Genomic DNA, 57070 nt, shown 5'->3' with positions numbered 1-57070 from the left:
CGGCCGAGCGCCCGGTCCTGGCGTTCCTCGGTCGGATCGACGAGCCGCGCAAGGGCCTGTCGGTCCTCACCGACGCGATGCCGGCGATCCTCGACGCGGTGCCGGGCGTCCGGCTCGTCGTCGCAGGTCCCGGTGACGTCGACGAGATCCGCGGCGCGTTGGACCCGCGCGTGCGGGCGGCGACCGAGTTCCTCGGTGCGGTCTCGGAGGCCGACAAGGTCGACCTGCTGCGCTCCGCCGACGTCTACGTCGCACCGCACACTGGCGGGGAAAGCTTCGGCATCGTCCTCGTCGAGGCGATGGCCGCTGGCGCGCCGGTGCTCGCGAGCGACCTGTGCGCCTTCACGGCCGTCCTCGGGGACGGCCCGGACGGGCCCGCCGGTGCGACCTTCGCCAACGGCGACTCGCCGGCGTTGTCGCAGGCCGTGGTCGAGCTGCTCCGCACCCCGGACGAGAGGTCGCGACTTCGTGACCTCGGCCTGCGCCGGGCTCGCTCCTTCGACTGGGACGTCGTCGCCGAGCGGGTCATGGCGGTCTACGAGACGGTGATCGACGGCGCTGACCGCGCGCCCCTGGACCCGATCCAGCGACCGGGGCTGCTGAGCCGGCTGCGCTGGCCCGCGAGAGGTGAGAGCTGATGCAGGTCGACATCCTCCAGGTCGCGACGATCGTCGCCCTCGTCGTACTCGCCGCGGCGTGGTACCTCTCCTACTCCGCTTCCCGCCTCGACCGGCTGCACGCCAAGGTCGAGGGGGCGGTGTCCGCCCTCGACGCCCAGCTCGTCCGTCGCGCCGAGGCCACTCTCGAGCTCGCGACGAGCGGCGCCGTGGACCCGGCCACCTCCCTCCTGCTCGCAGACGCCGCGAGCGGAGCCCTCGAACGGCATACGCACCACCCGCTCAGCCACGACCTGCTCGACGGACAGAACTTCGCCGGGCGCGAGCACACCGAGACCGACCTCACCGACGCGCTCAAGGCGGCGCTGACGCCCGAGACGGTGGCCGAGCTCCGTGCCGATCCCCAAGGTCCCGGCTCCGATGCGCTGGCCCGGGTCGAGGCCAGCGCCCTGCGCGCGCAGATGGCGCGACGCTTCCACAACGACGCGGTCCGCGAGGTGCGCCGCGTGCGCGAGAAGTGGTTCGTCCGGCTGTTCCGGCTCGCCGGTCGGGCCGCGCTGCCCGAGCCGGTCGAGTTCGACGACGACCTGCCTCCGGCCGTCGTCGACTGACAGAGGATCGCTCGCGAACGGGCCGCCGTGGACGCGGTCCGTGGCACTCTCGCGTCGGTCCTAGACTTCGTCGCATGAGCCAGCCCTCCCTGCCTGCAGCGTCCTCCACCGATCCGTCCACCCCAGCCGAGGCGACCGCCGCCGTCACCGGCGCGACCGGCACGACGCGGGTCAAGCGGGGCATGGCGGAGATGCTCAAGGGCGGCGTCATCATGGACGTCGTCACGCCCGAGCAGGCGAAGATCGCCGAGGACGCCGGCGCGGTCGCGGTCATGGCGCTCGAGCGGGTCCCGGCCGACATCCGCGCCCAGGGCGGCGTCTCGCGCATGTCCGACCCCGACATGATCGACGGCATCATCGAGGCCGTCTCGATCCCGGTCATGGCCAAGGCCCGCATCGGCCACTTCGTCGAGGCGCAGGTGCTGCAGAGCCTCGGCGTCGACTACATCGACGAGTCCGAGGTGCTCACGCCGGCCGACTACAGCAACCACATCGACAAGTGGGCCTTCACGGTTCCCTTCGTCTGCGGCGCGACGAACCTCGGCGAGGCGCTGCGCCGGATCACCGAGGGGGCGGCGATGATCCGTTCCAAGGGCGAGGCCGGCACGGGCGACGTCTCCAACGCGACGACGCACATGCGCCAGATCCGCCAGGAGATCCGGCGCCTGCAGAGCCTTCCCGAGGACGAGCTCTACGTCGCGGCCAAGGAGCTGCAGGCGCCCTACGAGCTCGTCCGCGAGGTCGCCGAGGCGGGCAAGCTGCCGGTCGTCCTCTTCACCGCCGGCGGCATCGCGACTCCCGCGGACGCGGCGATGATGATGCAGCTCGGCGCCGAGGGCGTCTTCGTCGGCTCGGGAATCTTCAAGTCGGGCAACCCCGCCCAGCGCGCGGAGGCGATCGTCAAGGCGACGACGTTCCACGACGACCCCGACGTCATCGCCAAGGTGTCGCGCGGCCTCGGGGAGGCCATGGTCGGCATCAACGTCGACGACATCCCGCAGCCGCACCGCCTCGCCGAGCGCGGCTGGTGAGGTGAGCGGGCGGCATACGGGCGCTGCCTGACGCTGCTTGACGCTGCCGGGGCCGACGCGGTCAGCTCAGGTCCGCGACGGGGTCGGTCACCGCGAGCCCGAGGTCTCGTGCGACCGACATCATCGAGGTGTCGTGGGTCGCCACGGTGACGGGTTCGCCGACCAAAAGCGCCGTGGCAAGGTGCATGGCGTCGAGCGTCCTGACGTGTGGTCCGATGGACTCGGCCACGGTGTGTGTCTCTCGGGTGATGTCAAGGAGCCCCGTGCGGGTGAGGAGCGCGTCGGCCTGGTCGAGCGGTCGACCTTCGCGGCGGAGCACGCGAACCATCTCGGTTCGCAGCAGCCTGGACGACACCAGCGGGCCGGAGAGGGCATCGACCCACGCCTGGAGCCGTGGGCGTTGTGGCACGTCGAGAATGGTGCGCAGTGCCACGGACGAGTCGAGATAGACGATCCCGGTCGCCATCGATCAGTGGTCCTCTCGCATCTCGGCGAGGAGGTCACCCAGCTCGGCTTCGGAGTACCGGCGACCGAGGGCTCGGCGCGGCCACGGACTGGCCTCGGCGGCGGGCGGGGTGTAGAGGCCTTCGCGCTCCAGGCGGGACAGCGTCGACTCGGCCTCGCGCACGGTGCTGACCCGCCAGCGCGGGACGCCGCGCTCGGTCACGACCACGTCGTCGGCGTCCGTGACTTCACTGAGCACGGCTGCGGTGTGCTGGTTCAGCTCCCGCTTGGAGACGATCTTCATGCCATGACTGTAGTACGTGTGTCTGACATGGGCGAGCCGCGAGAGTCACCCGCGCCTTGGCACGACCCCGCGGACCCGGCCCGTCCGGATCCGGGTCGGCATACGGTAGGTCCGTGAAAGCACTCGACGTGGTGTCCTGGGCCGGTCCGATCCTGATCATCCTCGTGGGCCTCTATGTGAACTACCGGATCGCGACGCACGGCCGGCGGGTGAAGAACAGCGGGGCGCCGGGCTTCGTGCAGGTCCAGCCTGGCGCCCGCTCGGGGGAGTGGAACGCTGTCGTCACCGATGACGGCAAGCATCCGAGCTTCCGGGGCCGCAAGGGGCACGTCCGGATCGAGAACGGCTGGCTCGGATTCCACGAGGGGCGTGGTCCCGAGCCGACCTGGCTCGTGCCGGCCCACCAGTTCCGGGGCGGCAAGAACAGCGTGCTCGCCTTGTCCGAGATCTGGCTCGACTCGCCACAGACCGGGCGGATCAACCTCACCGTGAGTCACGAGCACATCAACGCTTTGGTGGACAACGACTTCAAGGACATCCGCGAGCGGCGCTATGCCGACGAGTTCCTCGCGATGCTGGCATGGCACGGGGCGCAGGTGAGCCGCTGAGCTCTTTGCGGTATGCCGTCCGCTCCGGTTCGCGGGTCAGTGCGGGATGCGGTGGTCGTGCGTGTAGACGCCCATCTTCGAGCCGCGGGCGAAGGCGACCAGCGTCACGCCGAGCCGGTCGGCGGCCTCGATGGCGAGCGAGCTCGGCGCTGAGACGCAGGCGAGCACCGAGATGCCGGCGACGGCCGCCTTCTGCACGATCTCGAAACTGGCCCGGCTCGACACGACGAGCAGCGCGCCGCGGGTGTCGACGTCGGTGACCAGGGCAGCGCCGAGGACCTTGTCGACGGCATTGTGCCGGCCGATGTCCTCGCGCACGATCGCGAGCCCGCTCGTCCCCGCCGGCACGAGACCGGCCGCGTGCACGCCGCCGGTCTTGTCGAACACCGGCTGGCGAGAACGCAGCTCGTCGAGGGCAGCGACGATCTGGGTTGGCTCCCACAGGGTCTCCGGAGGCTTGGCCGCGACGACGTTCTCGATGGCGTCGACCGCCGTCGTTCCGCAGAGCCCGCACCCGCCGAGCGAGGCGAGGTTGCGGGTGGAGGTCACCGCGCGCGACGGGTCGCGACCGGGCACGTCGAGACGCAGCACGTTGAGGGTGTCGAGGTCCGAGCAGAACCGCGCCGACACGACGTCCTCGCGCGAGGAGATGACGCCCTCGGCGCGCAGCAGCCCGTGGGCGAGGTCGATGTCGTGGCCCGGGGTGCGCATTGTCACGGTGAACACCTCGTCACCGAGGCGGATCTCGAGCGGCTCCTCGCACGCCACGGTGTCGATGACGCGCGAGGAGTCCCCGCCGACGTCGAGGCGGAGGACCTTGTGTCTCGATGTCACGCGTCCCATCGCCCCATTGTCACCCGGTCAGGTCACGAGGTCACGCCGCCGGTGCTCGGGACGCGCGAACTCCTCGCCGACGAGGACCTCCCGCAGTGCCGTCGCCGCGTCGAGCACGTCGCCGTGCGAGAGGTAGAGCGGCGCGAAACCCAGCCGCACGATGTCCGGCTCACGGAAGTCGCCGATGACCCCGCGCGCGATGAGGGCCTGCACCACGGCATACGCATCGGGGTGCCGCAGGCTGACCTGTGAGCCGCGCCGCGTGTCCTCGCGCGGGGTGGCGACCGGCAGGTCGATGCCCAGCAGGTCGAGGCAGTCGAGGAAGAAGCCGGTGAGCGAGAGCGAGCGTGCCCGGACGTCGCCGACCGAGAGGCCGTCGTATGCCGTGAGCGCGCCTTCCAGCGCGACGATCCCGAGGACGGGCGGGGTGCCGACCCGGGCCCGGGTGATGCCCTCGGCGGGGACGTGCTCGGGCGACATCGCGAAGGGGGTGGCGTGACCGTTCCAGCCGAGGATGGGGTTGGTGAACCGCGGCAGGTGAGCCGGTGCGACATAGAGGAACGCCGGGGCGCCGGGGCCGCCGGAGAGGTACTTGTAGCCGCAGCCCACGGCGAAGTCCGCGCCACCGCCGGCGAGGTCGACGTCGACGACGCCGGCCGAGTGGCACAGGTCCCAGCAGGCGAGGGCGCCGGCGTCGTGGGCGGCCCGGGTGATCGCGGCGAGGTCCCAGAGCTCGCCGGTGCGGTAGTCCACGTGCGAGTAGGCCGCGAGGAGAACGTCGTTCGAGCCCTCGAGGCGCGAGGCGGCTTCTGTCGGGTGCACGAGCTCGAGGGTGAGTCCGAGCTGGTCGCACACGCCGCGGGTGACGTGGACGTCGGTGGGGAACGAGTCGGGGTCGGTGAGCACGACGCGACGTGAGTCGTCCGCGCGCAGCCGCGCCGCGGCATACACGGCCTTGTAGAGGCTCACCGTCGTCGAGTCTCCGACGACGATGCTGCCCGCCGGCGCGCCGACGAGCTCGGCGATGCGGTCGCCGACTCGCTCGGGGGCGGTCCACCACCGCGACTCGTTCCAGGCGCGGATGAGCTGCCGGCCCCACTGTCGGTCGACGGCGTCGCGCAGGGCGTCACGGGCGGCAAGCGACAGCGCGCCGAGGGAGTTGCCGTCGAGGTAGGTCACGCCCTCCGGCAGCTCGAACGCGTCGCGCCGGTCGGTGGCGACGTGCTCGGCGTCGAGCCGGTCGGCGCGCTGGCGGAGCTCGGTGAGGGCGTCGTCGCTCATGCCCTGACTCTCTCACCCGGCGAGATGCGCCCCGCGCCGGACCTCATGGGTGCGTTCAGACGTCTATGACGGATAGGTACTTGTACATACCTATCCGTCATAGACCGGACAAAGAGGGACCGGGTCTGTGGCGGCCTCCCCTCGCGGCAGGCGGGAAGCAGGGGGGTGTCGGTCACCGTCCGGGCCTCGCGACTGCGGAAGGATGACCGGGCAGTCCGGGTCGACCGAGGAGGAACGCATGCGGGGCGTCGCGCTCAGTGGCGCCATCGCGCTGACCCTCACCCTGTTCGGCACCCGAGCAGCCGTCGCCTGGTTCCGCAAGCACGGCTTCGGCCAGCCCATCCGCGTCGACGGACCGACGACCCACCTCGTCAAGCGCGGCACCCCGACGATGGGTGGCGTCGTCATCGTCCTCGGTTCCACCGCGGCATACCTCGTCGCCACGTTCGCGACCGGCCACACCCCGAGCGCGAGCGCCTGGCTGCTCATGCTGCTCTTCGTCGGCTGCGCGGTCCTCGGGTTCCTTGACGACTTCATCAAGGTCTACCAGCAGGACAACCGCGGCCTGCCCGGCAAGGCGAAGATGCTCGGGCAGACGGCGATCGCGCTGGTGTTCGGCGTCCTCGCGACACAGTTCTTCGCCGACGAGCGCGGTGTCCGGCCGGCCTCGCAGTCGCTGTCGATCACGCAGGACTGGGGCGTGAAGCTGCCGCTCGTTGTCGTCCTGCTGCTCATCTGGTTCATCGTCACGGCGACCTCCAACGCCGCCAACCTCACCGACGGCGTCGACGGCCTGCTCACCGGCATCGGCGCGATGATCTTCGGCGCCTACCTGCTCATCAACGTCTGGCAGAGCAACCAGCTGTGCGGCTCGGCGCGGCCCAACGTCGTCGCGGAGCAGTGCTACCAGGTGCGCGACCCGCTCGACCTCGCGGTGTATGCCGCGGCGATCTCGGGTGCCTGCGTCGGCTTCCTCTGGTGGAACGCCAAGCCGGCCCAGATCATCATGGGCGACGTCGGGTCGCTCGCCATCGGGGGAGCACTCGCCGGGTTCGCGATCATGTCCCGCACCGAGGTGCTCATGGCCGTCATCGCGGGAGTTCTCGTCCTCGAGACGATGTCGGTCATGCTGCAGGTGACGTGGTTCAAGCTCACCCGGCGCTTCACCGGGACGGGCCGGCGGATCTTCCGGATCACGCCGATCCACCACCACTTCGAGCACCTCGGCTGGTCCGAGGTCAACGTCGTCATTCGCTTCTGGGTCATCGCCGGTGTCTTCGTCCTCACCGGCCTCAGCATCTTCTACATCGCCTGGCTCGCCTGAGCCGCGCGCGGTAATGCTCGGGTCAGTGGGTTAGTCGACCTCGTCAGTACAGAACGAGTCGAGCGCACGGGCTCCCTCGGGCTCGGGTCTACGGTCTCCGAACCTCGTCAGCGCGACCGAGTAGCGGTCACCGAACTCGACGCGTGTGACCTCCGTACAGGCGATCTGGGCGACATCGACCTCCCAGACACCTCCCGGGTCGATGAGCTGCAGGTCGAACGTCGTCTCGTCCAGGCGCACGAGATGTCCCACGAGCATCGGAGCGTCGTCGTCCTTCTCGAAGTGGACGCACATCAAGTCCGCGGCATCGCGGGCCACCTGCAGGACGTCCGCCGTCCCTGCGGTCTGGGACAGCGCGACATCGGGAGCCGGGCGCCCAAGTGCAGCAACAGCGCGCTCGATGTAGCCAGCAGCGCCGTCCTCCCAGACCTCCGTGATGTCATCCACACGGATGACGTCGTACCCGTCGATGTATACGGCGGCCTCCAGCGACTGCAGGACCACCCATCGCGCGGACAACGCCACGACGTAACCCCACACGTCATCTGCATCCGCGAGGAGGTCACGAGCGATGCCGACCGGGGCCTGCGAGCGGAGGGCATCGCTCAAGAGCTGGGTCGGTGTCGCGGCCTGTCCGGTCATGGCGGCATTCTCGCGGACCAACGTCGCCGTCGCTCCCGCTTTTCCGAAGGGGCGCCGCCGTCCCGCCGAACCGGGAGCCGGGGTCCATTCACCCGGACGTAGCATTCCGGGCGTGACCGCCCAGCCGACCATCGGAGTCCTCGCCGTCCAGGGTGACGTGCGCGAGCACGTCCGCGCGCTCGAGGCCGCGGGTGCCGCCGCCGTGACCGTGCGCCGGCCCGCCGAGCTCGAGGCCGTCGACGGCCTCGTCATCCCCGGCGGGGAGTCGACCACGATGGACAAGCTCGTCCGCCTCTTCGACCTCCACGCACCACTGAAGGCACGGCTGGAAGCCGGCCTCCCGGCATACGGGTCCTGCGCGGGCATGATCATGCTCGCCGACCGGATCCTCGACGGCCACCGCGACCAGCAGACCCTCGGCGGGCTCGACATCACGGTGCGCCGCAACGCCTTCGGGCGGCAGGTCGACTCCTTCGAGGAGGACCTGCACATCCGCGAGCTCGGGCCGCAGCCGGTGCGTGCCGTGTTCATCCGCGCGCCGTGGGTCGAGCAGGTCGGAGAGGCCGTCGACGTGCTGGCGCGCGTGGAGACCGGACCGGCCGCGGGTAGGATCGTCGCCGTTCGTCAGGGGCCGTTGCTGGCCACCTCCTTCCACCCGGAAGTGACCGGTGACCACCGGTTCCACCAGTTGTTCGTCGAGATCGTGAAAGAGGGCGCATGAGCGGCCACAGCAAATGGGCGACCACGAAGCACAAGAAGGCGGTCATCGACGCCAAGCGGGGCAAGCTCTTCGCCAAACTCATCAAGAACATCGAGGTCGCGGCCCGCACCGGCGGCGGTGACCCGGCCGGCAACCCGACCCTCTACGACGCCATCCAGAAGGCGAAGAAGAGCTCGGTCCCCAACAACAACATCGACAACGCCGTCAAGCGCGGCTCCGGCGCGACCGCCGGCGGTGCGGACTGGGAGACGATCACCTACGAGGGCTACGCGCCCGGCGGTGTCGCCGTCCTCATCGAGTGCCTCACCGACAACCGCAACCGCGCCGCCGCCGAGGTGCGCACCGCGCTCACCCGCAACGGTGGCCAGCTCGCAGACCCGGGCTCGGTCGCCTACGTCTTCAACCGCAAGGGCGTCGTGCTCGTGCCCAAGGAGGCCGCGACCGAGGACCAGCTCCTCGAGGTCGTCCTCGAGGCCGGCGCCGAGGAGGTCAACGACAACGGCGACACCTGGGAGGTCGTGTCCGAGGCGACCGACTTCGTCGGGGTGCGCCAGGCCGTCCAGGACGCCGGCATCGACTACGACTCCGCCGAGGCGTCGTGGGTCCCGAACCTCCAGGTGCCGCTCGACGCCGAGGGCGCGAAGAAGATGATCCGCGTCATCGAGGCCCTCGAGGACTCCGACGACGTGCAGGACGTCTTCGCCAACGGCGACATCTCCGACGAAGTCCTCGCCGAGCTCGACGCCGACGCCTGAGTTCCACGCTGCTGCCGTATGCCGGCCGCGCACCCGCGCGTGTTGCTGCCGGGCGCGTCCGGCGCGCCTGTGTAGCGTGGCACCGAACACCTGTTCGGAGCCCGCTGAGGTGCAGTGGGCGCTCACCCGGCACGACGACGGAAGGCGGCGCGCGTGCGCGTTCTCGGCATCGACCCTGGCCTCACCCGGTGCGGCCTCGGCGTCGTCGACGGCCGGGCCGGCCGCGCGAGCATGGTCGCCGTCGGGGTCGTGCGCACCCCGAGCGACGGTGACCCGGGGGAGCGGCTGATCTTCCTCGAGCGCGAGCTCGACGGGTGGCTCGACCGGTTCACGCCGGAGGTCGTCGCCGTCGAGCGGGTCTTCGCCGACAGCAACGTCACGTCCGTCATGACGACGGCCCACGCGACGGCGATCGCGCTCCTCACGGCCGGCAAGCGCGGCATACCGGTCGTCTTCCACACGCCGACGGAGGTCAAGGCCGCGGTGACCGGCACCGGCCGCGCCGACAAGGCGCAGGTGACGACGATGGTGACCCGGATCCTCAAGCTCACCGAGGCGCCGCGGCCCGCCGACGCCGCGGACGCGCTGGCGCTGGCGATCTGCCACCTCTGGCGCGGCGCGGCCACGGCTCGGCTCGACGCTCTCGCGAAGGCGGGCGCGCGATGATCGCGTCGCTGTCCGGACGGGTCGGCCACGTCGGACTCGACCGGCTCGTCGTCGAAGTCGGCGGCGTCGGCATGCTCGTGCACACGACGCCGCGCACCGCGGCCGAGCTGCGCGCCGGCGAGGACGTCACCGTGTCGACGACGCTCGTCGTGCGCGAGGACTCGCTGACGCTCTACGGGTTCGGGTCGGCGGGGGAACGTGACATGTTCGAGACGGTGCAGACCGTGTCGGGGGTCGGGCCGCGGCTCGCGCTGGCGATGCTGTCGGTGCTCACCCCCGACGAGGTGCGCGCCGCGCTGACGACGAAGGACGTCGCGACGCTGACGAAGATCCCCGGTGTGGGCAAGAAGAGCGCGGAGCGTCTCGTCCTCGAGCTGGGCGACAAGGTCGGTATGCCGTCCGCTGCGGGCGTCGGTGAGTCCGCACCTGCCGCTGCGGTCGCCTCCGGTGGTGACGGTCGGGTGGAGCAGGTGACCGAGGCCCTCGTCGGACTCGGCTGGACCGGCAAGCAGGCCGGTGACGCGGTCGGTCGGGTCGTGGCGTCCGCCGACGACGACGCGACGGTGGCGACGCTGCTGCGCCTGGCGCTGCGGGACCTCGGGCGGTGAGCCCGGGCATGGCCGGCGGCCGCGACGGGTTCCGGTCCGACATCGTCGAGGGGGCGGATGGCTCTGCTGGGCTCGCGGGTGGCGGTCGGACTGGCCGTGAGTGGGACGGGGACAGTCAGCGGGAGAGTGACGGGTCGCTCGACGCGACCGCGCGGATCGTCGACGCGGGAGCGGACAGCGACGACGAGCGGGTCGTCGAGGCGGCGCTGCGCCCGAAGCGGCTCGCGGACTTCCCGGGGCAGGCGCGGGTGCGCGACCAGCTGGGGCTGGTGCTGGAGGCTGCGCGTCGCCGGGGGAGCGTGCCCGACCACATCCTGCTGTCCGGACCGCCCGGGCTCGGCAAGACGACACTCGCGCTCATCGTCGCGGCTGAGCTCGAGCGCCCGATCCGGGTGACCTCCGGACCGGCCATCCAGCATGCTGGTGACCTCGCGGCGGTGCTGTCCTCGCTCGACGAGGGTGAGGTGCTGTTCCTCGACGAGATCCATCGCATGTCGCGGTCGGCGGAGGAGATGCTCTATCTCGCGATGGAGGACTTCCGGGTCGACGTCATCGTCGGCAAGGGGCCGGGTGCGACGGCGATCCCGCTCGAGCTGCCGCCGTTCACCGTCGTCGGCGCGACGACCCGGTCGGGGCTGCTGCCCGCGCCGCTGCGCGACCGGTTCGGGTTCACCGGGCACCTGGACTACTACGACGCCGCCGACCTCACGACGATCCTCACGCGCTCGGCCGGGCTGCTCGGCGTCGACGCGGATGCGGCGGGGATTGCCGAGATCGCCGGCCGGTCGCGGGGGACGCCCCGAATCGCCAACCGCCTGCTGCGCCGGGTGCGGGACTGGGCGCAGGTGCACGGGTCCGGTGTGGTCGACGAGGCTGCCGCACATGCGGCGCTCGGGTTGTTCGACGTGGACGACGCGGGGCTGGACCGGCTCGACCGGGCCGTGCTCGACGCGCTGTGCCGCCGCTTCGGTGGGGGACCGGTGGGGCTGTCGACGCTCGCCATCGCCGTCGGGGAGGAGTCCGACACCGTCGAGACGGTTGCGGAGCCATATCTCGTGCGCGAGGGATTCATGGTGCGCACCCCGCGGGGGCGTGCGGCCTCACCGAAGGCGTGGTCGCACCTCGGTCTCACCCCGCCGCGCGAGGCGGCGTTCGGCGCCCAGGACGCGCTGCCCCTCGACGACGGCCCCGGCCGCCTCGGCGGCTGAGCCACGTCGGAACCAGCGACCTCGCACCGCGAGTACCCGCCTGCTCGGAGAGGTGCCTTTGCTGCGGCATACGGAAGCAACTCACGCCGGTGCTCCAAGGAGCCGCAGCACCGGCGTGAATTGCTCCAAGGAACTGGAGCACCAGCGTGAGTTGCTCCAAGGAACTGGAGCACCAGCGTGATTTGCTCCAAGGAGCTGGAGCAAAGGCACCTCTTGACGCGAGGGGGCAGAGGGGCCGGACAGGTTCGGCGGTGCGGGTGCGAAGTACTGCGGAAGCGGGCACGATGGGTCCGCGTTGCGCGTTGGTCGACTCAGACGGCGTCACCTATGCTGACGTGGCGGCCCGGCGTCGACCGGGCCGTTGACGCGTCCGGCAGCATGCGGACGCGCTGACCGACTCGAAGGATCCTCATGAATTCCGGTGCCGGCCTCGGCAACCTGCTCGTGCTCGCCCTGCCGCTGTTGCTCCTGGCGTTCCTCATGTTCAGCCAGCGTCGCCGCGGCCGTGAGATCCAGGCGTTCCAGGACGCCCTCGCCGTCGGGGACAAGGTCGTCATGACGTCGGGTCTCTACGGCACCGTCATCGCGCTCGACCCGGTCACCGCGACGCTCGAGGTCGCCCCGGGGGTGCAGGTGCGCGTGGACCGTCGCGCCGTCGGCATGAAGCAGCCCGAGGCCACCACGCCGAACGCCGAAGAGACCGAGTGATGGCACCGCTGAGCCAGGTCTCCTTCGCCCGCCGGGCGCTCATCGGCATCGCCGTCTTCACCCTCGCGCTCACGGGCCTGCTCGTCGGCGCTGCGCAGCTGAGCAACGGCAGCTACGCGCCCAAGCTCGGCCTCGACCTCGAGGGCGGCACCCAGATGATCCTCAAGCCGCGCGTCACCGGGAACAGCAACGTCGGCCCCGAGCAGCTCTCCCAGGCCCGCGACATCATCGTCCAGCGCATCGACGCCAGCGGCGTCGCCAACGCCGAGGTCACGACCCAGGGCGGCCGCAACATCGTCGTCAGCATGCCCGGCATCCCGAGCAAGAAGGACGAGGACGCGATCCGTCAGTCCTCGCAGCTCCAGTTCCGTCCCGTCCTGGCGATCGCGCCCGGGTCGCCGCAGCCGCAGCCGTCGGCCTCGCCCAGCGGCTCCGCATCGCCCAGCCCCAGCGGCTCGGCCAACCCGTCCGCGTCGCCGAGCTCCAGCCCGTCCGCGAGCGCCCCGTCGGCCAACCCGGCACCCTCGACGTCGAGCAACAACTCGGCCCTTCCCGGCGCCCTGACCTCGGAGACGACGGCCCCCAGCCCGTCGCCGACGCCGACCCTGCAGCAGAGCGTGGCGCCCAGCCCGTCCGCGTCCGGCGCCCCGGCCCCGAGCCCGAGCCCCAGCGGCTCCGCCCCGGCGACGACAGACCCCTACAGCCTCGAGCAGATCACCCCCGAGCTGACGCAGCAGTTCACCGCTCTCGACTGCTCCAAGCCAGACGCTCTGGAGAACATCGTCGACGACGCGAAGAAGCCGCTCGTCACCTGTGAGCAGGACGGCTCCGTCAAGTACATCCTCGGCCCGGTCGTCGTCTCCGGCGAGCGCATCAGCGACGCCTCCGCCGGCTACGTGACCACCCCGCAGGGTCAGCAGACGAGCCAGGTCGCGATCAACCTCTCGCTCGACGGTGAAGGCACCAAGCAGTACGCCGACGTCTCCCGCAAGATGGTCGCGATGCAGCAGCCGCAGAACCAGCTCGCGTCGGTCCTCGACTCGCGGGTCATCGTGGCCCCGAGCTTCAACGAGGCCATCCCCAACGGCCAGGCCCAGATCACCGGCGCCTTCAGCATCCAGGACGCCCGTGACCTCGCCCAGCAGCTGAAGTTCGGCGCCCTGCCCATCAGCTTCGACCTCGAGACGCGTGACCAGATCAGCCCCACGCTCGGCGGTGAGCAGCTGCGCTACGGCCTCATCGCGGGCCTCGTCGGCCTCCTCCTCGTCGTCATCTACTCGCTCATGCAGTACCGCGTCCTCGGCTTCGTCACGATCGCCTCGATCCTCGCCGCCGCAGTGCTCACCTACCTGGCGATCACGATCCTCGGCTGGTCGCACAACTACCGCCTCGACATGGCCGGTGTCACCGGCCTCATCGTCGCCATCGGGTTCACGGCGGACAGCTTCATCGTCTACTTCGAACGTATCCGTGACGAGCTGCGCGAGGGGCGCTCCCTCGAGAGTGCCGTCGCCACCGGCTGGGACCGCGCCAAGCGCACCATCCTCATCGCCGACGGCGTGAACTTCCTCGCCGCGATCGTGCTCTACCTCCTCGCCAGCTCGAGCGTTCGAGGCTTCGCCTTCACGCTCGGCCTGACGACCCTGCTCGACATCCTCATCGTCTTCGCCTTCACCCACCCGCTCGTGACGCTGCTCGCGCGCCGGAAGTTCTTCCGCGAGGGCCACCCCTGGTCAGGTCTCGACCCGCGCAAGCTCGGTGCGGTGAAGAAGACCTCGTATGCCGGCCGAGGTCGCTTCACGACCACCTCGCCTCGCACGGTGGGCGCCGACGCCCGCGTGGCCAGCGCCGAAGGGAGCGCCCGATGAGCTTCGCCGACTTCGGTAACGACCTCTACACCGGGAAGCGGTCCATCCCGGTCGTCCCCAAGCGCAAGAACTTCTACATCGTCTCGCTCGTCCTCATGGCGATCGCGATCGCGGGTCTGGGGATCAACAAGCTCAACCTCGGCCTCGAGTTCACCGGCGGCTCGGAGTTCCGGGTCACCAACCAGTCCATTCCCGAGGACTACGAGGCCAAGGCCCGGGAGGCGTTCGGCGCGACCGACGACAGCACCTCCGGGGTCCGTGTCTCCCAGGTCGGCACGAGCACCGTCCGGGTGCAGACGGAGCGCCTCGACGACGCCGAGAGCGCACAGGTGCGCACGGCCCTGGCGAAGTCCTTCGGCGTCAACGAGAACCAGGTGAGCGCGACGTTCATCGGCCCGTCCTGGGGCGACTCGGTGACGAAGCAGGCGCTGCGTGCCCTCGTCATCTTCCTCATCCTCGTGGCGATCGTCCTGTCGATCTACTTCCGGAACTGGAAGATGGCCGTAGCGGCGCTCATCGCGCTGGCGCACGACCTCGTCATCACCGTCGGCATCTACTCGTTCTCGAAGTTCGAGGTGTCGCCGGCGACGATGATCGGCTTCCTCACCGTGCTCGGCTACTCGATCTACGACACCGTCGTCGTCTTCGACAAGGTCCGTGAGAACACGAACGAGGCGTTCGCGAACGGGCGCATGTCCTTCGCCCAGGCGGCGAACCTCGCGGTCAACCAGACTCTCGTCCGGTCGATCAACACCACCGTCATCGGCCTGCTGCCGATCCTCGCGGTGCTCGTCGTCGGCGCGATCTTCCTCGGCCCGGGCACGCTGCTCGACCTGGCGCTGGTCCTGTTCATCGGCATCCTCGTCGGTGCGTACTCGTCGATCTTCCTCGCGACCCCGCTGCTCGTCAGCCTGCGCCGCAAGGACCCAGCCGTCATCGAGCTGGACAAGCGCGCCTCCCGCTCGCAGGCGGCGCGCGAGCGCGAGGCACGCAACCGCGAGGCCCAGCTCGCGACCGTGGGTGGCCCGAGCTCGCCCATCAGCGAGTCCTCGGACCGCAGCCGCGAGCAGGCCGAAGCCTCGATGAGCCGGCCCGCCGGCAGCGGCGCGACTCCCGGCGCAGCCGACGAGGAGCGGTCCACGCTCACCGGCCGCTCGGTGCACAAGTGGGCCCAGGGCGGTCCGCGCAACCAGCCGAAGAAGACTCCGAAGTCCCGCCGCAAGTAGTCGCGGCCCGGTTCGCCGCCGCGCGTCACGTCACCCCAAGGAGCACCGGTACCCGTGACGACCTCCGACCCGGACGTCAGTGACCTCGTCGCGGCACACCTGCGCGACGTCCCGGACTTCCCCAAGCCCGGGGTCGTCTTCAAGGACATCACGCCGCTGCTCGGTGACGGCCCGGCCTTCGGTGAGGTGATCCGCGCCCTCGCGGCGCGGTACGCGGACGGGAGCAGACGGCATACGACCGCAGGGGAGGGGCGCACCGCGGACGGGAGCGGACGGCATACGACCGCGGGGGAGGGGCGCACCGCGGCCGGGAGCGGACGGCATACCGGATCGCCTGTGCCGCAACGCATCGACGCGGTGGCAGGCATCGAGGCGCGCGGGTTCATCATCGGCGGCGCCCTCGCGCACGAGCTCGGGGTCGGGTTCGTGCCGGTCCGCAAGGTGGGGAAGCTCCCCGGCGCAACGGTCCAGCGCACCTACGACCTCGAGTACGGCACGGCGACGATCGAGATCCACACCGACGCCGTCACGCCGGGGCAGCGGGTGCTGCTCGTCGACGACGTCCTCGCAACGGGCGGCACGGCCATCGCGGCCTGGGACCTGCTCGAGGGCGCGGGCGCGGAGGTCGTCGCGTTCGAGACGGTCGTCGAGCTCGCGTTCCTCGGTGGCCGGGCCGCGTTGGGGGAGCGCAGTGTGCGTGCCCTGCATGTCGTCGAGGGCACAGCCGACAACTAGACTCCCTGCATGGCAGAGGAGACCACGCCGATCCCGGTGCGCAGCGGGGCGAACGCCACGCAACGCGCCCGCGCGCGTGCCCGTCTCGCCAGGTTCGGCGGAGCGCGTCAGACGGCGCACCCCGTGCTCGAGCCGCTGCTCACGACGGTCCGCCTCACCCACCCCAAGGCCGACACCGCGGTCATCGAGCGGGCCTACGAGGTCGCCGAGCGCGCCCACGAGGGGCAGCTGCGCAAGAGCGGCGACGCGTACATCACCCACCCGCTCGCGGTGACGACGATCCTCGCCGAGCTCGGCATGACCCCACCGACGCTCGCGGCGGCGCTGCTCCACGACACCGTCGAGGACACGGCATACAGCCTCGAGCAGCTGACCCAGGACTTCGGTGACGAGATCGCGATGCTCGTCGACGGCGTGACCAAGCTCGACAAGGTCACCTACGGCCAAGCGGCGCAGTCCGAGACGGTGCGCAAGATGGTCGTCGCGATGGCGCGCGACATCCGCGTGCTCGTCATCAAGCTCGCCGACCGGCTGCACAACGCCCGCACGTGGCGCTACGTGTCCAAGGAGTCGGCCCAGCGCAAGGCTCGCGAGACGCTCGAGATCTATGCCCCGCTGGCGCACCGGCTCGGCATGAACACGATCAAGTGGGAGCTCGAGGACCTGTCGTTCGCGACGCTCTACCCGAAGGTCTACGAGGAGATCGTCCGGCTCGTCGCCGACCGCGCGCCGGCCCGCGAGGAGTACCTCACGACCGTGCGTGCGAGCGTCGAGTCCGACCTGCGCGCCGCGAAGATCAAGGCGACGGTCACGGGGCGGCCGAAGCACTACTACTCCGTCTACCAGAAGATGATCGTCGGGGGTCGCGACTTCGAGCAGATCTATGACCTCGTCGCCGTGCGGGTCCTCGTCGACACGGTGCGCGACTGCTATGCCGCGCTCGGGGCGATGCACGCGCGGTGGACGCCGGTGCCGGGGCGGTTCAAGGACTACATCGCGACGCCAAAGTTCAACATGTACCAGTCGCTGCACACGACGGTCATCGGTTCTGAGGGCAAGCCGGTCGAGATCCAGATCCGCACGCACACGATGCACCGGCGGGCCGAGTACGGCGTCGCCGCGCACTGGAAGTACAAGGAGAAGGGCCCCGCCGGAGCGGACGGCCCGAGCGCGACGAGCGGCAGCACCGGCGCCAACGACATGGCGTGGCTGCGTCAGCTGCTCGACTGGCAGAAGGAGACCGCCGACCCGGGCGAGTTCCTCGAGTCGCTGCGCTTCGAGATCAACGCCAGCGAGGTCTACGTCTTCACGCCCAAGGGGCAGCTCGTCGGTCTGCCGGCTGGGTCAACTCCCGTGGATTTCGCGTATGCCGTGCACACCGAGGTCGGTCACCGCACCATCGGCGCCAAGGTCAACGGCCGGCTCGTGCCGCTGGAGTCGCGGCTCGACAACGGGGACACCGTCGAGGTGCTCACCTCCAAGGCGGACGGGGCCGGGCCGTCGCGCGACTGGCTGACGTTCGTGCACTCCGCGCGCGCCCGCAACAAGATCCGGCACTGGTTCACCCGCGAGCGTCGCGAGGAGATGATCGAGTCCGGCAAGGAGTCGCTCGCCAAGGCGATGCGCAAACGGTCACTGCCGGTGGCTCGGCTCACCTCGGTCCAGTCCCTGACCGGTGTCGCCGAGGAGCTACGGCTCAGTGGGATCGACGCCCTGTATGCCGCGATCGGCGAGGGTCACGTGTCGGCCCAGCACGTCGTGTCGCGCCTTGTCGCCGCCCAGGGTGGCGAGGAGGCGAGCGAGGACCTCGCCGAGGTGACGATGCCGCGAGCCCGTCCCGACCGACGCCGCCGCGCCGGGGACCCGGGCGTCGTCGTCAAGGGCATGTCGGACGTGTGGGTCAAGCTCGCCCGGTGCTGCACGCCGGTGCCGGGGGACGACATCCTCGGTTTCGTCACCCGCGGCATGGGAGTGTCGGTGCACCGGCGCGACTGCACCAACGCGGCCGAGCTGCTCAAGCAGCAGGACAAGATCATCGACGTCGAGTGGGCGCCGACGGCGGGGAGTGTGTTCCTCGTCCAGCTCGCCGTCGAGGCGCTCGACCGCAACGCGTTGCTGTCCGACGTGACCCGCGTGCTCTCCGAGAGCGGCGTCAACATCCTGTCGGCGACGGTGCACACCTCACGGGACCGGGTGGCCGGTCTGAAGTTCACCTTCGAGATGGGGGACCCGAGCCACCTCGACCACGTCATGAAGACGGTGCGCGGCGTGCGCGGCGTCATGGACGTCTACCGCGTCACCCAGTCCTAGCCGGGCCGCTGGGCCCGCCCGCGCGCCCCCGAGTCACACACGCCCCAGCATTATCGGGTGACCCGATACTGTCCCGCCCGACCCGACAAGGCTTCTCGGGTGGAGCCGGCCTTTATCGGGTGACCCGATAATGCTGGGACGGCGGACGGCGGGTGAGCGGCTCTCAAGTCCCGCGTCAGGAGCCGAACTCGGAGCCGGCCTTCTCGGCCTGCTCGAGCCACGCCTTCTGCGACTCGAGCTTGGCGGTGAGGTCCTTGACCTTCTTCTCGTTGCCCTTGGCCTGGGCGGCGGCGAGGTCGGACTCGATCGACTCGATCGAGGAGCGCAGCTGCGTCACCATCGAGTTGGCGCGGGCGGCGACCTCGGGGTTCGAGGACTTCCACTTCGCGTCCTCGACCTCACGCACCGCCGACTCGATGCGGCGCATGGCCTTCTCGGTGCGGTCGATGTCGGCGCGCGGGACCTTGCCGGCGGCGTCCCACTTGTCCTGGATGGTCCGCAGCCGCGACTTGGCCGACTCGAGGTCGGTGACGGGGAGGATCTGCTCGGCCTCCTTGAGCAGCTCCTCCTTGACGGCGAGGTTCGCGCGGTACTCCTCGTCCTCGGCGGCCGCGACCTCGTCCTTGGCGTTGAAGAACGCGTCCTGCGCCGCCTTGAAGCGCTCCCACAGGGCGTCGTCGTCGGCGCGGGACGCGCGCCCGGCCTGACGCCACTGGTCCATGAGGTTTTTGAAGGCGCGTGCCGTCGGGCCCCAGTCCTTGCTCGTCGACAGCAGCTCGGCCTCCTTGACGAGGCGCTCCTTGGCGCTCTTGGCGTCCGCCCGAGTGGAGTCGAGCTGGGCGAAGAAGCCGCGGCGGCCCTTGTCGAAGGCGTTGCGGGCGTGGCTGAACCGCTGCCACAGCGCGTTCTCGGTGGGCTTGTCGAGCTTCACGCCGGAGCGCTGGTGCTGCTTCCACTGGTCGAGCAGCGCACGCATCCGCTCACCGCTCTGCTTCCACTGGGTGCGTTCCGGGTCCTGGCCGGCAATGGACTCGGCCTCGACGACGATGGCCTCGCGCTCCTTCGCCGCGGCCTCGCGGGCCTCGGCGCGGGCGGCCTGCTCGGTCTCGCGCTTGGTCGCGAGCCCCGACTCGATGCCCTCGACGGTGGCGTCCAGAGCAGCGAGGTCGCCGACGACGTTGGCCTGCGCGATGTGGTCCTTGAGCGTCGTGAGCCCGTCGGCCACCTCCTTGGCGGAGACGTCGGGGTTGGTGAGCCGCTGCTGGAGCAGCTCGGCCGATGCGGCGAGCTCGTCGTACTTGCGGGCGAAGTACTGCAGCGCCTCGTCCGGCGTCGCGCCGGGGTAGGAGCCGACCTCGCGCTCCTCCTCGCCGACCTTCACGAAGACGTGACCCTCGTCGTCGACCCGACCGAACTTCGCCGACTCGGAGTGCTCCGCCACGGCGGGCGCAGCGGGAGGCGCAGGGACCGCGGGACGTGGGCGGGCGGACATCCGCGATGCCAGAGCGGCGGGGGAGGGCACCGCGGGCGCGGCCGGCTTGGGCGCAGGAGCGGGAGCGGCAGCGGCAGGTGTGCTCCCGGCCGTGGACTCCTCCGGTGCGGTGACCGGAGCGGCTTCGGTGGCTGCCGCCGCCTCGGTCGCCGCCTCGGCTTCGGTGGCTGCCGCCGCCTCGGTCGCAGCCTCGGCCGGGCTCGCCGTCGTCTCCGACAGCGCCTCAGCGTTCTCCGGCTGCGGTTCGGGGGTGCTGCTCGTCGTCTCGTCGCTCACGGCTCACGCCTTCTTCTCGGTCACAGCAACCCGCAGGATGCTGATGGGCGCCGCGGGGGCGCCGGTGGTCTCCGACTCGCCGCCGGGTTGGACCCCTGCTGCGGCGACCTTGTCGACGATATCCAACCCTTGCGTGATGGTCCCGAAAATCGTGTACCCGTTCGGGTCGGGCAGCTTCGTCTCACCGTTGACGAGGAAGAACTGGCCGCCGTTGCCCTTCTTCGGGTCCTGCGTCCGGGCCATGGCCACGGTGCCGCGAGGGTACGTGCCGTCCTTGGGGGCGTTCTCGACCGCGAAGCCGTAGCCCGGCGTGCCCTGTCCACCACCGGTGGGGTCACCGCACTGGAGCAGCTTGAACCCCTCACCGGTGCCAAGACGGTGGCAGGGGGAGTTGAGCCAGTAGTCGGCCTTGGCGAGCTGGACGAACGACGCGACGGCCTGCGGCGCCTTGGTGCCGTCGAGCTCGAGGACGATGTCGCCGCAGTTCGTCGTGAGCGTCGCGGTGTAGGTCTTGCCCGCTGCCGTGGCCTTGTCGGGTAGCTCGAGCTTCGCCGTCGTTCCGAGCGGCTCGGGAGGCATCTCGCACCCGGCAGCCGTGCGCTGCGGCTCCGGGTCGGGCTCGGGCTTCATCCGCCAGGCGAGTGCACCGACGAGGCCACCGACGACGGCGACGGTCGCCACGATGGCGGCGATCCTCTTGAGCCGGGCCTGCTTCTCGGCCTTCGCCTGCTGGGTCGCCTGCTGCTTCTCCCACCGGCGCCGGGCCCGGTCGCGCTCCTGCTTCTTCGTCACGCAGGTGAGTGTAGGGAGCCTGTATGTGGCCCGCTCGCCGGAGTGCCCGACCGCGCCGATCGATAGGGTCGGGAACGTGCTGACGATCGCCTTCCCCGCCGCCGCCTTCGCGACCAACTGCTACGTCATCGCCCCCGGCGAAGGCGAGGAGTGCGTCATCGTCGACCCGGGCATCGGCATCGAGGAGACCCTGCGCGAGGTGCTCACCGAGCACCGGCTCAAGCCGGCCGCGGTGCTGCTCACCCACGGCCACGTCGACCACGTCTACTCGGTGACGCCGGTCTGCGGCGGCGACACCGCGGCATACATCCACAGCGACGACCGCTACCGCCTCACCGACCCGCTCGGGTCGGCCAGCCCCGGCATCGTCGGGATGCTCGAGCAGCAGTTCGGGACGAAGGCGACGTGGCAGGAGCCGAGCAACGTCGTCGAGGTCACCGACCGCGAGACGCTCACGCTCGCCGGACTCGACCTCGAGGTGCTGCACGCGCCGGGGCACACCGAGGGGTCGGTGATGTTCGGGTTCGACCGGCTGCCCGACGGCGTGCGCGCACCCGAGGAGCTCGACCGGACGATGGTCACCGGCGACGTGCTCTTCGCCGGCTCCATCGGGCGGACCGACCTGCCCGGTGGCGACGGCGACGCGATGCAGCGGTCGCTGCGCGACGTCGTGATGCCGCTCGAGGACTCCACCCTCGTCCTGCCCGGGCACGGCCCGGCGACGACGATGCGCCGGGAGCGGGGCACGAACCCGTACCTGCAAGGATTGGGCGCGTGAAGGTCACCAAGCTGAGCGGATTCCCCGAGTACCTCCCGGCAGAGCGCATCGTCGAGCAGCACGTCCTCGACATCGTCCGCGAGACCTTCGAGTTGCACGGGTTCACCTCCCTCGAGACGCGCGCCGTCGAGCCGGTCGAGCGGCTGCTCGGCAAGGGTGGCGACGCCGACAAGGAGATCTACGGCGTGACCCGCCTCGCCGACGCGTCGGCCGCCAAGGGAGAGGGCTCGTCGCGCGACCCCGACCTCGGGCTGCACTTCGACCTCACGGTGCCCTTCGCGCGCTTCGTCCTCGAGAACGCCGGCAAGCTGACGTTCCCCTACCGCCGCTACCAGATCCAGAAGGTGTGGCGTGGCGAACGGCCCCAGGAGGGGCGGTACCGCGAGTTCACCCAGGCCGACATCGACATCGTCGACGTCGGTGAGCTGGCCCCGCACTTCGAGGCCGAGATCCCGCTCGTCATGGCCGAGATCTTCGCCCGACTGCCCATCGGGCGGATGACGATCCAGGTGAGCGACCGGCGTATTGCCGAGGGGTTCTACCTCGGCATCGGCATCGCGCCCGACGACATCATCGGCACGCTGCGCATCGTCGACAAGCTCGACAAGATCGGCCCGGACAAGGTCAAGGCGCTCCTCGTCGAGGCCGGCCGTACCGACGAGCAGGCCGACCAGTGCCTCGCGCTGGCCTCGATCCGCACCGAGGACACGAGCTTCGTCGAGCGGGTCCGCACCCTCGGCGTCAAGCACCCCACCCTCGACACCGGCCTCGACGCCCTCGCCGCGGTCATCCGCAACGGCATGGAGAACGCGCCCGGCGCGATGGTCGCCGACCTCAAGATCGCCCGCGGCCTCGACTACTACACGGGCACCGTCTACGAGACCCAGCTCGAGGGCTACGAGTCATGGGGGTCGTTCTGCTCCGGCGGCCGCTACGACGCGCTGGCCAGTGACGGCAGGACGACCTATCCCGGCGTCGGCATCTCCATCGGCGTCTCGCGGCTGCTCGGGCTCGTCCTCGCCGAGGGCCTGCTCGTCGCGTCCCGGGCCACCCCGGCCGCGGTCCTCGTGGCCGTCAACGACGACGCGGACCGGCCCACCTCACAACGGGTCGCGACCGCGCTGCGCGCACGCGGCATACCGTGCGAAGTGGCGCCGAAGGCGGCGAAGTTCGGCAAGCAGATCCGGTATGCAGAGCGGCGCGGTATGCCGTTCGTGTGGTTCCCGGGTGCCGCCGAGTCCGGGGGTGACCAGGTCAAGGACATCCGTTCCGGTGAGCAGGTCGACGCCGATGCATCGTCCTGGTCACCGCCCGCCGAGGACCTCCACCCGACCGTCTCCGCCCCGGCCCACACCTCCGACTGATTGCGCACAGTTCGCCTCCGAGGCTGCGAACTGTGCGCAATCAGTGGGGGAGAGCGGGCGGTGGGCGGAGGCCGGAGTCCTTGAGCTCGAGCAGGGCCAGCGCCCTGATCGTCTCGCGGTCGCCGCGCCGCCACGCGCCACTCGGGTCGTCCGAGACGCGAGCGAGCGCTGCCATCGGCTGGTTCGCCATGGCCCGCAACGCGAAGAGGTCGAGGTCGTCGTCGGCGTCGACGAACCGCTGAGCCGCCGTCGCCCGTCGCACGAACCGGCCCCGCGCGAGCGCCCACCACAGCACGATGATGAGGATCGGGACGAGCGCCGTCGTCCACCCGATGACGAGGGCGAACCGCTCCACCGCCGTCACGAGATCACGGCCCGCGTCCTCGATCGAGGTCCCCGCACCCGCGGCCGACCGGAACGGCTCCGCGATCCGGTCGTCGAGGATCGGCAGGTCGTCGACGTTGTTACCGGCAGAGGTGAGCCGGTCGCGCAGCCCGGCACCCGCACCCTCGAGCCGGCGCCCCGGCTCGGCGAGCGCCATCGTCACGTCGTGGACGCGCCGCCCGACCCAGACCCACACGATGACCCAGGCCACCATGCCGAGGTCAGCGAGGATCTGGACGAGGCGACGACCGGGCAGGTCTGCATAGAGCTTCACGGGTCCTAGACTCGCACTCGCGGCACACCCACCGCGTCCCACCGCAGTCACGCAAGTCCCGGCGGCACACCCACCGCCGCCTGACGAAGGAGTCTCCCGTGCGCATCGGCGTCCCCAGCGAGGTCAAGAACAACGAGTTCCGGGTGGGCATCACGCCCGTCGGCGTCCACGAGCTCGTCGGCCACGGCCACGAGGTCCTCGTCCAGAAGGGTGCCGGCCTCGGCTCGTCGATCACCGACGAGGAGTTCGCAAGCCAGGGTGCGCGCATCGTCGACGACGCCGACGACGTCTGGGGCGACGCCGAGATGGTCATGAAGGTCAAGGAGCCGATCGCCGAGGAGTACCACCGCCTCCGCGAGGACCTGACCCTCTTCACCTATCTCCACCTCGCCGCCGACGAGCCGCTCACCAAGGAGCTCGTCGCCAAGCGGACGACATCGATCGCCTACGAGACCGTCCAGCTCCCCAGCGGGCTGCTGCCGCTGCTCTACCCGATGTCCGAGGTCGCTGGCTGCCTCGCGCCACAGGTCGGTGCCTACGCCCTCATGAAGCCGCAGGGCGGCCGCGGCGTCCTCATGGGCGGCGTCGGCGGTGTCGCCAACGCCAAGGTCGTCATCATCGGCGCGGGCGTCTCCGGTCAGAACGCCGCGAACATCGCGCTGGGCATGGGCGCCGACGTCACCCTCCTCGATACCGACCTCGACAAGCTGCGGATGAGTTTCTGGCGCTACAACAACCGCGTCCACGGCCTCGCCTCCTCGACGCTCGCGATCCGTCAGCAGGTCATGGAGGCCGACATGGTCATCGGGGCCGTCCTCATCCCCGGCGCCAAGGCACCCAAGCTCGTGACGAACGAGCTCGTCTCGCAGATGAAGCCCGGCTCGGTCCTCGTCGACATCGCCGTCGACCAGGGCGGCTGCTTCGAGGACACCCGCCCGACGACGCACGCGGACCCGACCTACCAGGTGCACGACTCGATCTTCTACTGCGTCGCGAACATGCCGGGCGCCGTGCCCAACACCTCGACGTGGGCGCTCACCAACGCGACCCTGCCGTATGCCGTCCGCCTCGCCGACCAGGGGTGGCGCGAGGCCTGCCGCGCGGACGCCTCGCTCGCGCTCGGTCTCAACACCCACGCCGGTGAGGTCGTCTACGGTCCCGTCGCCGAGGCGCACGGTATGCCGTCCGGTGACCTCGCGGAGGCTCTCGCCTGACGTGTCTGCCACGCCGATCGAGCGGGCCGCCCGCGGCTGGCTGACCCACCTCGACGTCGAGCGCGGGGTCTCGGCCAACACGCTCAAGGCGTACCGGCGCGACATCGGCCGCTGGACGGCATACCTCTCCTCGGTCGGGGTGAGCGACCCCGACACGGTGACCGAGACGCACGTGACCGACTTCCTCGCGCGGCTGCGTGAGGGTGACGACGAGCACCCGCCGCTGGCGGCCAACAGTGCTGCGCGCACCCTGGTCGCGGTGCGCGGCCTGCACCGGTTCCTCGCGATGGAGGGCGACCTCGACGCCGACCCGGCGGCCGCGGTGAGCCCGCCGCCGCCACCCGCGCGGCTGCCCAAGGCGATCAGCCTGCCCGAGGTCGAGCGCCTGCTCGACGCCGCGTCGGTGGGGGACACCCCGGCGAGCCTGCGGGACCGGGCGCTGCTCGAGGTGCTCTACGGGACAGGCGCCCGCATCTCCGAGGCGGTCGGCCTCGACATCGACGACGTCGCCACCGACGCGGAGCAGCCGGTCGTGCGCCTCGAGGGCAAGGGCGGCAAGCAGCGGCTCGTGCCGCTGGGGTCGTACGCACGCGAGGCCCTCACGGCATACCTCGTCCGCGGGCGACCGGCCCTCGCGGCCAAGGGCAAGGGCACTCCGGCGATCTTCCTCAACCAGCGCGGGTCGCGCCTCTCGCGGCAGAGCGCCTGGACGCTGCTGCGCGCCGCGGCGGAGCGGGCCGACCTCACGGGGCACATCTCGCCGCACACGCTGCGACACTCGTTCGCGACGCACCTGCTCGAGGGCGGCGCTGACGTCCGGGTCGTGCAGGAGCTGCTCGGCCACGCCTCGGTGACGACGACGCAGGTCTACACGCTCGTGACCGTGCAGCAGCTGCGCGAGGTCTATGCCCAGAGCCACCCCCGCGCCCGCTGATAGTGTCGGTGCGATCAGCGGGACGCTGACCGCGCACGACCTGTTCCGGGAGAGAGATGGACTCGTCAGAGACCCAGACCGTGATGCCGTCGACCGACGAGACGGCCGACCAGCCGACCGAGTCGACCCAGACGACACAGGACGCCACGCACGCCACTGAACGACCGGCGACCCGACCCGGCCCCGAGCCCGAGCCGATGCCGCCCGCCAACGAGCCGGTCCCGGCGACGAACCGCTCCGGTCACCTCCCCGGCACCGAGGAGGCCGGAGACGGCCAGCTCGGCCCGACCGGTCGCCCGCTCCCGAGCTTCCCCGAGCCGCAGCCGCTCACGGCGCACGGCCCGGCCCGCGTGATCGCCATGTGCAACCAGAAGGGCGGCGTCGGCAAGACGACGACGACGATCAACCTCGGTGCCGCACTGGCGGAGTACGGCCGCAAGGTGCTCCTCGTCGACTTCGACCCGCAGGGCGCGCTCTCGGTCGGCCTCGGCATCGCGACGCACGACCTCGACGTCACCGTCTACAACCTGCTCACCGAGCGCGGCCACGACGTACGCGACGTCATCCAGCACACCAAGGTCGAGGGCCTCGACGTCCTGCCCGCCAACATCGACCTCTCGGCCGCCGAGGTCCAGCTCGTCGGCGAGGTCGCGCGCGAGCAGATCCTCGCCCGGGTCATGCGGCCCATCCTCGACGACTACGACGTCATCCTCATCGACTGCCAGCCCTCGCTCGGCCTGCTCACCGTCAACGCCCTCACCGCGGCGCACGGCGTGCTCATCCCGCTCGAGTGCGAGTTCTTCGCGATGCGCGGCGTCGCCCTGCTCGTCGAGACGATCGAGAAGATCACCGACCGGCTCAACCCGCGCCTGCAGATCGACGGCATCCTCGCGACGATGTTCGACGGTCGCACCCTGCACTCGCGCGAGGTCGTCGCCAGCGTCGTCGAGCACTTCGGCGACCAGGTGTTCCACACCGTCATCAGCCGCACGGTGAAGTTCCCCGACGCGACCCTGGCCGCCGAGCCGATCACGACCTACGACTCGACGCACAAGGGTGCCGGGGCCTACCGGCAGCTCGCGAGGGAGCTCATCTCCCGTGGCGGAGCAGCCTGACACCGCGCCCGACGCCGTGACCGACGCCCCCGGCGGCGTCATCACCCGTCGGGCCGCGGCGAGCCCCTTCGAGGTCCACCTCGAGAACTTCTCCGGACCCTTCGACCTTTTGCTCGGGCTCATCTCGAAGCACAAGCTCGACATCACCGAGATCGCCCTCGCGAAGGTCACCGACGAGTTCATTGCGCACATCCGGGCCGAGCAGGCCAAGGGCGACGCGGGGTGGGACCTCTCGCAGGCGTCGGAGTTCCTCCTCGTCGCGGCGACCCTGCTCGACCTCAAGGCCGCGCGCCTCCTGCCGCAGCTGAGCCCGGAGGATGAGGAGGACCTCGCCCTCATCGAGGCCCGCGACCTGCTCTTCGCGCGGCTGCTGCAGTACCGCGCCTTCAAGGACATCGCGCACACGTTCGGCGAGCGGATGGCGACGGCCGGCCGGATGACCCCGCGCCAGGCCGGCATCGAGCCGCAGTTCGCCAAGCTCCTGCCCGAGCTCATCTGGTCGGTGACGCCGGAGCAGCTCGCGATGATCGCCGCGCGGGCGCTCACCCCCAAGACCCCGGACACCGTCGGACTGGCGCACCTGCATGCCCCGGCGGTGAGCGTGCGCGAGCAGGCAACGATCATCGGCGAGCGGCTGCGCCGCGAGCGGGTCGCGTCGTTCCGCACGCTCGTGCGCGACGCCGACAACACCCTCGTCATCGTCGCCCGGTTCCTCGCCCTCCTCGAGCTCTTCCGCGAGGCCTCGATCAGCTTCGAGCAGGCCGAGGCGCTCGGCGAGCTCACCGTCCGCTGGACGGGCGCGATGGAGGGCGATATCGAGGTCACCGACGAGTTCGACGAGGCCGCGCCTTCCGAGGACCGAACCGGCGAACCCGCGCCGGACCAGAACCCCGACGACGCCACCCCTGATCAGCGAGAGGCTGACCATGACTGACACCACTGATGCCGCACAAACGGACGACGTGACGCCCGAGCCGAACGGGCCGGTCGAGCCGGACGGGCCGACCGAGGCCGAACAGCTCGCCTTCGACGTCGGCGACGTCCCCGGCGGCCTGCCAAGCGCCATCGAGGCCATCCTCATGGTCGTCGACGAGCCGGTCACCGAGGTGGCCCTCGCCTCCGCGCTCGAGGTTCCCGTCCCCGACGTGGAGGAGGCCCTCGAGGGCCTCGAGGAGGGGTATGCCGCACAGCAGCGCGGATTCGCGCTGCGCCAGGTCGCGGGTGGCTGGCGCATGTACAGCCGCGCCGACTACGCCCCGGTCGTGAGCCGGTTCATCCTCGACGGCCAGCAGGCCAAGCTCACCCAGGCCTCGCTCGAGACCCTCGCCGTCATCGCCTACCGCCAGCCGGTCTCGCGCGGGCGGGTCGCGTCGGTGCGTGGCGTCAACGTCGACGGCGTCATCCGCACCCTCCTCACCCGCGGCCTCATCGAGGAGGTCGGCACCGACGACGAGTCGACGGCGACGCTCTACGGCACGACCTCGGTCTTCCTCGAGCGGCTCGGGCTGCAGTCCCTCGACGACCTGCCCGCCCTCGCCCCCTACCTGCCGGAGGTCGACGTGCTCGACGAGATCGCTGAGAGCGGGCGGGCATGACGCCCCCCAGGGACCGCCGCGGAGGCGGGGGAGCGGGCCGTGGCGCCGGCTCCGGTGGTGGCCGCCGGGGCGGCTCCGGTCAGGGCCGACCCGGTCAGGGCGGCCCCGGTCAGGGACGCGGCGGACCCAGCCGCGGCGGCCAGGGCGGATCCGGCCGCCCGCGCGGAGGCGCGACGACGAAGCGCAGCCAGCCGACCCAGCCCAAGCAGCGACCACCACAGCCGAGCGTCGACGTCCACGACCCGGACGGCATACGGCTGCAGAAGCTCCTCGCCGGAGCCGGAGTCGGCTCGCGACGGGTCTGCGAGCAGCTCATCGCCGACGGCCGCGTCGAGGTCGATGGCCAGATCGTCACCGAGCTCGGTGTGCGCATCCGGCCCGACCAGGTCGTCCACGTCGACGGCGTGCGCGTCACGCTCGACGAGTCCCGGGTCTACCTCGCCTTCAACAAGCCGCTCAACGTCGTCACGTCGATGAACGACGAGCTCGGCCGCATCGACATCGGCAACTACGTCGGCGACCGCAAGGAGCGTCTCTTCCACGTGGGCCGTCTCGACGCCGACACCGAGGGCCTGCTCATCCTCACCAACGACGGCGAGCTGGCGCACCGGCTGCAGCACCCGAAGTACGGCGTCCTCAAGACCTACCTCGCGCAGGTCCCCGGGCCGATCCCGCGCGACCTCGGCAAGCGGCTGCGCGAGGGCGTCGAGCTCGACGACGGCCCGGCCTCGGTCGACTCGTTCCGCATCGTCGACAGCCAGCCCGGCAAGGCGATCGTCGAGGTCGTTCTGCACGAAGGCCGCAAGCACATCGTGCGGCGGCTCCTCGCCGAGGTGGGCCACCCCGTGCAGTCGCTCGTGCGGACGCAGGTCGGTCCGATCCGGCTGGGCGACACCAAGCCCGGCAAGTGGCGCAAGCTCACCAAGGGCGAGGTCGGCGACCTCTACTCCGCAGCCGGCATGTGAGCGAGCCCGGCATGACCACCCCCACCTCGACGGACCCCAGAGTCCACGTCGTCGGCACCGGCCTCATCGGCACCAGCCTCGGACTCGCGCTGACCCGGGCCGGCTGGCCGGTGACGCTCGAGGACATCTCGAGCACGAACGCCGCTCTCGCCCGCGACCTCGGTGCCGGGTCGACGACGCCGACGAGCACGGCACCACCCGGCCAGAGGGGAGAGGGCGACGGGCCGGCAGCGCACCCCGACCTCGTCGTCGTCGCCACCCCGCCCGACGTCACCGCCGGCTGCGTCGCGGACGCGCTCGACCGATGGCCGCAGGCCGCCGTCACCGACGTCGCGTCCGTCAAGGCGACTGTCATCGACGACCTGCGCGCTCGCGGCGCCGACCTCACGCGGTTCTGCGGGTCGCACCCCATGGCCGGGCGCGAGCGCAGCGGGGCCGTCGCCGGCCGGCACGACCTCTTCCACGGACGCGCGTGGGTCCTCACGCCCACCGAGGAGACAGGCGAGCAGGCTCGGGAGCTCGTCGCCCACGTCGCGCGCACCGTCGGCGCCGAGGTCATCGTCCTGCCACCCGGCGACCACGACGCCGCCGTCGCGTCGGTCTCGCACGTGCCCCAGCTGATGGCGAGCCTCGTCGCCGCCCGCCTCGAGGACCTGGACGGGTCCGCCGTCGCGCTCTCCGGGCAGGGACTTCGGGACGTCACCCGCATCGCCGCGAGCGACCCGCACCTGTGGACCCAGATCCTCTCCGGCAACGCGACCGCCGTGCGTGACGTGCTGCGCGCCATCGCGAGCGACCTCGACGGCGTCATCGCGGCCCTCGACGCGCTGGATGCCGACTCCGACGCACCCGGTGCCCGCGGCACCCTCGCCCGGGCCATCGCCGCAGGCAACGCCGGCCACGCGCGGATCCCCGGGAAGCACGGTGCCGCACCCACGGCATACGAAACGGTCCGGGTGCTCATCCCGGACGAGCCGGGGCAGCTCGGGCGACTCTTCGCCGACGTCGGCGAGATCGGCACGAACATCGAGGAGTTCCACCTCGACCACGGGTTGGGCCAGGCGTTCGGGCTCGCCGAGGTCGACGTCGTGCCGGCCGCTGCCGCTGAGCTCGCCGAGGGGCTGCAGGCCCGCGGCTGGCGCCTGCACGGCTGACGCCGGCCTGGCTGACGACCGCCCGGCCGACGCGGGACCGTATCCTCTCCACCCATGAGCGCTGACACCCCGAGCACCGGCCCGGCACTGACGATCGCGATCGACGGGCCCTCCGGCTCGGGCAAGTCGAGCGTCTCGAAGGCCGTTGCGACCCGGCTCGGCGTCGGCTACCTCGACACCGGTGCGATGTACCGCGCGCTCACGTGGTGGTGCCTCGACCAGGGCGTCGACCTCACCGACGAGGCCGCGGTCGTCACGGTCGCGCAGGACTGGCCGCTGGAGCAGACGACCGACCCGAGCAACCAGCGCGTCATCGTCGGCGGCACCGACGTCACCGCCGACATCCGGACCACCGAGATCAGCTCGCAGGTGTCCAAGGTCGCGACGAACGTCGGCGTCCGCCCGATCCTGCAACAGCTGCAGCGCGACCGGATGGCGGCCATCGCCGCCGAGACCGGTGGCGTCGTGGCGGAGGGGCGTGACATCACGACCGTCGTCGCACCGGACGCGCTCGTGCGGATCCTGCTCACGGCGAGCGAGGAGGCGCGGCTGCGCCGTCGCTCCACCGAGGTCCACGGAACCGCCGACGAGGCCGCCATCGCCGCGACCCGCGACCAGGTGCTGCGCCGCGACCGGGACGACTCGGCCGTCTCGCAGTTCACCGTCGCCGCGGACGGCGTCGTCACGGTGGACACCTCGGACCTCGACTTCGACGAGAGCGTCGAGGCCGTCCTCGCCGTCGTCGCCTCTGTCGCCGGCCACGCACGGGCCTGACCTCGGTCGCGTCCGACCGTCGATCGCGGCTGACCATCGGCCCCGCTGTGGGACGGGGCACGCTCGCCGGGCCACAGCCAGCACCGCCGGTAGGTTGCGCCCATGCGTGAGTTCACCCGAGACGGTCTGACCTTCGACGTCACCGACACCGGACCGGAGGACGGCGAGGTCGTCATGCTCCTGCACGGCTGGCCGCAGGACCGGGGGACGTGGGACGCCGTCGGCCGCGAGCTCACCGCCGAAGGCCTGCGCGTCGTCGCCTTCGACCAGCGCGGCTACTCACCGCGCGCGCGACCGCGCGAGCGGGCGGCATACGCCATGAAGGAGCTCGTCGCCGATGTCGTCGCGGCGATCGACGCGACAGGCGCCGAAAAGGTCCATCTCGTCGGGCACGACTGGGGCGGCGCCGTCGCGTGGGCGTTCGCCGAGCAGCACCCCGAGCGGCTGCACTCCGTCATGTCGGTGTCGGTGCCGCACCATCGCGCGTTCGCGGCGGCGCTGCGGCGACCCCAGCAGGCACGGATGAGCTGGTACATGGCGGCGTTCCAGGTGCCGAAGCTGCCCGAGGCGTTCCTCGGGCGGCGCCTGTATGCCGTGTTGCGCGGCATCGGTCTGCCGCGCGAGGAGGCGAAGCGGTATGCCGCCCGCTTCCGTGAGCCGGGTGCGGCCGCGGGCGGGCTCGCGTGGTACCGCGCGTTGCCGCTCGGCGGGGACCTCATGCCGGGGCCGCGTGAGCTGCTGCCGCGCCGGTTGCGCGGCGCTCGGGGTGGCAGCGACGGCGCTGGTACGCGGCGGATCCAGGTACCGGCGACGCTGCTGTGGGGGTCGAAGGATCCGGCCCTGGGGCGCGAGGCCGCCGAGGCGACAGCGCGGTGGGTGGATGCCGACTACCGGTTCGTCGAGGTCGACGGCGGCCACTGGCTCCCCGAGACCGAGCCGGCCCTCGTGGCCCGGACGATCCTCGACCGCGTCCGCCCCACCCCCTGACTCCCGACTGATTGCCCGTTCTGGTTGCGCCCCGCCGCACTGATTGCCCGTTGCGGTCGCGTTGCGCCGCACTGATTGCCCGTTGCGGCTGCAGCCTGCCGCACTGATTGTCCGTTGCGGTTGCAGCCTGCGGTATGCCGGCCGCTCGCCGTGCGTGCGCAACTCACCAATTCCTCCCCTCCGCCACACTGAACCGAGCATGGCCACGGCTGGGGGAGAATGGTCGGCATGACGACTTCCGAGAACCCGACTCCTGACGAGGGCGCCGCGACCGACGAGTCCGTCGCCACGGCCCTGCGGGCGGGTCTCGACGAGTTCGACCTCAGCGACGAGGACCTTGCGCTTGTCGACCGCGACGACGCCGACATCGCCCACGAAGCGGCCCTCGAGCAGGTTCCAGTCGTCGCTGTCGTCGGCCGCCCGAACGTCGGCAAGTCGACCCTCGTCAACCGCATCCTCGGCCGGCGCGAAGCCGTCGTCGAGGACGTCCCCGGGGTCACGCGCGACCGCGTCGCCTACGACGCCGAGTGGAGCGGGCGCCGGTTCACCCTCGTCGACACCGGCGGCTGGGCCATCGACGCGAAGGGCATCCACCTGCGCGTCGCCGAGCAGGCCGAGATCGCCGTCGAGCTCGCCGACGTCGTCCTCTTCGTCGTCGACGCCGTCGTGGGCGCGACCGACGACGACGCCGCGGTCGTCAAGCTGCTGCGCCGTTCGGGCAAGCCCGTCGTCCTCGTCGCGAACAAGGTCGACGACCAACGGTTCGAGGCCGACGCCGCCGCGCTGTGGAACCTCGGCCTCGGGCAACCGTGGCCGGTGTCGGCGCTCCACGGCCGGGGCAGTGGTGACGCCCTCGATGCCATTCTCGACGTGCTCCCGGAGAAGTCCGCGGTCTTCGGTGCGTATGCCCGCGGGGGGCCTCGCCGGGTCGCCCTCCTCGGTCGCCCGAACGTCGGCAAGTCCTCGCTGCTCAACCGTCTTGCCGGGTCGGACCGCGTCGTCGTCGACGACGTCGCCGGCACGACCCGCGACCCCGTCGACGAGCTCATCGAGCTCGGCGGCAAGGAGTGGCGCTTCGTCGACACGGCCGGTATCCGCCGCCGGGTGCACCAGACCCGCGGCGCCGACTTCTACGCCTCGCTGCGCACCCAGACCGCGCTCGAGAAGGCGGAGGTCGCGATCGTCCTCATCGACGCGTCGGTGCCGATCACCGAGCAGGACATCCGCATCGTCCAGCAGGTCGTCGACGCCGGTCGTGCTCTGGTCATTGCCTACAACAAGTGGGACCTCACCGACGAGGAGCGCCGCCACTACCTCGAGCGGGAGATCGAGCGCGAGCTCGTGCAGATCCCGTGGGCCCCGCGGGTCAACGTGTCCGCGACGACGGGCCGGCACATGGACCGGCTCGTGCCGGCGCTCGAGACCTCGCTCGACTCCTGGGACACCCGGATCCCGACCGGCCGGCTCAACAGCTTCCTCGGTGAGATCGTCGCCGGGCACCCGCACCCAGTGCGCGGCGGCAAGCAGCCGCGCATCCTCTTCGCCACCCAGGCGTCGACGCGGCCGCCGCGGTTCGTGCTCTTCGCGTCCGGCTTCATCGAGGCCGGGTACCGCCGGTTCGTCGAGCGCCGCCTGCGTGAGGAGTTCGGCTTCGAGGGCACGCCCATCGAGGTGTCCGTGCGCGTGCGTGAGAAGCGCTCCCGCCGCTGAGCCTCCTCGCGGCAGACTCTCCGGTGTGACTGCCGCCGACCACACCGAACCACCCGCCGGGGGCGGAGCCCACCCGACGGGCGGTGACGTCATCCCGCTGCGGGAGGCGACGCGCGCGTGGTTCGCCATCTCGCTGCAGACGTTCGGTGGGCCGGCCGGCCAGATCGCCGTCATGCAGCACAAGCTCGTCGACGAGAAGCGCTGGATCGGTCAGAGGCGGTTCCTCCACGCCCTGAACTACTGCATGCTCCTGCCCGGGCCGGAGGCGCAGCAGCTGGCGATCTACACCGGCTGGCTGCTCAACGGCGTGCGGGGAGGCCTCATCGCCGGCGGACTCTTCGTCCTGCCCGGGGTCGTGGCCCTGCTCGTCCTGTCGGGGATCTACGTCGCGTACGGCGAAACCGACCTCGTGGCAGCGCTCTTCGCCGGGGTCGCGCCGGCCGTCATCGCGATCGTCGTGCACGCCGTGTACCGCGTGGGCCGGCGCGCGCTGCGCCATCCCGGACTCGTCGCGATCGCCGTCGGAGCGTTCGCCGCGCTGACCCTGTTCGGGGTGCCGTTCCCGGTGGTCGTGTTCGCGTCCGCGGTCGCCGGCTGGCTCCTCAGCCGCCGTGTCGGTGACCTCGGCGGCGGCTCCAGCGACGGCGGCGACGACGGGCCCGCCCCTCTCGTCAGCGACGACGCCCTGCACCACGAGCTGCCGTCGGCCCGCCGGTCCCTCGGCGTCGTCGTGCTGGGTCTGGTGCTGTGGTTCGCGCCCGTCGCGGTGGTCGCGCTCCTCGCGGGCAGCCTCGGCACCAGCGTCTTCACCGACCAGGGGCTCTTCTTCTCCGGTGCCGCCGTGGTCACCTTCGGCGGGGCGTATGCCGTCCTCGCATATGTCGCACAGCAGGCCGTCAGCGTGTATGGCTGGCTCGCTCCCGGCGAGATGGTGCGCGGCCTCGCCCTCGCGGAGACGACCCCCGGACCGCTCATCATGGTCGTCCAGTTCGTCGCCTTCGTCGGGGCGTACCGCAACCCCGGTGTCCTCGACCCGTGGGTCGCGGCCGTGCTCGCGTCGCTGCTCGTGACGTGGGTGACGTTCGTGCCGTGCTTCCTCTTCGTCCTGCTGGGGGCGCCCTACGTCGAGCGGTTGCGCAGCAACACGCATCTCTCGGCGGCGCTCACCGGAATCACGGCCGGGGTGGTCGGCGTCATCGCCAACCTCGCTGTCTTCTTCTCCCTGCACACGCTGTTAGACGTCACGCGGAAGGTCCAGTCCGGCCCCGTGCGTCTCGAGCTGCCCGTCCTCGACACGTGGGATCCGGTGGCGTTCGGGATCACGGGTGTGGCGCTGGCGATGATCTTCTGGCGCGGCTGGAGCCCGCTGCGCACCCTCGGTCTGTGCGCCGCCCTCGGGCTCGCAACCTTTGTCGCGAGTCTCATCCGCTGAGCGCGAATGACAGGTGACAATCGGCCCATGAGTCGAGGGTCGGCCGATGACAGGCGCACTGAGGCACCGGGCTCCACCCGGCCGGACTCATGGCCGCCACTGCGGCAGGGGGATGGCGTCCAACGGGCGACGGCACGAAGAAGCTCCTGGCCAGTTGTCCTCGGCTGGCTCGGGGGTGCCGCGCTGATGCTCGTTCTCGCCGGGATCGCCGTATCGGGTGGCTGGTCCCTCAGTGCTCTGCCCGCGTCGTTCCCCACGACGACGGTTCTCGTCATCGCCGCAGGCGCATGTGTCTGCGTGGCCGCCCTCACCTCCCGCTGGGATCGGGGCGTGAAGGTCGTCACGGTACTGCTGACGACGTCGGCGGTGGGGGCGCTCGTGCTCATCGGCGCGGTCTTCCGAGTCGGCACGCCCGAGTCCGTGCGGGTGTCGGACACGAACTACGAGGTGCTGGTGACCGAAGGGCTCGCGGTCATCGACCCGCTGTGGATCGTGTCGATCCGCGACACCAGCGGGGTTTTCGCGCGGGAGAGCGAGATCGCCTGCATCAACGGCGACAGTCCCGACAACAGCCTGGAGTCCGTGGTCATGGACGGAGAGGGGCGACTCGTCTTGACCTCTTTCGACCGCGGGGACGTGACGGTGACCCTCAACCCGCGCGGAGAGGTCGTCGACATCGCCGATCCGGCGGGCATCCTCGGCTGTCCCTAGGTGGGCGGAGCCGGCGTGCGACGTGCCTTGGGGCGATTGGGAGAGCACCGGCAGCGTGGGATATGGTTTCGTTCGCTCTCAAGGCAACGAGAGGGCGAGCCACGGGCTGTGGCGCAGCTTGGTAGCGCACTTGACTGGGGGTCAAGGGGTCGCAGGTTCAAATCCTGTCAGCCCGACACAGGGAGGCGGTGGTCCGAAAGCTCGGGCCGCCGCCTGAGCCCGTCTTCCCGGTCCTCTCGAAGGCGGCGCATCTCACGCCTTTCCAAGGACCGGAAGTTCCGTGGCCGGCCGGTCGGATTCTGCTGTCCCACTCCGTCGCTACCATGGACGACATGTCGCGACTGGACCGCATCACCACCGATGCCGCGGTGTGCCATGGTCAGCCGGTGGTCCGGGGCCTTCGTTACCCCGTACAGATGCTCTTGGAGCTTCTCTCCAGCGGCATGAGTATTGATGAGGTTGTGGCGGACTATCCGGACCTCGAACGCGACGACCTTTTGGCGGCCCTTGAGTTCGGCGCTCTGGCGGCCGGTGGACATCACATAGGGCCCCTCGGGGCGGCGTGAAGTTTCTCGTTGATGCGCAACTGCCACCACGGTTGGCGGTGGCCATCCACGCCGCTGGGCACCCGACCATTCACACAAGCGCCCTACCCGATGGCAACCGTTCGACCGATCAACAGATCACCGAGTTCGCGGATAACGAACAACGGGTCGTCGTCACCAAGGATCGTGACTTCCGGGACAGTCACCTTCTGACGGGACGCCCCGCGAAGCTGCTGATCGTCGCCACTGGAAACATCACGAACGACGCGCTGCTTGCGTTGTTTGATGACGCGCTCGAGGCACTGGTGGACGCCCTCGACGAATACGACCTCGTAGAGCTTCGACCTGACGCGCTCATTGCGCATCCACGACGCGTGCGCTGAAGGGGGCGGGTCACTGGCGCGGACCCGCTCGTGAACTCGTCGCCCCCTCCCTCAGAAGAGCCGGCGCATCCGCATCGTCCGGGGCCGCCCGTCCGGGTCGCCGACGATCCGCTGGGGCACCTCGAGCACCCGCTCGAGAACCCGACCCAGCGACACCACCTCGAGCGGCCGCAGCCGCCCGGCCGGACGCGGACCGACCCGGCCACCGTCGTGCCAGGCCTGCAAGGCCGCCGCCGACGAGGCATACGCCTCGAACATCCCCTCCGGTGACACGCAGTCCGCCAGGGCCTCCTCGTGAGACGGGCCGGACAGCGGCCGGTCCAGGTGCTCCGCCGCGAGCCGCAGCCGCAGCCCCCGAGCGAACGGCGAGTGATCCACACCCTCGCCATCGATGACAAGCGCAGCCAGCTCCGAGTCGTGCGTCCACGAACGGCGGTTGAGGTTGTCCGAGCCGATCGTCGCGTACCAGTCGTCGATGATCTTGACCTTCGCGTGGACGTAGACCGGCCAGCCCGCGTGGTTCTCGATGCCGTATGCCGCGAAGCGCCCGGGTGCCGCCTCCTCCAGGTCCCGCAGTGCCTCGGCCCGCCCCTCCTGCTGCAGCCGCCGCCCGAACCCGGTGACGTCGGTGTGGTGGGGGAGGACGGCGATCATCCGCAGCTCGGGGTTCTCGCGCAGCACCTTCGCGAAGGCAGCCATGATCGAGCGCGACCACAGGTACTGGTCCTCGATGTAGACCAGCCCGCGCGCCTGCCCCAGCGCCCGGGCGAGACCACGCGCGATGGACCGCTCACCGAACGGCGCGAAGGGGTACGACCGCGTGCGCCGCAGCCGCGGGTAGGTCCGGAGCAGCTGGACGACGTGCCGACCGCCGTCCACGGGCGGCGGAGCGGGCCACGCAGCAGGCAGCGGCTCGGCCGCCATCGGCACCGTGCCGCGCACCCGGTTGACCACGCGGTGCAGCAGTGACGGCTCGAGCGGGCTCGGGTCGTCCCACCGCTCCCGGAACACCCGCTCCACGTCGGCGACGGCCGGCCCGACGATCGAGCACTGCACGTCGTGCCATCCCGGCCGGGGCCCGTACTCGTCGGACAGCCCCTGTTGCTGCGGGTCCCCGTGGTGCTCGCTCGTGTCACGCCGTGAATGAGCCACGTCGATGCCGCCGACGAAGGCGATGTCGCGCGAGCTGTCGTCCCGGTGCCGGACGACGACGAACTTCTGGTGGTGGGCGCCGGTGTGCCGCACCCGCATGTCGAGCAGGAACTCGGCGTGCTCGTCGTCGACCTCGCTCAGCCCCTCGGCCGTCTCTCGGTTCGCCTCGGCCGAGAAGTCCATCGCCTCCGCGTGCGAGCGCCACACGAGGGCGCGCACGAGCACCTCGCGGTCCTCGGCCGCGTCGAGGACGTCGAGCAGCGTGGACCCCGGGTCGTCGGTGAGCTGCTCGTCGGCGTCGGCGCGCCACCCGGCATAGAGCACCAGGTCGCCCTCACCCGTCGCGTCGATGACCTCCTTGAGCTGCGCGAAGTAGTCGGCGCCGTCGACGATCGGCGTGACGACGTTGCCCGACGACCACGCCTGCTCGCTGGGGTGGCCCTCGTCGATGCTCGTCGCCGGGTTGTCGCGTTCGCTGCGGGGGAGCAGCCATCGGGCGACGTGCTGCGGGACGCTGTCGGACTCGGTCACAGTGCGTTCTCCATCCGGGTCACGGCCTCCTCGAGGATCTCCGGCGACGTCGCGAGGTTGACCCGGGTGAACCCGCGCCCGCGCTCGCCGAACGACGGCCCCGACGAGAACGCCACGCGCCCCCGTTCCCGGAAGACCGCCGCCGGGTCGTCACCCAACCCGAGCGCACGACAGTCGAGCCACGCAAGATAGGTCGATGCGGGCGCGGCATACCCGATCGCCGGAATCCGTTGCGCGAGAAGGCGACCCAGTAGCGCAGCGTTCTCGGCCACCTCACCGGTCAGCTGCCGCAGCCACGCCTCGCCCTCGCCCCACGCCGCGATCGCCGCGACCTGGCCGAGGTGGCCGGAACCGTGGGTCAGGACCTCGTGCAGCGCGACATCGGGGCGCGCGTCCTCGCCGATGACGACCACGGCTGCCTTGAGCCCGGCGAGGTTCCACGCCTTCGACGCCGACACCAGCGCCACCCCTCGCGACCCGCCCGGCACCGACAGGTACGGCACGAACGGTCCGTCGTGCACGATCGGCGCGTGGATCTCGTCGGAGATGACGACGACGTCGTGCGTCTCGGCGAGGGCAGCGAGCGCGGTCAGCTCGTCGCGCGTGTGCACCGTGCCGGTGGGGTTCTGCGGGTTGCACAGCAGGTATGCCGCCCGCTCGCCTCGCGCGCGCACCTCGCCGAACGTCCGGTCCAGCAGGTCGAGGTCCAGCCGCCCGGCATCGGTGAGCGGGGCGTCGACGACGCGGCGGTCCACGAGGTCGAGGTGGTCGAAGAACGCGTTGTAGACCGGGGACGACACGACGACCGGCCCGCCCGGATCCGTCACGACGCGCACGACCTCGCTCAGCCCGGTCATGACGTCCGCGACCGGCATCGCCCGGGAAGCCGGCACGGTCCACGACCAGGTGCGGGCGGCATACGAGACCGCCGCCTCGACGAACGAGCGCCCGAGCGGATAGCCCGTGTCACCGCGCCGCATGGCGGCTGCCACGGCCGCAACCACGGGGTCGCACGGCGCCGCGTCCATCTCCGCCACCCACAGCGGCAGGACGTCCGCGGCATACAGCCCCCACTTCACACCGGTGCGCCGCGATCGCCAGAAATCGGCATCACCACTGAGGATCCGGGATGTCATGGGCCGACTCTAGATCGCACCGCATAGGCTGCTCGGCATGACTGCCGGTGAGAGCGTCCGGGGGACCGAAGGCGCCCCTGTCGACCGCGTCGTCACCGTGCCCAACGCCCTCTCGGCGCTGCGGCTGCTCGGCGTCCCGGCGTTCATCTGGGCCATCGCGACGAAGCACGACGCCATCGCCCTCGTCATCCTCATGGCCTCCGGCATCACCGACTACCTGGATGGCAAGATCGCCCGCCGCTACGGCCTCGTCTCGCGCGTCGGGCAGCTGCTCGACCCCATCGCCGACCGGCTCTACATCGTGACGACGCTCGTCGGCCTCGCGTGGCGCGACATCATCCCGTGGTGGCTCGTCGGTGTGCTCTTCGCTCGCGAGGCGTTCATGGCGGTCGTCGTCCTCGTCGCCAAGCGGCACGGGTGGACGGGCCTCCCGGTGCACTTCATCGGCAAGGCCGCGACGTTCAACCTCCTCTACGCCTTCCCGGCGCTGCTCATGGCCGAGGGCGACGGCTGGTTGGCGACCATCGCCCGGCCGATCGGGTGGGGCTTCGCGTGGTGGGGCACCGTCCTCTACTGGGTCGCCGGGATCCTGTATGCCGTCCAGCTGCGTGGTCTGCTCGCTCACCGGAGGGGTCGATGAGCGCGAAGCGCACACCCGACCCGGGGCGTCGCCCGGACGCGTCGATGACCCTGATCACCTCGATGCTCGAGCGGCCGCTCGACCCGGGGTACGCCGCTGCGGCCGAACGGCGTGAGGCCGCCGGACTGCCGCGCGCGACGAGCCTGCGATCCCCGTGGCTGCTCGCCTTCGTCCTCGTCATCGGGGTCCTCGTCGGGATCGCAGCGGTGCAGCTGCGCGGCACCGAGACGACGAAGCAGCGGACCAAGTCGAGCCTCATCGAGCGCATCGAGAAGGGTCAGTCGGTCGTCGACGAGCGGGCGGCCACGGCCGGGCAGCTGCGCTCGGAGATCGCCGCCCTCGACGTCCAAACGCTCTCCCAGGTCAGTGACGAGCTCGCCGAGGACGTCCAACGGCTCTCCCTTGTCGCCGGTGCGGTGCCAGTGCGTGGTCCCGGTTTCGTCGTGACGATCGACGACGCGCCCTCGCAGGAGGGTGAGGGCACCAATGCGGCTCCGCGAGAGGAGACGACGGAGAACAAGGACGGCAAGGTCATCTCGCGAGACCTGCAGATCGTCGTCAACAGCCTCTGGGAGGCAGGAGCCGAAGCCGTCTCCGTCAACGGACAGCGGCTGACCTCGACCGCGTCGATCCGGTTCGCCGGGGAGGCGATCCTCGTCGACTACCGCCCGCTCAAGCGGCCGTATGTCGTCACAGCCATCGGTGATCCCGGTTCGCTGCCCGCGACGTTCGCCGACGGCAACGGTGGCAGCTACCTGTCGACCCTGAAGAACTCCTTCGGTATCCGCGTCGAGACCTCGGTGCGCAAGGAGGTCACGATTCCGGCATCGGCGACCCTCGCGACCCGCGCCGCCCGGCCTGCCGGTTAGGGTCGGGGAGCCTGCCATGGCACTGCCCGCCCCATCGACTCGAGGAGTGACCCCGTGATCCCTGCGCTCGGACTCGTCGCGGGCATCGTCGTCGGCGTGCTGCTGCAGCCCGAGGTGCCCATCTGGCTGCAGCCCTACCTCCCGATCGCCGTCGTCGCAGCCCTGGACGCGGTGTTCGGTGCTGTCCGGGCGGTCCTCGACGGCATCTTCAACGACAAGGTCTTCGTCATCTCGTTCCTGTCGAACGTCGTCGTGGCCGCGTTCATCGTCTTCCTCGGCGACCAGCTCGGAGTCGGGAGCCAGCTCTCGACTGGCGTCGTCGTGGTCCTCGGCGTGCGGATCTTCTCCAACGTCGCCTCGATCCGGCGCCACCTGTTCAGCGCGTGAGGACCGGGGCATGACGGAGCAGACCCCATCGCGAACCGGTCGGCACGAAGCCGGCGCACCGGAGCGCGACACGACCCGTCCTGACGGGAGCGATGCCGGCGGGACCCGCACGGCCTGGCAGCGGCTCGCGCGCGCCGGACGGCCCCGCCCGACCAAGGCCAACGTGCTCGCGACGGTGCTGGCCCTCGGGCTGGGGTTCGCCATCGCCGCGCAGGTCCGCCAGACCTCCATCGAGGGGCTCGAGGACCTGCGGGAGGACGAGCTGATCCGCATCCTCGACTCCGTGGACCAGGACGGCAACCGCCTCGCCCAGGAGATCCAGGAGCTGCAGCAGTCGCGCGACCGGCTGCAGAACGACTCGACCAGCCTCAGCGAGGCCAGGGGAGCCGCCCAGCAGCGACTCGACTCGCTGGGCATCCTCGCCGGCACGGTGCCTGCCAAGGGTCCGGGCATCGTCATCACCATCAACGACCCCAAGAACGCCGTGACGGCACCGCTGCTCCTCGACACCCTCCAGGAGCTGCGCGACGCCGGAGCCGAGGCGATCGAGATCAACGGCATCCGCGTCGTCGTGAACACCTACTTCACCGACGGGGAGGGCGGCATCGCCGTCTCCGGCAAGGACGTGAGCGCCCCCTACGTCATCACCGCCATCGGTGACGCCCAGACCCTCGCCTCGGCGATGCAGATCCCGGGCGGAGTGACCAACTCGGTGCGCAGCCTCGGGGGAGAGGCCGTCATCGACACCCAGGAGTCGGTGACGGTGTCCGCATTGCAGACCGTTTCCGAGCCTCAGTACGCTCGACCTGTTCCCAGTCCCAGTTCCTCCTGACGCCCGCAAGGAGCATTCCCGATGAGTGACCTCGAGTACCCGAGCGACCTGCGCTACACCGCCGAGCACGAGTGGGTGCGCTCCTCCGGCGATGTCGTCCGGATCGGGATCACCTCCTTTGCGCAGGACGCCCTCGGCGACGTCGTGTACGTGAGCCTGCCTGGTGTGGGCGACACGGTGGCGGTCGGCGAAGCGTGCGGCGAGGTCGAGTCGACGAAGTCGGTGAGCGACCTCTACGCGCCGCTGGCCGGCGAGGTCACCGCCGTCAACGAGGCCCTCGACGCCTCACCCGAGCTGGTCAACTCCGACCCCTACGGCGAGGGCTGGATGTACGAGCTCCGGCCGAGCGACGCCGCCGCCGTCGAGGGTCTGCTCGACGTCGAGTCGTACCAGCAGCAGCTGGGCTGACGTCGCAGGCATATTCACAGCCCGCTTTTTGCCAACGCCCTGTTCATCCCTCAAGGGGTCATCTAGGGTGAGTGCTTCACCGACGAGCCGAGACAGGAGCCGCACTGATGAGTGACCAGGGTCGCGAGACGCCGGAGCGCGAACCGGAGTCGTCGACGACGATGCGCTTCCAGGCGGTGGAAGGGCTCGAGCAGTCCGACGTCGTCCACGAGAGCGAGCACGTCCTCACCCGTGCCGACCAGGCGACCGTCGACGCGCTGCGCCCCGGCACGGCTCTCCTTGTCGTGCTGCGCGGCCCCAACACCGGCGCGCGGTTCCTCCTCGACGACGACCTCGTCAGCTCGGGGCGTCACCCCGAGAGCGACATCTTCCTCGACGACGTGACGGTGTCGCGCAGCCACGCGACCTTCGAGCGAACCGGTGGCCAGTTCGTCGTCAAGGACGTGGGCTCGCTCAACGGCACCTACGTCAACCGTGAGCGCATCGACGAGGCCACCCTCCAGACCGGCGACGAGGTCCAGATCGGCAAGTACCGCCTCGTCTTCTATGCCGCCAAGCAGGCCTGAGCGCCCGCTGACGATCGGGAAGGTCCTCGACGCGCTGCGCGAGGAGTTCCCCGACATCAGCATCTCCAAGCTGCGCTTCCTCGAGGGAGAGGGTCTGGTCACCCCGGACCGCACCCCGGCCGGCTACCGCACCTACACGCCGGCCGATGTCGACAGGCTGCGCTACGTGCTGCGGGCGCAACGGGACCGGTTCTGGCCGCTCCGGGTCATCCGCGAGGCCCTCGACGCGCTCGACCGCGGGCTCGAGCCGCCCGGCACCGGGGGTGACGCCGAGCGGCCGCGCGCCCCCAAGCCGGCGGAGGACCCCGACGTGCCGTCGGCGGCCGAGCTCACGCGCGTCCGTAGCGTCCGGCTCACCCGTGCCGAGCTCGTTGAGGCGACCGGTCTGGACGCGGACGTCGTGGACTCGCTCGAGGGGTTCGGTGTCCTCCGTCCCGACAAGAGCGGTCACTACTCGGCCACGGACCTGCAGGCCGCGCACGCGGCCGCCGGCCTCGCGGCATACGGCATCGAGGCGCGGCACCTCCGGCCCTTTCGCACGGCTGCCGACCGCGAGGTCGGCCTCGTCGAGCAGGCGATGAGCACCCGCCGAGGCGGCGGGCGAGCCGACGACGAGGCGGCGATCGCGCGGCTCTGCCTGCAGCTCCATGCCGCCCTGGTCAAGGGTGGTCTCGCCCGGTCCTGAGACGTACGGTGGAGACGTGAAGTCACTGGACGTCCTCGGTGTCCGTGTCGAGATGCCGACGAACCAACCCATCGTCCTGCTGCGAGAGCGTGACGGCAGCAGGTACCTCCCGATCTGGATCGGTGCCGCCGAGGCCGCGGCGATCGCCTACGCCCAGCAGGGGGTCGTGCCGCCGCGGCCGCTCACGCACGACCTGCTGAAAAACGTCCTCGAGGAGCTCGGCCACACCATTGACCGGGTGCGCATCACCGCGCTCGACTCCGGGGTCTTCCACGCGACCATCGACGTCGACGGCGGGGCCGATGGAGGCGGGCGGAGCATCGACTCGCGCTCCTCGGATGCCATCGCCCTTGCGCTGCGAGCCGGGGTCGACATCGTCACCGACGATGCCATGCTCGACGAGGCCGGCGTCGAGATGGCGGGGGAGCAGGAGGAGGACGAGGTCGAGAAGTTCAAGGAGTTCCTCGACCACGTCTCTGCCGACGACTTCGACACCGGAGACCAACCCTCCAGTTGAGGGTGAGTGTTGCGGATGTTGCTCACGACACGCGTGTGAATAGGGTCGAGTGGTAGTTGACCCCGAGGTGCCCGGGTTCTACCTTCGACTCAAGGAAACGACGTCCGTGTAGTCACGTCCATGTGGTTCGCGTCGTGGGACGACTTCGTGAGAAGTCTCGGAAGGTGCAGGAGGACGGCGTGAACGCCATCAACGAGAAGCCGACGGGGCACGTGCCCGTGCTGGCTCAGGGTCTGCTCTTCACCGATGACCTGCCTGAGCTCGACGAGGAGACCGGCTACCGCGGCCCGACCGCGTGCAAGGCCGCCGGCATCACCTACCGCCAGCTCGACTACTGGGCTCGCACCGGCCTCGTCGAGCCGAGCGTGCGGGGAGCGGCCGGGTCCGGCTCGCAGCGCCTCTACGGCTTCCGCGACATCCTCGCCCTCAAGGTCGTCAAGCGGCTCCTCGATACCGGTGTCTCGCTCCAGCAGATCCGCGGTGCCGTGCAGGTGCTGCGCGACCGCGGCGTCGACGACCTCGCTCACGTCACCCTCATGAGTGACGGGGCGTCCGTCTACGAGTGCACGTCGAACGAAGAGGTCATCGACCTGCTCCAGGGCGGCCAGGGCGTCTTCGGCATCGCCGTCGGCAAGGTGTGGCGCGAGGTCGAGGGCGACCTCTCGCACCTGCCGAGCGAGCGTCCGAGCGACGAGATGCCGGCGGCCCACCCCGGCGACGAGCTCAGCGCCCGCCGGCAGGCCCGGCTGGCCTGACCGCGGCTCACGCACCGGCGCGCACCCGACGGGTGCGCGCCGTTTTGCTACCCTGACGGGGCCGCCAACACCGTGCGGGAGAGTCCTCGGGTCCGGTCGGGCCCGGGGCGCCGAAGGGGCAAACTCCCCGGAACCTCTCAGGCGCAAAGGACCGCACGGATCAGGCACCTCTGAGACGGCTCGACGCCGCGACAGATGGGGAGGTCCGAGCCCGTCCCACGCGCCAGGAGCCTCGCCCGATGACCGACCCCATCGACCTCACCACAAGCTCGTCCACCGCGACCACACTGCCCGCGTTCGCCGGACGACACATCGGGCCCAGCGAGGCCGACGTCGCGCGCATGCTCGAAGCGATCGGCCGCTCCAGCCTCGACGACCTTGCGTCGACGGCCGTGCCCGCCGCGATCCGGGCGACCGGGTCGATCGACATCGTCCCGGCCGACTCCGAGTACGCTGTCGTCGAGGAGCTGCGTGCTCTCGCCGACCGCAACACGGTCCTCACGCCGATGATCGGGCTGGGCTACTACGGCACGATCACCCCGCTGGTGATCCAGCGCAACGTCCTCGAGAACCCCGCGTGGTACACCGCCTACACGCCCTACCAGCCGGAGATCTCCCAGGGCCGGCTCGAGGCCCTGCTCAACTTCCAGACGGTCGTCGCCGACCTCACCGGGCTCACCACGGCCGGGGCGTCCCTGCTCGACGAGGCCACCGCCGCCGCGGAAGCCATGACGCTCATGCGCCGGGCGAGCAAGGTCGCGTCCGACGCCGTCCTGCTCGTCGACGAGGCTGTCTTCCCGCAGACCCTCGCCGTGATGCGGACCCGTGCGCTGCCGCTCGGGATCGACCTCGTCGTCGCCGACCTCACCGACGTGACCACCGCCGAGGGTCTGTCCGAGGCTGCGGGAGGACGTCCGGTCTTCGGCGTCATCGTCCAGTACCCGGACCTGCACGGCCGGCTGCGCGACCACCGTGCCCTCGCCGAAAGCGCCCATGCGGCAGGTGCGCTCGTCACGGCCGCCGCCGACCTCATGGCCCTCACCCTGGCCACCGCACCGGGGGAGTGGGGCGCGGACATCGCCGTCGGGACGACCCAGCGCTTCGGCGTGCCGCTCGGCTTCGGCGGCCCGCACGCGGGCTACATGTCTGTCCGTTCCGGGCTCGAGCGCACCCTGCCCGGCCGCCTCGTCGGCGTCTCCGTCGACGCGACCGGCGCACCGGCATACCGGCTCGCGCTGCAGACCCGCGAACAGCACATCCGCCGCGAGAAGGCGACGTCGAACATCTGCACGGCGCAGGTGCTCCTCGCCGTGATGGCGAGCATGTATGCCGTCTACCACGGCCCGCGCGGGCTGCGCGCCATCGCGCTGCGCATCCACGCGCACCGCGAAGCGCTCGTCGCGGCGCTGCGCGCCGGCGGTGTGGACGTGCTCGACGGAGCGGGCTTCGACACCCTGTCTGCGCGCGTCGAGGGCCGCGCCGACGACGTCGTCGCGGCCGCTGTCGCCGAGGGCGTCAACCTGTGGCGCCACGACGGCGACACCGTCCTTGTGTCCGTGGACGAGACGACCTACCTCGACGACCTCGTCGCCGTGTGCCGGGCGTTCGGTGTCGACGCGCCGACGAATGTGCCTGTTGCAGAACCGAACTGGGGCGAGGGGCTGGACCGGACGAGCGGGTACCTCACGCACCCGGTCTTCTCGAGCCACCACAGCGAGACGTCGATGCTGCGCTACCTGCGGCGACTGTCCGACCGCGACTTCGCCCTCGACCGCGGCATGATCCCGCTCGGGTCGTGCACGATGAAGCTCAACGCGACGACCGAGATGCTCGCGGTGACGTGGCCGGAGTTCGCGTCGCTGCACCCCTTCGCGCCGGCTGACCAGACCGAGGGGATCCGCCACCTCATCGCCGAGCTGTCGCAGTGGCTCTGCGACGTCACCGGCTACGACGCGGTCTCCCTGCAGCCCAACGCCGGCTCGCAGGGTGAGCTGGCCGGCCTGCTCGCGATCGCGGCATACCACCGCTCGCAGGGTGACGAGGAGCGCACGATCTGCCTCATCCCGTCGAGCGCGCACGGGACCAACGCGGCGAGCGCGGTCATGGCCGGCATGAAGGTCGTCGTCGTCGCCACCGACCCGGCCACCGGCAACGTCGACCTGCTCGACCTCAAGACCAAGGTCGAGGAGCACCGGGACGCCCTCGCGGCGATCATGGTGACCTACCCCTCGACGCACGGCGTCTTCGAGGACACCATCACCGAGCTCTGTGCGATGGTGCACGACGCCGGTGGTCAGGTGTATGTCGACGGCGCCAACCTCAACGCGCTCGTCGGGCTTGCGCAGCCGGGGCGGTTCGGCGCCGACGTGTCGCACCTCAACCTGCACAAGACGTTCTGCATCCCGCACGGTGGCGGCGGTCCCGGTGTCGGCCCGGTCGCGTGCCGCGAGCACCTCGCGCCGTTCCTGCCGAACCACCCGCTCGCCCCGGAGGCTGGCCCGGAGACGGGTGTCGGGCCGGTGTCGGCTGCGCCCTACGGCTCGGCGGGGATCCTGCCGATCTCGTGGGCGTATGTGCGGCTCATGGGCGGCGCCGGCCTGCGCCGCGCGACCGAGGTGGCGGTGCTCAACGCGAACTACATCGCGGCGCGGCTGCGTGAGCACTACCCGGTGCTGTACTCCGGCGAGGACGGTCTCGTCGCGCACGAGTGCATCCTCGACATTCGGCCGCTGACGAAGCAGACCGGCGTCACCGTCGACGACATCGCCAAGCGGCTCATCGACTACGGCTTCCACGCACCGACGATGTCGTTCCCCGTCGCCGGGACGCTCATGGTCGAGCCGACCGAGAGCGAGGACACCGCCGAGCTCGACCGGTTCTGCGACGCGATGATCGCGATCCGGGGCGAGATCGACGCAGCCGGTGCGTCCGGCAACGTCGCGGGCAGCGTCCTGCGCGGGGCACCGCACACCGCGCAGTCGCTCGCGGGGGAGTGGGACGTCGAGTACTCCCGCGAGGAGGCGGCGTTCCCGGCCGGGGTCGACCCGCTCGCGAAGTACTGGCCGCCGGTGCGCCGCATCGACGGAGCGTACGGCGACCGTCACCTCGTCTGCTCCTGCCCGCCGCCCGAGGCCTTCGAGGACTGAGCCCCTGTCCGACTTATTGCCCGTTGTGGCTGCCACAACGGGCAATAAGTCGTTCGTGTGCCGGGCGTGGGGTCCGCGGGCCTGCGAACTGTGCGCAATCAGTCGTCGGTATGCCGGGCGGCCGAGGTGCGTGGACATGCGAACTGTGCGCAATCAGTCGTCGGTAGGACGCTCGGCTGGGGCTTGGGTTCTAGGCAGCGGGTTCGGCGGTGGAACCGGCAGCGATGGTGCGGACCGAGGACCCGTGCTCGGTCTTGGTGACGACAACCTGGTTCGTGATTCGGGTGCGCAGCTCGGCGACGTGGCTGACGACCCCGACGGCGCGGCCACCTTCGCGCAGCCCGTCGAGGACGTCGAGCACCTGCTCCAGACTCTCGTCGTCGAGCGTGCCGAAGCCTTCGTCGATGAAGAGGGTCTGCAGGTCGAACCCGCCGGCCTCCTCACGCACCGCATCCGCCAGGCCGAGCGCCAGCGCCAGGGACGCCATGAACGACTCGCCGCCGGACAGTGAGCTCGTGGCCCGGGTCTGACCGGTCCACAGGTCGAGGACGTCGAGCCCGAGGCCGCTGCGGGCACCGCGCGCCGCGAGTCCGTCACTGTGCCGCAGCTGGTAGCGGCCGCCGCCCATGGACGCGAGCCGCTCGTTGGCGAGCTCGGCGACCTTCTCGAGCCGGGCCGCGAGGACGAACGCTGACAGTCGCATGCGCAGCGCGTTGTTCGGTCCGAGGCCGGCGAGGGTGTCGGCGAGCTCGCGCATCGCGTCGGCGCGGGCGCCGGAGCTGCTGAGCCGGTCGCAGAGCGTCGTCACGGTCGTCGCCATGCGCCGCACCGACGTGAGTGAAGCACGCACGAGCGCGTCAGTGGACGTCGCGGACGTCACCGCCCCCGTCGCCTCGGACGCCGCCGTCTCCAGCGCGTCGAGGTCCGGCTCGGGCAGCTGCATGGCGGCCAGGACGTCGTCCTCGGCAAGGGTGGCCGTGGCCACGGCCCGGGCCCGGTCACGGTCGGCCACGGCCGATCGCAGCTGCGCCAACGTGGCGGGTGGGAGGAGCGCCGCACTGAGCTCGTCGGCGTCCGCGAACCCGGCTTCGGAGACGGCAGCCTCGACCGCCGCCACCGCTGCCGCATGGTCCTCGGTGCGCTGCTCCACGGCGCGGAGCGCATCGAGGTGCGCCTCGAGGGCCAGGGCCGCAGCGTCATGGCGGCGACGGACGTCCGCCAGCACAGTGAGGTCTCCCATGTCGGCCGGCAGCTCCGGACCCGCACCCTGTCCGGAGGCACACGGGCAGAGGTGGGCGTGCTCCTCCAGGGCCAGCGCCACCGCGGCACGGACCTGCTCGATCTCAGCGGTCACCTCGGTCCGCGCCGCCGTCGCCCCGGCGATCGACTCCCGCAGGGCGGCGGCCTCGTCGGTCAGAGCCTTCCCTTCGTCGTCCAGCGTGGCGAGGGCGTCGCTGAGGGCTGGTCGGCCCGCAGCCTCGGTCTCCAGCACGTCCAGCGCGGCCTCGCGGACGCCGAGCGTGGCCTCGAGGTCGTCATGGTGGATGACCTCGGCGGAACGCTGCGCGACCGTGGCCTCGAGGGCGGTGATGACGGCGCCCAGCTCCCGGCTCGCGGTCTGGGCGGTGTGCCAGGCGGCTTCGGCGGTGGCGACGTCCTCGGCAGCGACACGACGCTCGGCGGTTGCCGGGGTCGGGTGGTCCGCGGCACCGCAGACGGGGCACGGCTCGTCGTCGGCGAGGCCGGCGGCGAGCTCTGCGGCCATGCCGTCCAGCCGCGCCTCGCGCAGGTCGAGATAGGTGTCCCGAGCGTCCTGCTCGGCGGAGATGAGCTCGTGGTGACGGCTGCGATGAGTGGCCAGCGTCGACTCGTCGCGGGCGTTCTCGGCGCGGAGGGTCTGCTGGCGCCGGAGTGCTTCGACGTCCTGACGCGCCCGCGTCAGAGACTGCTCGGCAGCGGCGGCTGTCGCGAGACGCGACTCGACCTCCGACCGGCGCGTGGTGAGGTCATCCAACGCCGCGACGACGGCGCGAGCGCGCTCGGAGTCACGGGTCACCTGCGCGTCATGACGGGACACCTGTGTCGCCAGCCGCTCCAGGGTGCCGCCGGCTCGTGCGGCGTCGGCAAGGAGCGCACCGGACTCGACCATCCGGGAGTCGAGCTCGGCGAGGGAGGACGCCGTCGCGTCCGCACAGCCCAGGGGAGCGGTCCCGGCCGAAGTGGAGGCGAGCACGGCGCGCGCTGACTCGAGCGCGGCGGCGGCTCGCGTGAGGGCGGACAGCTCACCGGCGACGGGTGCCGCGCGCGTCGCAGCGTCCACCCGGGTGACGACCTCGTCGTGTGCCTCGGCGGCCTCGTCCAGCTCGGCGAGCGTCACCGCGGCACCGCGCCCACGAGCCTGCGTCGCGGCACACTGTCGCCCTGCCGAGAGTGCGGCCCCGGCGACTTCGGCCCGGCCGCGGGCCTCGTCGAGGGCTGTCAGCGACTCGGCGGCCGCGCCCTCGAGGCCGGCGATGACCTCGTTCAGGGCGGCCGGCACCAGCGCCGGCTCGAGCTCGACCAGGTCCGTCCCGCCCGGCCCGTCCTCGTCGTCCCCGGAGTCGACCACCGACACCGGAGACCCGGCGAGCTGCTCACTCACCAGCGTGAGCACGGTGCGCAGCTCGCGGCGCGTCTCCTCGACGTCGGCGGCGGAGTCCTTGCGCGCCTTCGCGAACCACTCCTCGATCCCGACGAACCCGGCCACGTCGAACAGCCGCTCCAAGAGGGCCCGCCGCTCCTCGGGCGTCGCGCGTAGGAACGTCGCGAAGTCGCCCTGCGGCAGCAGCACCACCTTGCTGAACTGCGCCAGGCCCATCCCGAGCACGTCGTCGACGACCTCGGCGATCTCGTCGTGCCGGGTGCTGAGCGCCTGCCAGTCCCCGTCCCGCAGCTCCCACAGCTGTGCCTTCGCCGGGACGGACACCTCGCCCGTCCCACGCGCCTTGGGCCGCCGGAACTCCGGCGAGCGCTCGACCCGCAGCCGCCGACCGGCCGCGGTCAGCTCGAGCTCGACCGACGGCACGGTGCCGCGCTCGGCGTGGTCGCTGTGCAGGCCCTTCTTGGTCCGCGCACCCGGCAGGTCGGCGAACAGCGCGAAGCAGATGGCGTCGAGCAGGCTCGTCTTGCCGGCGCCAGTCGCGCCGCGGATGAGGAAGATCCCGTCCGCGCCGACCTCGTCGAGGTCGACGCTCACGGTGTCCGCGAACGGGCCGAACGCCGTCGCCGTGAGCCGGTGCAGCCTCATGCCACACCCCGCCGCGTATGCCGTCCGCTCGCCTTCTCGCTGCCCGCACCAGCCCCCGCGCGACCTTCGTCGTCCCGCTCGCCCCGGTCGAGACGGACGGCCTCGACCGCCTCGGCGAGCAGGCCACGCTCGGCGTCCGTGGCGGCATACCCCTCGCGCACGTGCGCGAGGAAGTCGCAGCACACGTCGACCGGGTCGGCGGCGGCGGCCCGCTCGGCATACGTCCGCACCGGAACGATGACGCCCTGCGGGTCGAACTCGAGGCGCAGCGTGTGCGGGAAGCGGCGGCGCAGCTGCTCCATCGCGCCGAGCGGGCGCACCGGGTCGGTCAGCGTCACCTGGCACCACGCGTCCTCGGCGGCCTCGTGCTCCGGGGAGGACAGCAGGTCCTCGAGGTCGCCGCGCAGCACCGCGAGCCGCCGGTGCACCGGCGCCGCCACGTCCTCGACGGTCACCGCACCCGACGCGGCCACGTCGACGAGCAGCGAGCCCTTGGTGTGCCGCCACTCGCTGAACGACATGGCGACCGGCGAGCCGCTGTAGCGCACCGTCTCGGACACCTGCTGCCGACCGTGAAGGTGACCGAGGGCGGCATACGACACTCCGTCGAAGACCGACGGGTGCACCGCGCTCACCCCGCCGACGGAGATGTCCCGCTCGGAGTCGCTCGTCGCGCCACCGGTGACGAAGGCATGTGCCATGACGACCGACGGCAGGCCGCGCGACTCGACATCGGCACGCACCCGGTCCATCGCCGCCCCGAGAACGCCGGCGTGGGTGCGCTCATCCGTGCCGAGCGCCACCCCGGCGACCGACGGCTCGAGGTAGGGGAGGGGGTGGATGGCGACGCCCTCCACGACGACGGGCCGGCCGATCGACGACACCGAGGAGCGGATATGCAGCCCGGCCCGCTCGAGCAGCCCGGCGCCGAACCCGAGCCGGATCGCCGAGTCGTGGTTGCCCGACGAGAGGACGACGGTGGCGCCCGCGTCGACCAGCCGGGTCAGCGACTCGGACAGCAGCTCGACGGTGTCCGGCGCCGGCATCGCGCGGTCGTAGACGTCCCCGGAGACGACCACGGCATCGACCGACTCGCTACGCACCACCTCGACGAGGTGGTCGAGGTACTCCGCCTGGGCAGTGAGCAGCCCCACCTGGTGGAACGAACGCCCCAGGTGCCAGTCGGAGGTGTGGATCATGCGCACGACACCGAGGCTAGGTGGACCCACCGACAGCCCCCGGGACCGAAACGCAAAAACCCCCACGCAGGGGTCGCACGGCGTGCTCCCATGGTGTTGAGTTGAGCATCCCGGTGACGGCGACGACCGCCCGAGCCGGCCGACGAGAGCCGACCCGACGTTCGGGCGACGAGAGCCGGAGGTGAGTGCCGTGGGTGCCGAGGTCAGCGCTCAGAGCTACACGCGCGAAGAACGCCAGCGCTACCGCGAGAAGGTCCGCCAGAACCTCGACGTGTTCGAGCGGATGCTCACCCAGCACTCCTTCGAGTTCGACCGGCCGCTCACGGGACTGGAGATCGAACTCAACCTCGTCGACGCGGCATACGACCCCTCGTTCGCCAACGACGAGGTGTTGCACGCGATCGCCGACCCCGGCTACCAGACCGAGCTCGCCCGCTACAACATCGAGCTCAACGTGCCGCCGCGGCCGCTGCCCGGCGACTCCGCGCTCGAGCTCGAGAAGGACCTGCGCGACTCGCTCAACGAGGCGGACGCCAAGGCCCGCGAGGTCGGCTCACGGCTCGTGACGATCGGCATCCTCCCGACGATCATGCCGGAGCACTACGAGGGGGAGTGGATCAGCGACAACAACCGCTACACCGCCCTCAACGACTCGATCTTCGTCGCCCGCGGGGAGGACATCTTCCTCGACATCAGCGGGCCGCAGGGGGAGCGGGTCGCGACCTACTGCGACTCGATCGCGCCCGAGTCGGCGTGCACGAGCGTCCAGCTGCACCTCCAGGTCGCGCCGGGGGACTTCGCGGACCACTGGAACGCCGCGCAGGCGCTCTCCGCGGTCCAGGTGGCGCTCGCCGCGAACTCGCCGTTCTTCTTCGGCCAGCGCCTCCACGCCGAGACCCGGATCGAGCTCTTCGCGCAGGCCACCGACACCCGCCCGATCGAGCTCAAGAACCAGGGCGTCCGTCCGCGGGTGTGGTTCGGCGAGCGCTGGATCACGAGCATCTTCGATCTCTTCGAGGAGAACGTCCGCTACTTCCCGGCGCTGCTCGCGGAGAGCACCGACGAGGACCCGATGGCCAAGCTCGAGGAGGGCGTCGCTCCGGACCTGTCCGAGCTGCGTCTGCACAACGGCACGGTCTACCGGTGGAACCGGCCGATCTACGACATCGTCGACGGCCGGCCGCACCTGCGCGTGGAGAACCGGGTCCTGCCCGCCGGCCCGACGATCGCCGACACCCTCGCCAACGCCGCCTTCTACTACGGCGCGGTCCGCAAGCTCGCGAGCGACGACCGACCGGTCTGGACCAAGCTGAGCTTTGCGGCGTGCGAGGAGAACTTCCGCCGGGGTGCCCGTGACGGCATCGACGCCCGGCTCTACTGGCCCGGCTTCGGCGAGCTCGGCGTCGACGAGCTCGTCCTGCGCCACCTCCTGCCGCTCGCCCACGAGGGCCTCAAGGAGTGGGGTGTCTCGGATGCGGTGCGCGAGCGCTACCTCGGCATCATCGAGGAGCGCTGCCGCGCCGGCGTCAACGGGGCGACGTGGCAGACCGAGGCCGTGCGCCGGCTCGAGGACAGCGGGCTCGACCGCCGCGAGGCACTGCACCGGATGCTCGAGCTCTACGCCGAGCACATGGCGACGAACGAGCCGGTGCACACCTGGCCGCTGCCCTGAACGTCGCCATCGCGCGTGGTCGCCTCGTGCGAGGCGCCCGTATGCCGTCCGCGCGCCGTCTCGGGTCCGCGCCTCGTCGTCCGCTCGCTGTGGTCTTGGCCTTTAGGTGGCGGGGTTCTGTCGGTGCTCTGTGGCGGTCGGTCAGCCGGCGCCGACGCCAGGGCGCTGGCGGCGGTTTCGATGACGTCGGTGGTGCTGTCATGGCGTGGCCGCCGCGGGGTGTGGGACGACGTGGGGGACGATCCGGACGTAGATGACCATGCCGACGAGCTCGACAAGAGTTTGGGTGACGACGACGACGGCGGCCAGGGCGAGCGTTTCGGGTAGGGCCAGCGCTAGGGGCAGCACGACGAGGGAGTTGCGGGTGGCGCCCGAAAAGACCATTGCCCGGGTTGCCGGCACGTTCTGCTTGAGGGCGCGAGCGGTGAGGAGGCCGAGAGGGATAACGGCGATCAAAAAGGTGATGTAGATCGGGACCACGACGAGCAGCGAAGAAGCATCGGCGCGGACGGCGTCAATCTGAGAGGCGACCACGACCGCGAGGGTGGCCATCATGAGCGGCACCATGAGCGCCTGCATGAGGTCCATGAGACGCCGGGCGGCGCGAAGGCGCGCAGCCAGGGATTGCGTGATTGCGGCGAGAGTCAGGGGCGTGACGATCAGGAGGAGGAACGCCTCAACGAATGGGGCGACATCGATGACGTCGAACAGCCCTGGGCCGACGAACAGGCGCAGGTAGACCGGCAGTAGCAGCATCTGTAACAGCATCAGCAGCGGAGACGCCGCGAGCAGGCGTTCGTGTGCGGCGCCGGCTAGTTGTACCCGGCCATCACGTTGGTGACAGGCGGCTGACCGGCGGGAGTCCGCCGAGCGCGGTGTGGCGTCGTCGAGTGTTGTACTCGTGTAGCCAGGGTGCAAGAGCGGCGGCACGGTTGGCGTTGCTGGTGAAGACCTGTCGGTAGGCCCACTCGGTGGCCAGGGTGCGGTTGAACCTCTCGACTTTTCCGTTCTGCCAGGGGCAGTGGGGCCGGATGAACTTGTGCGTGGCCCCCATGGCGGTCATCGCGTCCCTGACGTCGTTGCTTTTGCGGTAGCTGAAGTGGTTGTCGGTGATGACGCGTTCGATGGCGGCGATGCCGTGGGCGGCGAAGTGTTCGGCGGCGCGCAGGATGAACGCGGCGCAGGTGGGGCCGGTCTCGTCCGGGAGGATCTCGCTGTACGCGAGCCGGGAGTGGTCATCGACCATGGAGTGCACGTAGTCGTACCCGATGCGCGCTTTCTTCCGTGCCGCGGTCGAGCCCATCTGGCGGCCGTGGGCTCTCCACCCGCCACCGTCGGGGATGCGCCCGATCTTCTTGACATCAACGTGAACCAGCTCGCCGGGGCGGTCGCGTTCATACCGGACCGCGGTGGTCTTCGAGGCGCGGATCACGTCCCCGGTGAGCGGGTCGCAATGCCGCAGGTAGGGCAGGTCATGGCGGCGCAGGATTCGGCTGACCGTGCGTGCCGGGACACCCAGTTCAGGCCCGATCCAGTCCTGACCACGCCGGTGCTCCCGCCGGGCAGCCACCACCGCGTCCTCGACCGATGTCGCGGTGCGGCGAGGGCTGGAGTGCGGCGCCGAGGACCGGTCCGACAACCCGGCCTCACCCTCGGTGTCGAACCTGGACACCCACCTGTGAGCGCACTGACGCGAGATCCCCATCGCCTTCGCGGCATGAGCCACTGCCCACCCTTGGCGGCGAACGCGGTCGACCAACAGACGACGACCATGAACATTCAGACGAGCGTTAGCGTGGGACACGAGAACCTCCGGGCGGTTGGGACTTCGACAATCCACACCTCACCCGGAGGTTCTCCTCGTCGTCAACGCCTACGTGTCACCAACCTCGCGGCCGAGTACAGCTAG

56 protein-coding genes, 1 tRNA gene and 1 riboswitch (1 of these 58 cut by a window edge) are annotated in these 57070 nt (G+C 70.9%); of the genes, 43 read left to right on the top strand and 14 right to left on the bottom strand.

Annotation, left to right across the window (positions count from 1 at the left end; genetic code table 11):
• From BCF74_RS11425 to pdxS, 3 genes are all read left to right on the top strand, one after another.
• A protein-coding gene (locus BCF74_RS11425) for a glycosyltransferase family 4 protein (RefSeq protein WP_106298081.1) crosses the window boundary here: on the top strand, positions 1 to 638 show its 3' portion. Its footprint begins 562 nt before the window's first position; the window shows 638 of its 1200 coding nt (coding positions 563-1200); its start codon lies off the left edge, out of view; the stop codon is at positions 636 to 638.
• Positions 638 to 1228, top strand: coding sequence for a hypothetical protein (locus tag BCF74_RS11420; RefSeq protein WP_106298080.1), 591 nt, complete (start codon positions 638 to 640; stop codon positions 1226 to 1228). The genes BCF74_RS11425 and BCF74_RS11420 overlap by 1 nt, the downstream gene beginning before the upstream one ends.
• Positions 1229 to 1302: 74 nt before the next feature.
• Positions 1303 to 2259 carry a pyridoxal 5'-phosphate synthase lyase subunit PdxS gene (gene pdxS, locus BCF74_RS11415; protein ID WP_106298079.1) on the top strand — a complete coding sequence of 319 codons (957 nt, stop codon included), beginning with the start codon at positions 1303 to 1305 and terminating at the stop codon, positions 2257 to 2259.
• Between the two features lie 61 nt (positions 2260 to 2320).
• On the opposite strand, the gene BCF74_RS11410 is transcribed toward pdxS, so the two are convergent.
• The gene (locus tag BCF74_RS11410; protein WP_106298078.1) at positions 2321 to 2725 is read right to left on the bottom strand and encodes a type II toxin-antitoxin system VapC family toxin; all 405 of its coding nucleotides are present in this window, start codon (positions 2723 to 2725) and stop codon (positions 2321 to 2323) included.
• A 3-nt stretch (positions 2726 to 2728) separates the two neighbouring features.
• Positions 2729 to 3007, bottom strand: a complete 279-nt coding sequence (locus tag BCF74_RS11405) for a type II toxin-antitoxin system Phd/YefM family antitoxin (RefSeq protein ID WP_106298077.1) — start codon at positions 3005 to 3007, stop codon at positions 2729 to 2731.
• 113 nt (positions 3008 to 3120) lie between these two features.
• Between BCF74_RS11405 and BCF74_RS11400 the strand changes: the two genes are divergently transcribed.
• Complete coding sequence (locus BCF74_RS11400; protein ID WP_106298076.1) at positions 3121 to 3615, top strand: hypothetical protein; 495 nt, start codon at positions 3121 to 3123, stop codon at positions 3613 to 3615.
• 36 nt (positions 3616 to 3651) lie between these two features.
• Here BCF74_RS11400 and fdhD read toward each other — a convergent pair whose 3' ends face one another.
• Positions 3652 to 4458, bottom strand: coding sequence for a formate dehydrogenase accessory sulfurtransferase FdhD (gene fdhD, locus BCF74_RS11395; RefSeq protein ID WP_106298075.1), 807 nt, complete (start codon positions 4456 to 4458; stop codon positions 3652 to 3654).
• Between the two features lie 18 nt (positions 4459 to 4476).
• A complete protein-coding gene (locus BCF74_RS11390; protein WP_106298074.1) occupies positions 4477 to 5730 on the bottom strand; it encodes a kynureninase in 1254 nt (417 codons plus the stop codon).
• A 238-nt stretch (positions 5731 to 5968) separates the two neighbouring features.
• On the opposite strand from BCF74_RS11390, the gene mraY reads away from it, so the two are divergent.
• Positions 5969 to 7054, top strand: a complete 1086-nt coding sequence (gene mraY / locus BCF74_RS11385; RefSeq protein WP_106298111.1) for a phospho-N-acetylmuramoyl-pentapeptide-transferase — start codon at positions 5969 to 5971, stop codon at positions 7052 to 7054.
• 30 nt (positions 7055 to 7084) lie between these two features.
• Here the strand turns inward: mraY and BCF74_RS11380 are convergent, their stop codons facing one another.
• Positions 7085 to 7696 (bottom strand): hypothetical protein, encoded by a 612-nt coding sequence (locus tag BCF74_RS11380; protein WP_106298073.1) that lies wholly within the window; start codon positions 7694 to 7696, stop codon positions 7085 to 7087.
• Positions 7697 to 7799: 103 nt separating this feature from the next.
• Here BCF74_RS11380 and pdxT point away from each other — a divergent pair, with 103 nt between their 5' ends.
• The 10 genes from pdxT (at position 7800) to BCF74_RS11330 (ending at position 18501) form a co-directional block, all read left to right on the top strand.
• The gene (gene pdxT / locus BCF74_RS11375; RefSeq protein ID WP_425432823.1) at positions 7800 to 8417 is read left to right on the top strand and encodes a pyridoxal 5'-phosphate synthase glutaminase subunit PdxT; all 618 of its coding nucleotides are present in this window, start codon (positions 7800 to 7802) and stop codon (positions 8415 to 8417) included.
• Entirely contained in the window at positions 8414 to 9172 is a 759-nt protein-coding gene (locus tag BCF74_RS11370) for a YebC/PmpR family DNA-binding transcriptional regulator (protein ID WP_106298071.1), read from the top strand. The genes pdxT and BCF74_RS11370 overlap by 4 nt, the downstream gene beginning before the upstream one ends.
• 153 nt (positions 9173 to 9325) lie before the next feature.
• Positions 9326 to 9838 (top strand): crossover junction endodeoxyribonuclease RuvC, encoded by a 513-nt coding sequence (gene ruvC / locus BCF74_RS11365; RefSeq protein ID WP_106298070.1) that lies wholly within the window; start codon positions 9326 to 9328, stop codon positions 9836 to 9838.
• Complete coding sequence (gene ruvA / locus BCF74_RS11360) at positions 9835 to 10446, top strand: Holliday junction branch migration protein RuvA (RefSeq protein WP_106298069.1); 612 nt, start codon at positions 9835 to 9837, stop codon at positions 10444 to 10446. Before ruvC ends, ruvA begins: the two co-directional genes overlap by 4 nt.
• An 8-nt stretch (positions 10447 to 10454) precedes the next feature.
• Positions 10455 to 11654 (top strand): Holliday junction branch migration DNA helicase RuvB, encoded by a 1200-nt coding sequence (gene ruvB / locus BCF74_RS11355; protein ID WP_245889313.1) that lies wholly within the window; start codon positions 10455 to 10457, stop codon positions 11652 to 11654.
• 411 nt (positions 11655 to 12065) lie between these two features.
• A complete protein-coding gene (gene yajC / locus BCF74_RS11350; protein WP_106298068.1) occupies positions 12066 to 12362 on the top strand; it encodes a preprotein translocase subunit YajC in 297 nt (98 codons plus the stop codon).
• Positions 12362 to 14230: a protein translocase subunit SecD gene (gene secD / locus BCF74_RS11345; protein ID WP_106298067.1), complete on the top strand. Its 1869-nt coding sequence runs from the start codon at positions 12362 to 12364 to the stop codon at positions 14228 to 14230. The genes yajC and secD overlap by 1 nt, the downstream gene beginning before the upstream one ends.
• Positions 14227 to 15456, top strand: a complete 1230-nt coding sequence (secF, locus tag BCF74_RS11340) for a protein translocase subunit SecF (protein WP_106298066.1) — start codon at positions 14227 to 14229, stop codon at positions 15454 to 15456. Before secD ends, secF begins: the two co-directional genes overlap by 4 nt.
• A gap of 54 nt (positions 15457 to 15510) precedes the next feature.
• A complete protein-coding gene (locus tag BCF74_RS11335) occupies positions 15511 to 16191 on the top strand; it encodes an adenine phosphoribosyltransferase (protein WP_245889312.1) in 681 nt (226 codons plus the stop codon).
• A gap of 9 nt (positions 16192 to 16200) precedes the next feature.
• On the top strand, positions 16201 to 18501 hold the full coding sequence (locus BCF74_RS11330; protein WP_106298065.1) for a RelA/SpoT family protein: 2301 nt from the start codon (positions 16201 to 16203) through the stop codon (positions 18499 to 18501).
• 175 nt (positions 18502 to 18676) lie between these two features.
• Here the strand turns inward: BCF74_RS11330 and BCF74_RS11325 are convergent, their stop codons facing one another.
• Entirely contained in the window at positions 18677 to 20269 is a 1593-nt protein-coding gene (locus BCF74_RS11325) for a DUF349 domain-containing protein (RefSeq protein WP_245889311.1), read from the bottom strand.
• A 3-nt stretch (positions 20270 to 20272) separates the two neighbouring features.
• Entirely contained in the window at positions 20273 to 21061 is a 789-nt protein-coding gene (locus tag BCF74_RS11320) for a peptidylprolyl isomerase (RefSeq protein ID WP_106298107.1), read from the bottom strand.
• A gap of 76 nt (positions 21062 to 21137) precedes the next feature.
• On the opposite strand from BCF74_RS11320, the gene BCF74_RS11315 reads away from it, so the two are divergent.
• A complete protein-coding gene (locus BCF74_RS11315; protein WP_106298064.1) occupies positions 21138 to 21839 on the top strand; it encodes an MBL fold metallo-hydrolase in 702 nt (233 codons plus the stop codon).
• Positions 21836 to 23203 carry a histidine--tRNA ligase gene (hisS, locus tag BCF74_RS11310; RefSeq protein WP_106298063.1) on the top strand — a complete coding sequence of 456 codons (1368 nt, stop codon included), beginning with the start codon at positions 21836 to 21838 and terminating at the stop codon, positions 23201 to 23203. The genes BCF74_RS11315 and hisS overlap by 4 nt, the downstream gene beginning before the upstream one ends.
• A gap of 40 nt (positions 23204 to 23243) precedes the next feature.
• On the opposite strand, the gene BCF74_RS11305 is transcribed toward hisS, so the two are convergent.
• Positions 23244 to 23861: a hypothetical protein gene (locus BCF74_RS11305; protein WP_106298062.1), complete on the bottom strand. Its 618-nt coding sequence runs from the start codon at positions 23859 to 23861 to the stop codon at positions 23244 to 23246.
• 98 nt (positions 23862 to 23959) lie between these two features.
• On the opposite strand from BCF74_RS11305, the gene ald reads away from it, so the two are divergent.
• From ald to BCF74_RS11230, 15 genes are all read left to right on the top strand, one after another.
• Positions 23960 to 25075 carry an alanine dehydrogenase gene (gene ald / locus BCF74_RS11300; protein WP_245889310.1) on the top strand — a complete coding sequence of 372 codons (1116 nt, stop codon included), beginning with the start codon at positions 23960 to 23962 and terminating at the stop codon, positions 25073 to 25075.
• Position 25076: 1 nt separating this feature from the next.
• The gene (gene xerD / locus BCF74_RS11295) at positions 25077 to 26009 is read left to right on the top strand and encodes a site-specific tyrosine recombinase XerD (RefSeq protein ID WP_245889309.1); all 933 of its coding nucleotides are present in this window, start codon (positions 25077 to 25079) and stop codon (positions 26007 to 26009) included.
• A gap of 197 nt (positions 26010 to 26206) precedes the next feature.
• Positions 26207 to 27124 (top strand): ParA family protein, encoded by a 918-nt coding sequence (locus tag BCF74_RS11290; protein ID WP_106298106.1) that lies wholly within the window; start codon positions 26207 to 26209, stop codon positions 27122 to 27124.
• A complete protein-coding gene (locus BCF74_RS11285) occupies positions 27108 to 28058 on the top strand; it encodes a segregation and condensation protein A (protein ID WP_106298060.1) in 951 nt (316 codons plus the stop codon). Before BCF74_RS11290 ends, BCF74_RS11285 begins: the two co-directional genes overlap by 17 nt.
• Positions 28051 to 28719 (top strand): SMC-Scp complex subunit ScpB, encoded by a 669-nt coding sequence (scpB, locus tag BCF74_RS11280; RefSeq protein WP_106298059.1) that lies wholly within the window; start codon positions 28051 to 28053, stop codon positions 28717 to 28719. The genes BCF74_RS11285 and scpB overlap by 8 nt, the downstream gene beginning before the upstream one ends.
• A complete protein-coding gene (locus BCF74_RS11275; RefSeq protein ID WP_106298058.1) occupies positions 28716 to 29684 on the top strand; it encodes a pseudouridine synthase in 969 nt (322 codons plus the stop codon). The genes scpB and BCF74_RS11275 overlap by 4 nt, the downstream gene beginning before the upstream one ends.
• Before the next feature lie 11 nt (positions 29685 to 29695).
• Complete coding sequence (locus tag BCF74_RS11270; RefSeq protein ID WP_106298057.1) at positions 29696 to 30838, top strand: prephenate dehydrogenase; 1143 nt, start codon at positions 29696 to 29698, stop codon at positions 30836 to 30838.
• Positions 30839 to 30892: 54 nt separating this feature from the next.
• Complete coding sequence (cmk, locus tag BCF74_RS11265; RefSeq protein WP_106298056.1) at positions 30893 to 31612, top strand: (d)CMP kinase; 720 nt, start codon at positions 30893 to 30895, stop codon at positions 31610 to 31612.
• A 102-nt stretch (positions 31613 to 31714) separates the two neighbouring features.
• Positions 31715 to 32599 carry an alpha/beta fold hydrolase gene (locus BCF74_RS11260; RefSeq protein ID WP_106298055.1) on the top strand — a complete coding sequence of 295 codons (885 nt, stop codon included), beginning with the start codon at positions 31715 to 31717 and terminating at the stop codon, positions 32597 to 32599.
• Positions 32600 to 32827: 228 nt separating this feature from the next.
• Entirely contained in the window at positions 32828 to 34309 is a 1482-nt protein-coding gene (der, locus tag BCF74_RS11255) for a ribosome biogenesis GTPase Der (RefSeq protein ID WP_170070223.1), read from the top strand.
• A gap of 25 nt (positions 34310 to 34334) precedes the next feature.
• On the top strand, positions 34335 to 35741 hold the full coding sequence (gene chrA / locus BCF74_RS11250; RefSeq protein ID WP_106298053.1) for a chromate efflux transporter: 1407 nt from the start codon (positions 34335 to 34337) through the stop codon (positions 35739 to 35741).
• 186 nt (positions 35742 to 35927) lie between these two features.
• Complete coding sequence (locus tag BCF74_RS11245; protein WP_106298052.1) at positions 35928 to 36452, top strand: hypothetical protein; 525 nt, start codon at positions 35928 to 35930, stop codon at positions 36450 to 36452.
• 102 nt (positions 36453 to 36554) lie between these two features.
• Positions 36555 to 36628 (top strand) — tRNA-Pro (locus BCF74_RS11240).
• A gap of 156 nt (positions 36629 to 36784) precedes the next feature.
• A complete protein-coding gene (locus tag BCF74_RS11235; protein WP_106298105.1) occupies positions 36785 to 37018 on the top strand; it encodes a DUF433 domain-containing protein in 234 nt (77 codons plus the stop codon).
• Entirely contained in the window at positions 37015 to 37380 is a 366-nt protein-coding gene (locus BCF74_RS11230; RefSeq protein WP_106298051.1) for a DUF5615 family PIN-like protein, read from the top strand. Before BCF74_RS11235 ends, BCF74_RS11230 begins: the two co-directional genes overlap by 4 nt.
• 51 nt (positions 37381 to 37431) lie before the next feature.
• On the opposite strand, the gene BCF74_RS11225 is transcribed toward BCF74_RS11230, so the two are convergent.
• Both BCF74_RS11225 and BCF74_RS11220 read right to left on the bottom strand, forming a co-directional pair.
• A complete protein-coding gene (locus BCF74_RS11225) occupies positions 37432 to 39063 on the bottom strand; it encodes a phospholipase D family protein (protein WP_106298050.1) in 1632 nt (543 codons plus the stop codon).
• Positions 39060 to 40199, bottom strand: coding sequence for a MalY/PatB family protein (locus BCF74_RS11220; protein WP_106298049.1), 1140 nt, complete (start codon positions 40197 to 40199; stop codon positions 39060 to 39062). Before BCF74_RS11220 ends, BCF74_RS11225 begins: the two co-directional genes overlap by 4 nt.
• 37 nt (positions 40200 to 40236) lie before the next feature.
• Between BCF74_RS11220 and clsA the strand changes: the two genes are divergently transcribed.
• From clsA to gcvP, 10 genes are all read left to right on the top strand, one after another.
• Positions 40237 to 40839, top strand: a complete 603-nt coding sequence (clsA, locus tag BCF74_RS11215; RefSeq protein WP_106298048.1) for a cardiolipin synthase ClsA — start codon at positions 40237 to 40239, stop codon at positions 40837 to 40839.
• A complete protein-coding gene (locus BCF74_RS11210) occupies positions 40836 to 41708 on the top strand; it encodes a DUF881 domain-containing protein (RefSeq protein WP_106298047.1) in 873 nt (290 codons plus the stop codon). The genes clsA and BCF74_RS11210 overlap by 4 nt, the downstream gene beginning before the upstream one ends.
• Positions 41709 to 41762: 54 nt before the next feature.
• Positions 41763 to 42095, top strand: a complete 333-nt coding sequence (locus BCF74_RS11205; RefSeq protein ID WP_106298046.1) for a small basic family protein — start codon at positions 41763 to 41765, stop codon at positions 42093 to 42095.
• A 10-nt stretch (positions 42096 to 42105) separates the two neighbouring features.
• The gene (locus tag BCF74_RS11200; RefSeq protein WP_106298045.1) at positions 42106 to 42927 is read left to right on the top strand and encodes a DUF881 domain-containing protein; all 822 of its coding nucleotides are present in this window, start codon (positions 42106 to 42108) and stop codon (positions 42925 to 42927) included.
• A 21-nt stretch (positions 42928 to 42948) separates the two neighbouring features.
• Positions 42949 to 43335, top strand: coding sequence for a glycine cleavage system protein GcvH (gcvH, locus tag BCF74_RS11195; RefSeq protein ID WP_106298044.1), 387 nt, complete (start codon positions 42949 to 42951; stop codon positions 43333 to 43335).
• Between the two features lie 107 nt (positions 43336 to 43442).
• On the top strand, positions 43443 to 43901 hold the full coding sequence (locus BCF74_RS11190) for an FHA domain-containing protein (RefSeq protein WP_106298043.1): 459 nt from the start codon (positions 43443 to 43445) through the stop codon (positions 43899 to 43901).
• Positions 43882 to 44586: a transcriptional regulator FtsR gene (gene ftsR / locus BCF74_RS11185; RefSeq protein WP_106298042.1), complete on the top strand. Its 705-nt coding sequence runs from the start codon at positions 43882 to 43884 to the stop codon at positions 44584 to 44586. The genes BCF74_RS11190 and ftsR overlap by 20 nt, the downstream gene beginning before the upstream one ends.
• A gap of 16 nt (positions 44587 to 44602) precedes the next feature.
• Entirely contained in the window at positions 44603 to 45103 is a 501-nt protein-coding gene (locus tag BCF74_RS11180) for a bifunctional nuclease family protein (protein WP_106298104.1), read from the top strand.
• A 179-nt stretch (positions 45104 to 45282) separates the two neighbouring features.
• Positions 45283 to 45858, top strand: a complete 576-nt coding sequence (locus BCF74_RS11175) for a MerR family transcriptional regulator (protein WP_106298103.1) — start codon at positions 45283 to 45285, stop codon at positions 45856 to 45858.
• A 65-nt stretch (positions 45859 to 45923) separates the two neighbouring features.
• Positions 45924 to 46022, top strand: a riboswitch (glycine riboswitch).
• Between the two features lie 75 nt (positions 46023 to 46097).
• Positions 46098 to 49004, top strand: a complete 2907-nt coding sequence (gcvP, locus tag BCF74_RS11170; RefSeq protein ID WP_106298041.1) for an aminomethyl-transferring glycine dehydrogenase — start codon at positions 46098 to 46100, stop codon at positions 49002 to 49004.
• 190 nt (positions 49005 to 49194) lie between these two features.
• On the opposite strand, the gene BCF74_RS11165 is transcribed toward gcvP, so the two are convergent.
• On the bottom strand, positions 49195 to 52290 hold the full coding sequence (locus tag BCF74_RS11165) for an AAA family ATPase (RefSeq protein ID WP_106298040.1): 3096 nt from the start codon (positions 52288 to 52290) through the stop codon (positions 49195 to 49197).
• Positions 52287 to 53495, bottom strand: coding sequence for an exonuclease SbcCD subunit D (locus BCF74_RS11160; RefSeq protein ID WP_106298039.1), 1209 nt, complete (start codon positions 53493 to 53495; stop codon positions 52287 to 52289). The genes BCF74_RS11165 and BCF74_RS11160 overlap by 4 nt, the downstream gene beginning before the upstream one ends.
• 184 nt (positions 53496 to 53679) lie before the next feature.
• Between BCF74_RS11160 and BCF74_RS11155 the strand changes: the two genes are divergently transcribed.
• Entirely contained in the window at positions 53680 to 55161 is a 1482-nt protein-coding gene (locus tag BCF74_RS11155) for a glutamate-cysteine ligase family protein (RefSeq protein WP_106298038.1), read from the top strand.
• A gap of 198 nt (positions 55162 to 55359) precedes the next feature.
• On the opposite strand, the gene BCF74_RS11150 is transcribed toward BCF74_RS11155, so the two are convergent.
• Positions 55360 to 55917 (bottom strand): hypothetical protein, encoded by a 558-nt coding sequence (locus BCF74_RS11150; protein ID WP_218279257.1) that lies wholly within the window; start codon positions 55915 to 55917, stop codon positions 55360 to 55362.
• 73 nt (positions 55918 to 55990) lie between these two features.
• Positions 55991 to 56965: an IS481 family transposase gene (locus BCF74_RS11145; protein WP_106298037.1), complete on the bottom strand. Its 975-nt coding sequence runs from the start codon at positions 56963 to 56965 to the stop codon at positions 55991 to 55993.
• Positions 56966 to 57070: the final 105 nt, after the last annotated feature.

Origin of the sequence: Knoellia remsis (assembly GCF_003002895.1) — a bacterium.
Taxonomy (GTDB): Bacteria; Actinomycetota; Actinomycetes; order Actinomycetales; family Dermatophilaceae; genus Knoellia; species Knoellia remsis.
This window is presented reverse-complemented; position numbering and strand designations above follow the sequence as displayed.

Coding starts and splice junctions, on each gene's coding strand:
- BCF74_RS11420 (WP_106298080.1), top strand. CDS start 638: ATGCAGGTCGACATCCTCCAGGTCGCGACGATCGTCGCCCTCGTCGTA.
- pdxS (WP_106298079.1), top strand. CDS start 1,303: ATGAGCCAGCCCTCCCTGCCTGCAGCGTCCTCCACCGATCCGTCCACC.
- BCF74_RS11410 (WP_106298078.1), bottom strand. CDS start 2,725: ATGGCGACCGGGATCGTCTATCTCGACTCGTCCGTGGCACTGCGCACC.
- BCF74_RS11405 (WP_106298077.1), bottom strand. CDS start 3,007: ATGAAGATCGTCTCCAAGCGGGAGCTGAACCAGCACACCGCAGCCGTG.
- fdhD (WP_106298075.1), bottom strand. CDS start 4,458: ATGGGACGCGTGACATCGAGACACAAGGTCCTCCGCCTCGACGTCGGC.
- BCF74_RS11390 (WP_106298074.1), bottom strand. CDS start 5,730: ATGAGCGACGACGCCCTCACCGAGCTCCGCCAGCGCGCCGACCGGCTC.
- mraY (WP_106298111.1), top strand. CDS start 5,969: ATGCGGGGCGTCGCGCTCAGTGGCGCCATCGCGCTGACCCTCACCCTG.
- BCF74_RS11380 (WP_106298073.1), bottom strand. CDS start 7,696: ATGACCGGACAGGCCGCGACACCGACCCAGCTCTTGAGCGATGCCCTC.
- BCF74_RS11370 (WP_106298071.1), top strand. CDS start 8,414: ATGAGCGGCCACAGCAAATGGGCGACCACGAAGCACAAGAAGGCGGTC.
- ruvA (WP_106298069.1), top strand. CDS start 9,835: ATGATCGCGTCGCTGTCCGGACGGGTCGGCCACGTCGGACTCGACCGG.
- ruvB (WP_245889313.1), top strand. CDS start 10,455: ATGGCCGGCGGCCGCGACGGGTTCCGGTCCGACATCGTCGAGGGGGCG.
- yajC (WP_106298068.1), top strand. CDS start 12,066: ATGAATTCCGGTGCCGGCCTCGGCAACCTGCTCGTGCTCGCCCTGCCG.
- secD (WP_106298067.1), top strand. CDS start 12,362: ATGGCACCGCTGAGCCAGGTCTCCTTCGCCCGCCGGGCGCTCATCGGC.
- secF (WP_106298066.1), top strand. CDS start 14,227: ATGAGCTTCGCCGACTTCGGTAACGACCTCTACACCGGGAAGCGGTCC.
- BCF74_RS11330 (WP_106298065.1), top strand. CDS start 16,201: ATGGCAGAGGAGACCACGCCGATCCCGGTGCGCAGCGGGGCGAACGCC.
- BCF74_RS11290 (WP_106298106.1), top strand. CDS start 26,207: ATGCCGCCCGCCAACGAGCCGGTCCCGGCGACGAACCGCTCCGGTCAC.
- scpB (WP_106298059.1), top strand. CDS start 28,051: ATGACTGACACCACTGATGCCGCACAAACGGACGACGTGACGCCCGAG.
- BCF74_RS11275 (WP_106298058.1), top strand. CDS start 28,716: ATGACGCCCCCCAGGGACCGCCGCGGAGGCGGGGGAGCGGGCCGTGGC.
- BCF74_RS11270 (WP_106298057.1), top strand. CDS start 29,696: ATGACCACCCCCACCTCGACGGACCCCAGAGTCCACGTCGTCGGCACC.
- cmk (WP_106298056.1), top strand. CDS start 30,893: ATGAGCGCTGACACCCCGAGCACCGGCCCGGCACTGACGATCGCGATC.
- BCF74_RS11260 (WP_106298055.1), top strand. CDS start 31,715: ATGCGTGAGTTCACCCGAGACGGTCTGACCTTCGACGTCACCGACACC.
- der (WP_170070223.1), top strand. CDS start 32,828: ATGACGACTTCCGAGAACCCGACTCCTGACGAGGGCGCCGCGACCGAC.
- BCF74_RS11245 (WP_106298052.1), top strand. CDS start 35,928: ATGCTCGTTCTCGCCGGGATCGCCGTATCGGGTGGCTGGTCCCTCAGT.
- BCF74_RS11235 (WP_106298105.1), top strand. CDS start 36,785: ATGTCGCGACTGGACCGCATCACCACCGATGCCGCGGTGTGCCATGGT.
- BCF74_RS11220 (WP_106298049.1), bottom strand. CDS start 40,199: ATGACATCCCGGATCCTCAGTGGTGATGCCGATTTCTGGCGATCGCGG.
- clsA (WP_106298048.1), top strand. CDS start 40,237: ATGACTGCCGGTGAGAGCGTCCGGGGGACCGAAGGCGCCCCTGTCGAC.
- BCF74_RS11210 (WP_106298047.1), top strand. CDS start 40,836: ATGAGCGCGAAGCGCACACCCGACCCGGGGCGTCGCCCGGACGCGTCG.
- BCF74_RS11200 (WP_106298045.1), top strand. CDS start 42,106: ATGACGGAGCAGACCCCATCGCGAACCGGTCGGCACGAAGCCGGCGCA.
- gcvH (WP_106298044.1), top strand. CDS start 42,949: ATGAGTGACCTCGAGTACCCGAGCGACCTGCGCTACACCGCCGAGCAC.
- BCF74_RS11190 (WP_106298043.1), top strand. CDS start 43,443: ATGAGTGACCAGGGTCGCGAGACGCCGGAGCGCGAACCGGAGTCGTCG.
- ftsR (WP_106298042.1), top strand. CDS start 43,882: ATGCCGCCAAGCAGGCCTGAGCGCCCGCTGACGATCGGGAAGGTCCTC.
- gcvP (WP_106298041.1), top strand. CDS start 46,098: ATGACCGACCCCATCGACCTCACCACAAGCTCGTCCACCGCGACCACA.
- BCF74_RS11165 (WP_106298040.1), bottom strand. CDS start 52,290: ATGAGGCTGCACCGGCTCACGGCGACGGCGTTCGGCCCGTTCGCGGAC.
- BCF74_RS11150 (WP_218279257.1), bottom strand. CDS start 55,917: ATGCTGCTACTGCCGGTCTACCTGCGCCTGTTCGTCGGCCCAGGGCTG.